This is a genomic window from Acinetobacter sp. AOR41_HL, assembly GCF_027854645.1.
Lineage (GTDB): Bacteria > Pseudomonadota > Gammaproteobacteria > Pseudomonadales > Moraxellaceae > Acinetobacter > Acinetobacter nosocomialis.
This window is the reverse complement of record NZ_JAKTHZ010000003.1, coordinates 1-57,671: the sequence shown is the minus strand read 5'-3', so window position 1 is coordinate 57,671 and position 57,671 is coordinate 1. Positions and strand designations below refer to the sequence as shown.

The following is a 57,671-nucleotide window of genomic DNA, read 5'->3' as shown; positions in this document are numbered from 1 at the left end:
ACAGTCCATTGACGGAATGTACGGTAATCACCAGTTTTACGATCAATCTCTACACGAAGCTGAGCTTCTTCAGCATGCGTACCTTCGTAAAATCTTTTCTTCGTTGCAGCAACTAGAGCTTGTTCTAAAGCCTCGAAGATCGCTTCACGACTAACACCTTTTTCATTACTAACCGTTTCTACAACGGTAAGAATTTCGCGGCCCATAAGTCACCTACCGATTTCTTATATAATTTAAATAAATTTAATCTTGATAGATCAAGTTTGCTTTATCGATATTGTTGCTGTCGATATCAAGCACATGCTTTCCTTCAACTTCAACCTTAATCTCTTCATTTTCAAGGTCTACAGCAAGGAGTTTTGCTTGAAATTTACGGCGATTTTCTACTGCTGCAATTAAACGCAAAGCAATTTGTTGTCCAATATAGCTTTGCAACTGTTCGAGTTGAAAAAATGGGCGATCCCAACCTGGTGAAGAAACTTCTAAAGAATATTCACCTGAAATCGGATCATGGACATCCAACATCGCGCCGACTTGTTGTGTAACACGTACACAATCTTGTACGCCAATACCACGACCTTGTTCTACTTCACCATTTTCATTAATCACTGGTTCAGCGTTTTCATCAACCGGTCTATCGATATAAATACGCAATAATGAACGTTTACCTTGTGGAAGGAATTCGATTCCCCACAGGTCAACACCACATGCCTGCACTGCTGGAGCAATCATGTCATACAATGCTTGGGATTTATTTGATAATTTCATTTACTCTCGTCATTCTCGTGCGATTCAATCGGTTGTTTTAACCGACACAGACCTACTATAGTGAAGCATGACTATTTGACCAATTGATGTCGACACTACACGATAGCGATACGATAACCAATAAAAAAGGGCGTTAATCGCCCCTATGTAGCACAGAAAACAATAGTCCACTGTGCAAAAAGGCCCACCTGTCTGTGAGCCTCTTTTAAGAAACTTGGTAGCGGGAGCTGGATTTGAACCAACGACCTTCGGGTTATGAGCCCGACGAGCTACCAGACTGCTCCATCCCGCATCAACGTGCAAAAATTATATACAAATATCGAAAAAAGTCAATGTAAACTTTACAATATTCGCTTGATTAAGTTGCACCTTAATCAAATTGGTAGCGGGAGCTGGATTTGAACCAACGACCTTCGGGTTATGAGCCCGACGAGCTACCAGACTGCTCCATCCCGCATCAATAAACTGCTTGCACTCAACTTTCTGGTTCAAAGTTGGTGCGGAAGGGGGGACTTGAACCCCCACGCCCGAAGGCACTACCACCTCAAGGTAGCGTGTCTACCAATTCCACCACCACCGCAGCTTGTGGGACGCATTCTAGTCCTTCCAACTGCAAAAGGAAAGCCCTATTTCGAATTATTGACCCGTTTTTGGTGCATTTGGTGAAGTTTCAGGCGATGTTGTTTGAGCTGGTGCTGTTGTTTGTACAGTTTTCAAACTATATGCCTCTGTAGTCTGTTTTTTTGCAAAAACAGCAAGAGTCAAACTCGTTACAAAAAACAATGCAGTTAAAACAGCAGTCAGGCGAGTAAGGAAGTTACCCGAACCAGATGCACCAAATACAGTTGCTGCACCGCCACCACCAAAAGAAGCACCAGCATCTGCGCCTTTACCATGTTGCACTAAAATCAATGCAATCATCAGTACAGCTAAAATAATATGTACAACAAGTACAAAAGAGTGCATACCCTATCCTCGTTATTTGCTTTGCGCGAAGGCTTGTACAATTTGATAAAAAGATGCTGCATTTAATGAAGCACCACCCACCAACGCACCATTAATATCTGGACATGCAGCTAATTCAACAGCATTTTCAGCTTTTACACTACCACCATATAAAATAGCAATACTTGAACCCGCTGAAGTAAGCTGGCATAAGCCTTCACGAATTTTAGCGTGCATTGCTTGCGCATCTTGTGGTGAAGCTGTTTTACCAGTACCAATTGCCCAAATCGGCTCATAAGCAATTACGACTTGGTTTTGCCACTGTTCAGCAGTCACTACGGGTGCAATATCACAAATTTGTTGTAAAACGACTTGCTCTGCCTGCCCTTGTTCACGCTGTTCAAGACTTTCGCCCACACAATAAATGACAGTCAAGCCCGCATTTAATGCATTTTGGAGTTTCGCCTTCAAAATTTCAACGTTATCGCCAAAAATATCACGGCGTTCAGAGTGTCCGACCAATACGAAATTAATTTGGCTATCTTTTAATAATTCTGCACTAACTTCGCCAGTATAAGCACCTGTACCTGCAATACGCGATACATCTTGCGCAACTGTATATACCGTTCTTGCAGCATCCTGCAATTGCGCCTGTACTGTTGTAAGTGCAATAGAAACAGGGGCAACGCCCACATGGCAGCTTTCATCTGCAATTTGGTTTTGTTGCAATAATTGTTTAAATTCTTCTATAAGTTGGTTGGCGTTAGCACGCATTGGATTCATTTTCCAGTTGCCAACTACCCAAGGCGTAATCGTCGAACCCGACATACTGCTCACCTTTCATCAAAAATGCAGCACATTCTACACGCATTTATACAAATTTCAGATACTTTTCTTTAAAGGGATTACTTATAACTTTTCTTCTCTTTGAAATTAAGAAAAACTTTATAGCCATTCGAAGTTAAACATTCTAAAAATTAATCTTTAAAAACTTCGACTAGTTCAAGCTTTAATAGCTCGAGTAAGACTAGAGCAACACTTTATAAGGTAGTAATTTTACATAACAAAAGTATAATTTTTCATATACCAATTATAAACACATTAGCATAGGCAGGCAGATGTCAGTATTACATACATCTCCAAAATTTACGGGGTTTTTTCGGCGTTTAGTCGAAGAAAAGCATGTGTCGGCAGCGACCATGCAAAATGCATTAGATGCAGCAAAGAGAGCCAAGCAGGATACAGTCGCATATTTAATTGAAGAGGTACATCTCTCCCCTTCTTTATTGGCTGAAACCATTTCTGCGGAGTTTGCTGAACCATATTTTGATCTAGATGTTTATGACACATCTCAGATTCCTAAAGATCTGGTCGATCAAAAACTGATTTTAAAACATCGAATTTTGCCGCTCATTCAAAGAGGACAAATTCTATATGTCGCCACCAGCAATCCAAGTAATATTGAAGCAATCGATGCAATCCGTTTTAACAGTAAATTGCTGGTTGAACCTGTTATTGTCGAGCATCATAAGCTGGAAAAAGTTTTAGGCCAGCATTTTGCAGAAGAAAGCAGCTTTGACTTTAATGATGAAGAGTTTGATCTTGACGTCAGCCTTGATGGTCCTACCACTCAAGAAGATGAAGAAGAAACACCTCAAGGTGATGAAGCTCCTATTGTTAAATATATTAATAAGTTGCTTATTGATGCCATTCGTATGGGCGCATCAGATTTACATTTTGAGCCTTATGAAAAGTCATATCGGGTACGTTATCGTGTCGATGGTGTGTTACGTCAAATTGCCAATCCGCCTTTACAACTTGCAAACCGCTTGGCATCACGTTTAAAAGTAATGTCTCAAATGGACATTTCCGAAAAACGTGTCCCACAAGATGGTCGTATCAAACTTAAGCTGTCAAAAACCAAAGCAATTGATTTCCGTGTGAACTCGCTCCCTACCTTGTTTGGTGAAAAGTTAGTTCTACGTATTCTTGACCCATCAAGCGCAATGCTAGGCATTGATGCATTAGGCTACGAAGAAGAACAAAAAGCTTTATTTATGGAAGCTTTAGATAAACCACAAGGTATGCTTTTGATTACTGGACCAACAGGTTCCGGTAAAACTGTATCTCTATATACAGGCTTAAATATTTTAAATACTGAAAGTTCCAATATTTCTACTGCCGAAGATCCAGTGGAAATTAACTTAGAAGGTATTAATCAGGTTAACGTCAATCCTAAAGTGGGTTTAACGTTTGCAGCTGCTCTTAAGTCTTTTTTACGTCAAGACCCTGACATTATTATGGTCGGTGAGATTCGTGACTTGGAAACAGCAGAAATTGCGATTAAAGCTGCTCAAACCGGCCATATGGTGATGTCAACACTACATACCAATAGTGCTCCGGAAACATTGACCCGTCTACGCAATATGGGGGTTCCTTCTTTTAATATTGCAACATCAGTAAATCTAGTGATTGCACAGCGTTTAGCACGTCGTCTTTGTTCTCAATGTAAAATACCTGCTGATATTCCTAAACAAAGCTTATTAGAAATGGGCTTTACCGAACAAGATTTAGCACATCCAGATTTTCGGGTTTTTCAACCCGTGGGCTGTCCTGAATGTCGTGAAGGCTATAAAGGCCGTGTCGGTATTTATGAGGTAATGAAAGTTACACCTGAAATTTCCAAGATTATTATGGAAGATGGCAACGCTTTAGAAATCGCGGCTGCTTCTGAAAAATTGGGGTTTAATAATCTACGTCGTTCAGGTTTAAAAAAGGTGATGCAAGGGGTGACCTCTTTACAAGAAGTTAACCGTGTAACCAGTGAATAAGACACTATTTAAAATAAGGATAATCTAATGGCTGTCAAAAAGGCACAAATGATGCCGACTTTTGCTTATGAAGGGGTTGACCGTAAGGGCGTAAAAATTAAAGGAGAACTTCCGGCTAAAAACATGGCTTTAGCCAAAGTAACCTTACGCAAACAAGGGGTGACTGTTCGAACTATACGTGAAAAACGTAAAAATATTCTTGAAGGTTTATTTAAGAAAAAAGTCACTACACTCGATATTACGATTTTTACCCGACAACTTGCGACTATGATGAAAGCTGGTGTACCTCTAGTACAAGGCTTTGAAATTGTAGCAGAAGGTTTAGAAAACCCTGCCATGCGAGAGGTTGTCCTCGGTATTAAAAGTGAAGTTGAAGGTGGTAGTACCTTTGCCTCAGCTTTAAAAAAGTACCCTCAACACTTTGATAACTTGTTTTGTTCACTTGTTGAATCTGGTGAACAATCAGGTGCACTCGAAACGATGTTGGACCGCGTTGCAATTTACAAAGAAAAAAGTGAGTTGCTCAAGCAAAAAATTAAGAAAGCAATGAAATACCCTGCAACAGTTATTGTGGTAGCCATTGTGGTGACTATTATTTTGATGGTTAAAGTAGTCCCCGTTTTCCAAGATTTATTTGCTTCTTTCGGCGCAGAATTACCAGCATTTACACAAATGGTCGTGAATATGTCGAAATGGATGCAGGAATACTGGTTCATTATGATTATTGCGATTGGTGTATTTATTGCTGCGTTTTTAGAAGCAAAAAAACGTAGTAAAAAGTTTCGTGATGGCTTAGATAAACTGGCGCTTAAGTTACCTATTTTCGGAGATCTGGTTTATAAAGCAATTATTGCCCGTTATAGCCGCACGCTTGCTACAACATTTGCAGCAGGTGTTCCGCTTATTGATGCACTAGAGTCGACTGCAGGCGCAACAAATAATGTCATTTATGAGCAAGCTGTGATGAAAATTCGTGAAGATGTGGCAACCGGTCAACAACTTCAATTTGCTATGCGAGTATCTAATCGTTTTCCATCTATGGCTATACAAATGGTTGCAATTGGTGAAGAATCGGGTGCACTAGACAGCATGCTCGATAAAGTTGCCACTTACTATGAAAATGAAGTGGATAATGCCGTTGATGGTTTAACTTCTATGATGGAACCTTTAATTATGGCAATTTTAGGGGTACTCGTAGGCGGTCTGGTAATTGCTATGTATCTTCCAATTTTCCAAATGGGCTCAGTTGTATAATGCAAGACATCATTGCGTATTTTATTCAAAACTTAACTGCACTTTATATTGCTGTTGCACTCGTGAGCCTATGTATCGGTAGCTTTCTGAATGTAGTGATTTACCGCACACCAAGAATGATGGAGCAAGATTGGCAGCAAGAATGCCAAATGTTACTCAATCCTGAGCAACCCATTATTGATCATGAGAAGCTAACTTTAAGTAAGCCTGCTTCATCATGCCCTGCATGCCATCAACCCATCCGTTGGTATCAAAATATCCCACTCATAAGCTGGCTAGTGTTAAGAGGAAAATGTGGTCATTGCCAGCACCCGATTAGCATTCGCTATCCAGCCATCGAACTACTTACCATGCTATGTTCATTGGTGGTGGTTATGGTGTTTGGTCCAACCATACAAATGCTTTTTGGACTCGTCCTCACATGGATATTGATAGCACTTACCTTTATTGATTTCGATACACAATTATTGCCTGATCGCTTTACCCTACCTTTAGCTGCGCTTGGTTTAGGCATTAACACCTTTAATATCTACACCTCACCCAACTCGGCCATTTGGGGTTACCTCATTGGTTTTCTATGTCTTTGGATTGTCTATTACTTATTTAAAGTAATTACTGGCAAAGAAGGTATGGGCTACGGCGACTTTAAATTACTTGCAGCATTAGGTGCATGGATGGGGCCATTGATGCTGCCGTTAATTGTGTTATTGTCATCGTTACTTGGCGCAATCATTGGCATCATTTTATTAAAATTAAGAAATGACAATCAGCCTTTTGCGTTTGGGCCATATATTGCCATTGCAGGTTGGGTTGCCTTTTTATGGGGTGATCAGATTATGAAAATTTATTTGGGAGGTTAAGATGGCTTTTATTCTGGGAATCACAGGTGGTATAGGCAGTGGTAAATCAGCTGCAACACAGTGGTTTGAATCCCAAGGAATCCAAGTCGTCGATGCCGATATTGTTGCTCGCGAAGTGGTTGAAAAGGGCCAACCTGCCCTTCAAAAAATTCAGCAAACTTTTGGAGACTGGGTGCTTCAACCCGATGGCAGTTTAGACCGTCGTGCCTTACGTGAATATATTTTTCAAAATCCACAAGCGCGTCATACACTTGAGCAAATTACCCATCCTGCAATCCGTCAATCTATTATTCAACAGCTACAAAATCCTAAAAGTCCTTATGTAATTTTAGTTTCGCCATTATTGTTTGAAACAAATCAACATGAACTGGTCAATCACACGCTACTAATTGATGCGAGTGAACAAACTCAAATTCAGCGTGCAAGCCAGCGCGATGGGCAAAACCAAGAACAAATCCAGAAAATCATTGCTGCACAAATGCCACGCGAACGAAAACGTGAGCTTGCCAATGACATCGTGTTTAACGATGGATTACTCGAACATTTATATCAGCAATTAGAGCCTTTACATCAAAGCTATTTGAAGCGTGCAAACTAATTTTGTGTATTTTGCTGTTTAATCTTTTGTGTCAGGCTATCTTGTCTAAACCAGCGCCAAGGCTGTAAAGCGCCTACCCCCATACCTACCAAGCCCACAACAATTGATGGGCTTAATGATTCACCAAGTAAAGGTACAGCTAAAATAGCTGCAATAAACGGCGCCAAAGTTACAATACTTCCCGTTTTAAAAGCACCAAGACGTTGAATAGCAGCAACATAAGTCAACGTTGCAATAATAACGACAAATACGCCATGAAAAATGCCTTGTACAGCCAAATGTACAGGATCTACATCCATAAAATGTTTAGGTAAGAATAATAGGTAAATCGGCAAATAAATAATTGCAGACCAAATCGCGACGCTTGCCATAGAGTGCCAGGCAGAGAGTTTCCACTGTTTAAGTAGTACAGTAAAAATCCCCCACCAAATTGCACTGATAAACAGAAGTAAATCGCCAATTCCAAAAGCAGAGGTACTACTTTGTAGCATTAATGCACTCATGAGGCCCAAGGCAGTGATCATAATTGCCAGACTCACCCATGTATGTTTATCAAATGGTTGTCTAAATAGAATATAGGCAGCTATAGCTGTACAGATGGGGATACAACCATTTAAAAATATTGCGGCATGTGCAGCTGGCGCATAAAGAAACGCAGTATAGACGGTGAGACAATAGATGACTCCACCAATGAGCGCCAAAATAACCGCATGCTTACTCCATAAAAAAGCGAGATCTTTTTTATAAATTAAGATAGGCATCAAAATTAGAAAAGCAATAGCGAAGCGCAGTGCAGCAATATCCCAAGCACTAATGTGCCATTGTGCATTTAAACGGGCAAAAAGCGTAAACCCGCCCCAAATGCACATGGTCACCAATACAAAAAAATAACCTTGCTTACGGGGAGACATATTTAGACTGCTTTAAAACGAGAAAGGCAGCTAAATTATACCTCAGAACGCTGACGGCAAGCCTCATAAAGTGCCATACCTGTTGCCACACTCACATTTAGGCTCTGTAAATTCCCAGACATCGGGATATAAACTTTATGATCACACTGTGCCTGAGTAATTGGGCGTAAACCTGTGTCTTCTGCACCCATAACAATGACAACTGGACCAGAAAAATCACATTTTTGAATAGGCAAAGCACTTTCATCAAGCATTGTACCAATCACACGTACGTGAGTTGTATCTTTAAGATGCGCTAAAGTACGAGCCAAATTAGTCACTTGAATGAATTTAACTTTTTCAGCCCCGCCCGCTGCGACTTTACGAGCAGTTGGAGTTAAACTTGCTGAGCGATCACGAGGAACAATGACTGCTTGAACACCCATTGCAGCGGCTGTACGAATACAAGCCCCTAAGTTATGCGGGTCTGTCACCTGATCTAATGCCAGCAATAAGGCATCTGGAGTTTCAGCCAAAATCTGATCGAGATCTTTTTCATTTAACGTCGGATGCGGACGTACTGCTGCAACTACACCTTGGTGGAATGGTAAGCCTGCAAGCTTCTCAAGACTTTCACGGCTTGCTTTTTGTACGCTAATTCCAAAAGGCTCAGCCAATTGCAAAATCTTTTGTAAACGTTGATCATCGCGCCCCTTCAATGTAAACAAGGTCAGCACGCGCTCCGGCTCAAGTTCTAACAATGACTCCACTGAGTGAACGCCATAATAATATTCCGGTTTTGCCATGCATGACCTCTAACAACGTTTGAGCAAAAAATAAAAATCCTGCAAAGCCAACTTCACAGGATTTCTTTGGGCATAGTGTACCCGATTTAAACAGGAATTTCTTAGCCTTCTAAATGGCAAACATAATCGAGTACTTCATCAGTCTCGATTTTAAAAACGCTATTACCTGGTACATAAAATGATTGACCAGCGCGGAACAATTCACTTTCATTGCTATCTGCAATTTTAACGCGACATTCACCTGAAATAATTTCCATACGCTCAGGAACATGTGTTTCAAATGTTAAAGGCTGCTCAGTCGGCAAAATAACACCTAATGTTTTTTTCGTTCCATCTTCAAATTGCACGGTATGGCTGATACATGCTCCACCAAAATAAACATTTGATTTTTTGATGACCGTTACATGATCAAATTGGGTTGAACTCATGCACACTCTCCAGATAATGCCGCATTTATATAAATTATGATGAATGTAGTTTAATTGTGCCTAAATAACTAATCAATCAGTTTTCATACGGATAGACTTGTAATTTCCACTGCTGTAACTGAATTTTTTTAGCAAAAGCGTGGGGTAAATTTACTTCAATATTTCGACTCTTCGACACTATTGCATCATATCTGCAAACTTCATCGTGATTTTCATCGAATACAACCCAATAAACTTTCTCTGCGGTTGGGTGTGTCACAGCAGTTGTAACCACTGGTGAACCATTATCCATGCCAACATGAAAATTGTCTGGGTCATTTTGCATTGAAGCTGACTCGTAAGCCGGAAAATCGATGCCATTTTCATCAAATTGCTGGCTGTCATGCACAAGTACACTTTGTTTTAAAGTCGGCCAAACACGATAACGAAGATAATGCTGATCTATGACCCGATTATCCGGATACTTTCCAGTGGCGACATAATCTCTGACATGTGCTTCAATATTATGAAAAATACCTGAGCAACCACCCCACATTCCTGCCAAAATTAATTCAGTGTGAGAATAGCTATCTCTCATTAAATGAAACCATTGATCACTCTTGAGCCAAGCATCGACAGCAGCTTTTTCACGATAAGACACGATAGAGTCAGCATCCCGTATCAAAAATCGTTTAACTAGTGGATCATCCATGACTAAAAAGCGCCAAAATAAACCAGATAACTGTTTTTGAGTGGGGCTGACATGTACTACTTGGGCACCATTTGCTTGTAAACGTTTCTGTACAAGTTCAGGAACGGTATCATCTATATAGAACCGACACGTCCATTCCGGATAAATTTCTTGCGCTAACTTAGTATTTAAAATTGAAGTTTCACAGTAGCGCGGATTTGCTCCAAATAAAGAAAAAGCAATAATGTTTTCTTGAGGATTGGGACTAAATGGTACAGGTTTATGCGGGGGTATATTTAAAGCAGGCTCATTCTTTGTGAGTTCTTTTTTTGTTGAAATGGCTAAACGCCCAAATTTGATTTTTTCTTCTTTTTTATTTAAATGATGACAAACTTCGGTTAAGCCATCATATAAATTTGTATTAACGTTGGAACCACTTGCTTTAATAGCTTGCATATAATGTTGATATGCATAGTCATAACGGCGTAACCGCAGCTCAGTATAAGCTAAATCAGATAGTGCTCCAGGATGCTGTGGCACTAGATTTACCGCTTTTTTTACATGCTGATAAGCTTTGGCATAATCACCTTGTGCAGCAGCCTGTTTAAATGCATTAAAATGCTGACTTAAAATTTTATTCATATCAGCAGGATTTGTTTTTTTATGGCGGTTCATCATCCCTATTGGTGCTTTCGGTAAGCTTAATGTTTTTTTCATTGTAAAGTTCCGCAATCTTGCTGTTCTATAATTTCATTTAGAATAATAGATCACTTGTAGCAAATTCAAAACTTCTCTATCTTTAACCCATAATTTGGCGCGTTGGATGCGTTTATGCTCACACATTTAACTTTAATCAATTTTGCATTAGCTGATCATTTAGCTATTGATATAGAACAAGGATTTAATGTTCTAACAGGTGAGACAGGTGCCGGAAAATCATTATTACTGGATGCACTCTCTGCCTGCTTAGGGGAACGTACAGATACAAATTATGTCCGCTATGGTTCGGACAAAGCGGATGTAACCGCAGTTTTTACTTATCAGAACAATAGCCCTGAGGCAAAATGGTTACAAGACCATGAACTAGATGATGATTCTGGGGAAATTCATTTACGTCGGGTTATTTTCGCAACTGGTCGTAGTAAAGCATGGGTGAATGGCCGCCCAAGTAGCCTCTCTGAGCTTAAAGAATTGGGGCGCCTATTGGTTCAATTATATAGCCAGCACAGCCAGCAACAGCTTCTTGAACCACCTTATCCAAAACATTGGTTAGACCGTTATAACAATTTTTATGCTGAAGCGAATGATGTCCGCGAAGCTTATAGCACATGGCAACGCACGATTCGTTTACACCAAGCAGCCTTAGATGCTCAAGCAACTCGTCTACAACGTATTGCGACCTTAGAGCTGCAAATCGAAGAACTTGAGGAAGTCATTCAGACCGATTACAAAGAAATCGAGCAAGAGTTTGATCGTCTCAGTCATCATGAACATATCATGCAAGATTGTAGCTATAGCTTGAATGCGCTTGATGAAGCTGAACAAAACATTACTCAAGAAATGTCATCGATCATTCGCCGACTAGAATCTCATGCTGGACGTAGTGAACAGCTTTCTGAAATTTATAATTCTTTACTTAATGCTCAAAGTGAAATTGATGATGCAACATCAAATTTACGTCAGTTTATTGACCGTCAGAGCTTTGACCCTGAACGGATGGAAGAACTGAATTCCAAATTGGAAGTTTTCCATCGTCTAGCACGTAAATACCGTACTCAGCCAGAGACACTGAAAGAAGAGTACGAAACATGGCAAAATGAGCTTGAACAGTTACATCAACTTGAAGACCCAGAGACTCTGGCAGAACAAGTAGAAAAGTCACATCAAGAGTTCTTAGAAAAAGCCCAGCATTTAGACAATATTCGTCGTGAAGCTGCTACTCCACTTGCAAAACAATTAACCGAGCAGGTTAAGCCTTTGGCACTACCTGAAGCACACTTTGAGTTTAAATTTGAGCCATTAGAGCAACCAAGTGCAGAAGGCTTAAGCTTTATTCAACTTTTATTTACTGCCAACAAAGGCATACCACCACAACCATTGGCGCGTGTGGCATCGGGTGGTGAGCTTTCACGTATTGCACTCGTCATGCAAGTGATGAATGCTGAAAAGACCGAAGCAGAAGTTTTGGTATTTGACGAGATTGATGTCGGGATTAGTGGCGGTACGGCTGAAGTAGTTGGACGATTACTTGCCGATTTGGCTCAGCATGTCCAACTGCTATGTATTACTCACCAAGCGCAGGTCGCTGCACAATCTGATCAACATTTGTTAGTTAAAAAACAGCAAACAGATCCGGCAAGCAGCACCATCGTACAACTCGATGAAAATCAGATTATTTCTGAACTAGCACGTATGTCAGGTGGAGTTGAAATTAATGAAACGACCTTGCAGCATGCTAAACAATTACGCCAACTTAAATTTCAGGCTTCTTCAAATTAATAAAGAAAATGAGAGAAAAAGATTGGCGAAATCCGATTAACTCTTGTATGTTGATAAAAAGAACCTATATACATAAAAAGGGTCGAGAGACCCTATAGCGACATTTTTTGAGGGAGAACCGCTTAGGTGACCAAACAATACATGACTCACCGTTGTCTGATTGCCCCGCCAGAAATGGCAGATGACTTTTTTGCAAATACTGTAATTTATCTTGCCCGCCATGACGAAGAAGGTGCTCAAGGTATTATTATCAATCGCCCTGCTGGTATCCAAATTAAAGAACTACTCAATGATTTAGACATTGATGCAGACAATGTAAATCCGCATGAGGTTTTACAAGGTGGACCTTTACGCCCTGAAGCAGGCTTTGTCCTTCATACTGGTCAACCAACATGGCACTCCTCTATTGCTGTTGGTGAAAATGTCTGTATTACCACCAGTAAAGATATTCTCGATGCAATTGCACATAACGAAGGTGTTGGTCGCTACCAAATCGCCCTCGGTTATGCGAGTTGGGGTAAAAACCAGTTAGAAGATGAAATCGCCCGTGGTGACTGGCTCATCTGTGATGCCGACATGGATCTGATTTTTAACTTGCCGTACGATGACCGTTGGGATGCAGCCTATAAGAAAATTGGTGTAGATCGTACATGGCTGGCTTCTGAAATCGGACATGCTTAATGACTGCAACACAATCAAAATCAATTATGGCTTTTGACTTTGGCACTCAAAAAATGGGAATGGCAATCGGCCAATCTGCAATTGAAAGTGCTAATCCATTGCCATTATTTGTGATGAAAGATGGGATTCCCAACTGGGACCAACTTTTAAAAATTGTCAAAGAATGGCAACCTGATTTGTTCATTGTCGGTCTTCCATTAAATATGGATGATAGCGAATCAGAGCTTTCTACACGTGCACGTAAGTTTGCACGCCGTTTACGCCATCAAACCAATATTGAAACATGGATGGTAGATGAACGACTCACCACCCGTGAAGCAAGAGAAGAACTTGGTTTTTATCAAGAACAAGGCCGTGCAAAGAAATTATCAGCAGATAGTTTTGCCGCAGCTTTGCTGATTCAAAGCTGGTATCGCAATCCAGTTGGTTTAACACCATAAAAAATAAAAAAGCATGTTTTACACATGCTTTTTTATTGGGTTTAAAAACTTCAATCTTTCATTTTTCAATAATATGTACTGTAGCAGTACGACCAGAAACAAAAGCCAGCTCGTTTTTTGGTGCTTCATCTAACACAATTTTTACAGGTACACGCTGTGCTAAACGAACCCAGCTAAACGTCGGGTTTACGTTTGCAAGCAATTTAGAACTACTTGAACGCTCACGATCTTCAATACCCGATGCAATACCTTGCACATGGCCTTTAATTTTCTGACTGTCACCCATTAATTGCACACTTGCTTGATCGCCAATATGAATGCGGTCTAATTTTGTTTCTTCAAAATATCCCACAACATAAAGTTGTTTACGATCTAGCAATGCTGCAACCGCTTGTCCAACTTGAACATAATTACCTGGACGCAAATCAAAGTTAGAGAGTGTTCCATCTGCCGGTGCAACAACAGCGGCACGGTGCATATTGAGTTCTGCTAAATGTAAGTTACTTGTTGCTGCTTCAACCAATGCCTGTTGCTGTTTAATAGTGGCTTCAGCTTGTTGAATAGCTGCTTGGAGTTGCTCATGTTCCGCATGTGATTGATCGCGAGTTGCAAAGACCTGATCTTGTTCTTGTTTAGAAATCGCGCCATCCATTAAGTTTGAATAACGGTTTGCGTTTTTCTCGGCTAACTTAATGTTAGTACTCGACTTAATCAAGTTTGCTTTGGCTTGCGCCAAACCTGCTTGTGCTTGAGCATAGGCCGCTTTTGCTTTTGCCAAATCAGATTTTGCTTGCTCTACATCTAAAGCTCGGCGAGAGACATCAATTTTAAAAAGCACCTGACCTTTTTTGACAGTCTGGTTATCTTGAACCAATACTTCCGTTACAAGTCCTGCTACATCTGAGGAGACTTGAATAACGTCACCACGAACTCGGCCATCACGTGTCCACGGCGCTGCATTATAGTAGTTCCATAAATGCACAATGGTATAGACCGCAATCATTAATGCGACAATCAAAATCACTGGACGGATGACTTTTTTCAACTCCAATTGATTCATTTTACTCACCTAACTCAATCTTTAATCTGGCAATCATCTTTAAGCACCTAACCCAACAAAAATTTGGTGTATCACCAAAAGTAGTAAAAGGTAAAAACACAAATTGAAAATGCTGGGTAGTGCAATCCAGCCTTGTGCAATCCATTTGTTAGTTAAAGGACTTAACAAGCGGAAACATATATATGCAAATAAGGCTTGGACGAGCAAAGCAGGCAGGTAAATACCGTAGACATTAAACTCACCCATGCGCTGTGGCTCCTGTAAGCGTACGATCTGCATTCATTTGGTTTGATGAAACATGACACATGCTATAAGCAATATTATTTAGCGAAATAAATAATCTTTGACGCAAAGTCATATCTTCAATATGTGAAGCAAGTTGTTTAAGTTCAAACAAGGTCTGATGAATGTGCTGTACCAATACATCACTTTCATCTTTTTCATTTTCTTTGGCTCTAAACAGCTCATCTAAATCTTGTTGCAAACGGCCAATGTGATGAGCTAGTTCTGAAGATGGCTGAAATTGATTTGCTAACTCTTGAAGTCGGCTTAAATCGACAATCGCACTTGATTCAACCAATGCTTGATGAATCGATTTTTTAATCTCTTCTGACTGAACCATTTTGGTATTTAAAACACCAACACGGTCTAACATCGCCCGCAAATGAACTTTGAATTCAATGCCATAAGGTATATAAATCGCTTGACGCATCGCGCGATAATGTAAAGCTAAAATACGGTTTGCACTGGTATCGGGTGACATGGCTCGTACCACATCTATAACAATGAGAGACACCAATACGCCCATAACCATACCAAATGAGCTGTCTAGGTAAGACACTGCATCCATGCTGTAAGCATTGTGCAAGTTCAGACCCATCATGGTGTTAATACCCAGCACCATTCCCACTGGCATGAGCGCTTGATTCGCCATCATAGAAACCGCAAATAAGAACATCGGCAACAAAACGAGTCCAAGTTCCCAAAATGTTGTGACATGAGGAAAAACACCAAAAGCATAAATAAACACTAAAACAGCCGATGCCACACTGCCCCATATAAAAATACGCAAGACAGGAACAGGGTTATCTAAGGCCGTTAAAATACAAGCAGTTACTGCACCAATCTGTGCCATCATAAATCCAGCTTTCCAGCCAGAGAGAATCCACACACCAGTCACAATAAATGTAATGAGTACCGCACTAATACCGCCTCTGACTGCCACACCATGATCTCGGTGCAAACTTGGATATTTAGTCGTCATTGGGGTAATGCTATCTGGAATCTCTTTATTACCTTGCTTGATGCGTTGCCATAAAACTTTTACAGCTAGAACATTACTAATAAAGTGGCGGACATCCATTTTCATGGCAGCCAATAGCACTTGTTGATGTTCAGAAGCCGAGTCATTTAAGTTCAAGAAATCATTTTCAAACTCGTCAGGTAACTGCAGAATATTTTCATCAGACATCTGATCTTTTTGTTCAAGAAAATGAATCACATGACCTGAAAGCTGCTTTAATTTGTCTGAATGACTTTCAATAAAATTGAGTTCTTGCAGTTGTTTAATTCGTTCAGATAAGGCAACCAAGTTCGCAACCACCATCGACATTTGATGGAGCATTTCTTGCAAAGGTTTGGTCATGCCATGCAACTCACCTTTTTCATAGCTCAAGTGAACTGCTAAAGCATGAATATCGGTGGTATCACGAGTAATAGCAGCCAAAAGCTGTGTATTGTTTTGCTGCTGGTCTGCATTTAACAAATTAGCAAATAGGTTCTCTGTATCTTTGAGTGTCTTAGTTACACGCTGTTTGATTGCCGAACCAATATGCATCGGCAAAATAGTTGCGGACACAACCGCACTCGAAATCACCCCAATTGAAATCTCGAGTACACGCGCCAAAGCAATATCAAAAATATTGTACTGGTCAATATATGTAATCGCGTTATACGCAATCATTGCAGTTGAATAACCCGCCAACATAAATGCATAACTGCGAGGTGTCCGGTCGAGTAAGGATACATAAAGCGCAAAGCCCACCCATAGTGACAACACAACCGTAAATATCCACGGCGTATTAATCAAGTGAGGTGTTATTGTTAACGCAACAATGGCACCACCCACCGTGCCTAAAACACGATAGACACACTTAGACGACACCATACCCGAATAAGGGTTGGCAATAATCAGGACGGTACCGATCGACCACATTGGATTAATCAGGTCTAATTCAAACGAAACAAATAATGCCAACATGCCGGCAATAAATGTCTTTATTGCAAAAATTAGATCCAGCTTACTCGGGCGGAAAGCCAGTATTTGCTTTAATAACATGAACTCATCTCAAATACAGATTTGAACTGATGAGCATGCTCATCAGTGTCCATTTGCCTTTTAAAAAGACAACACGACTTTGTCATTTGCCTTATAGACAAATGAGTTAATGAGAGCATCCTTCAATACAATGATTTTTCCTACATCTCTGCATGATGTACCGAGATGATTTCAGTTTGGCCGCTATTTATACGACCAAGCTTAGGAAAGGAGAGACATCGAAAAAGTCGGCAGAGTAAACCAATTTCTCGATTAGATATTTTGCTGCACAATTTTTTCAAAATAAAGTGATTTAGTCAACTAAAATATCTTTATTTGATAATTTGATATGTTTTTAGTTAATCATATATGATGTGTGAATCAAGAGAACTTTTCTGATTCTGAGCGTAAAATATTTAAATCAGGTAGTTATCTTGGAATTGAGACAAAGCTTCAATTTTTCTGTTATAAGAACTCAAGTGTGACCCGTTTATTAAGGATACGAATAAGACATCATGGCAATTTCAAGTTTTGGCAAAATTTTAACCGTACTGGATTTATTTTCCGTTTCACGACCAGTGATTAATGTCGATATTATTTGCGAAGAACTTGGCTTGTCTAAACCGACCAGCTATCGTTATCTGAAAGAACTCGTATCAGCCGACTTATTAAAACGTATTAATGGTACTTCTGGCGATTACACTTTAGGCTCAAAAATAGCAGTTCTTGACTATGTATCCAGAACAACCGATCCATTAGTTCAAATCAGTACGCCGTTTATGCGTAACATTGTTGAACGCACTGAACTTTGCTGTTTACTCACCTATTTAAATGATGACTACTGCATTGATATTCATCATGAGATTTTTAAAGATACAGAGCTACTTTCATATGGCCGAGGTTGTCCGCGTCCGATCTATGTTGGAGCATCACCAAAAACAATGGTGTCACATTTAAGTAAACAGCGCATGCATGACTACTATCAACGTTTTCAACATGAGCTGTCGCAGTCAGGGTTTGCTCTAGACGAACCTAGCTTTATTCAACGCATGCGTAAAATAAAGAAACAAGGCTTCTATTTCTCACAAGGTGAGATTGACCCGAATGTTTCAGGGCTTGCTGTACCCGTCCGTTTTTCAAGTAAAGAAGTTCCATTAGCTTTAACACTAGTCGCATCAAAAAATCGCTTTGATTTTTTAAATATTGAAAAACTCATTGAAATTTTGCAAGAAAATGCTGCCTTAATAGAACAGCGCTTTATGGAACTTTCCGAAAAAGGCGAGATCTAAAATAATATTTTTGATAATTTAAAGTTTTCTTACACTTTGAAGCATTGAAAATATCCAAATATTCTCATATTATGATTTTAGCACCTATTGATGATTCTTTTCATCAGCAGCTCATCAATAGAAGGCTCTCCCTCAGAGGAATAAGCTCATGCTGCCATCATGGGCTTTTTTCTTGCCCAATTTTTATAATAAAACTTATGAAAATTTGAACTGACGGAATGTCAGATTAATACGCGGTTGTAAAATCTTTGTAGAACGATTTAAACGGTGTTGCCAATATTGTTGAGTCTCACCACGCATCACAATAAGTTGACCTGGTTGTAACCACATCTCAACTTTTTCCTTGGTTTGAATATGTCTAAAAGAGAACTTCCGCGTTGCTCCAAAACTTAAAGAAGCAATTGTAGTAGTTCTAGCTAAAGACACATCCGAATCACTATGCCAAGCCATACCTTGCGTTCCGTCTTCATAAAGATTTGCCAAGCAAGAGTTAAATTTTTCTGAAAGAATCTGCTCGACTTGCTGCTTTAGCTTGGCAAGTGCTCTGTCCCACGGTAAAGAATCACGGAAAACACCAGAATATTTATATCGATAGTGCTCATCTCCATACCAAGCAACCTTGCGGGGTGTAATAAAGTGCTTACCGTATAGCTTCGCTTCATCATGTCGCCATGCCAAATGGTGGTACAAATAATGAAAATATTGTTCGGCTTCTTCCGTACTTAAAATACATCCATAATCCTGAACCTCACCTTCATAAGGCAATAAGTTTGAACAAGGCTCCGGAGAAAATAAATCTAGTGTCATGCAATCTCCCCTTGCTGCTTAGCCATTTCCCAAGCTAACAATGCCAGTTTACGCCCTTTTTGCCAATGGTACTCACCGACCATTCCTGTTGCACGAATGACTCGATGACACGGAATTAAATACGCAATCGGATTTTGCCCAATTGCCGTAGCGACTGCTCTGACTGCTTTAGGTTTTCCAATTTGATCAGCAATATCTTGGTAAGTACGTAGCTGTCCTTCGGGAATAGTAAGTAATGCTTCCCACACTTGAAGCTGAAATGGTGTTCCTGCAAGATTAAGCGGTAATTTCTGCTGTAAGTGTTCTGAAAAATCTTGTCTAAACCACTGTGCAATTTGCTGATGCCAAATCGGAGAGTGATTTCTTAGTTGAGCTTTCGGAAAGTATTGTTTAATGATGTCTTCAATATTTTCACGACTATCAACAAAGCGAACAGAACAAATCCCTTTCTCACTACTTACTACTAATAAATCACCAAATGGGCTTGTTTCAACTGAATAATTCAGTTCAACCCCATCACCTTGCTGCTTGTATTCACCTGGGGTCATCCCCTCAAGCTGAATAAACAAATCATGTAAACGACCCGTACCCGATAGTCCAGTATTTAAAGCAGTATCTAATAAGCTACGTTGCTGCATTAAATAATATTTTGCCTGCTGCAAGCTCATATATTGCACAAACTTTTTAGGGCTAATGCCTACCCATTCCTGAAACTGCCGCTGGATATAACTTGGACTTAAATCCATATATGTAGCGACATCTTCTAAGCTTGGTTGCTGGTCTAGATGTTCATATAAATATTCAATAATTGTGGCAATCACAGCAAATTGCCGAGAAGAAAGCATTTGCATCTGTCACCTCCTTAGCACTTAATCTTACTTTAAAGTAGCCAAAGTCTTATGACGACCCGATTCTTGCACTCTTCAAAAATAAAAAAAGCCTTTCGTTATAGAAAGGCTTAATCATTCAACCTGACATTAGGGTTGTTTTAGATATGGCCACGCTGCTTTTAAATAAATAAACATTGACCATAAAGTGAGAATCACAGCGGTATATAACAAAGCATAAGCCAGCATTTCTAAAGGCTGCCAATTCAGTAGAAATACACTAATCGCAATCATTTGAAATGCGGTCTTATATTTACCTACAGTTGACACTGCTACACTGGTTCGTGCACCGAGCTCTGCCATCCACTCACGTAAAGCAGACACGGTAATTTCCCGTGAAATAATAACAATTGCAGCAAAAGCCATCGCAATTGTCGGTTTCCACTGCACTAAAACAATAAGTGCAGCTGCCACCATAAGTTTGTCTGCAACTGGGTCTAAGAATCGGCCAAATGCTGAAGTCTGGTTCAAAGTTCGTGCTAAGTAGCCATCAAACCAGTCAGTTACGGCAGCCAGCACAAAAATAGCCGTCAAGATAATATGACGCGTCATACTTCCTACGTGCTCACCAATACCTATTGCAGGCGGCCAATATGCAATCACCAAAAATACAGGAATAAGCGCGATACGCGCCAAAGTTAGGATATTTGGGATATTCAGGATTCGCCCTGTGGTCATAAACACCGCCAATTTAGTCTTCACGCATCTTTTAACAGACAACGACACATACTTCAATATTGTATCTATCTGTAACAGCCACTTTATACGAAATATGTGAATCGAGAAAGTAGATTACTTAGGTAAATACCGTAACAGTTTGCCGCAAGATTGCAATTAAATGATCATTTTGATCCCAAAGATATGCATATTCTGTGGAATAACCCTCAGCCGCATATTCAGTCGTGACTTTATATTTAAACCAGTCACACAACTGATGCTGAACTGGATGAACATAAGTAATGTGCCATGTTAAAGAGCTTGCTGGCGCAACTTGCTTAAACATTGGCAATACACCCGGTGGCCAAATATCCATAAGAACAATCAAATCAGATAATGTCATTTGACGATTCGCATGCTGCTCTGGTGAGAACCTTGACCAGCCACCAAAGTCGGGATGTTTACTTCCCGTTACCGGATAATTCCCCTCAGCCCAACAGACTTCAAAATGCTGAAAGCATTCAGGCATATGTTTCGCAAAAGGAATGACAGATAAATTTTCAGGTGGTACATAAGCAGGGACGACTGGCTCTTGCTTTACCTCAATACTCGATGCACGAGAAGCCCCAAAACTTGCAACCAAAATCGTTTGTACTGCATCATCTTGCCATAAACGTGCTTCAAGCGTAGTGACTGACTTTCCTTCTCTTAAAACTTCAATAGTCAATCGGGCAGCGCCTTGTTGTACAGGGCCTACAAAAGTAACACTACAACTTAATAACCTTTTATTTGAATCTTGAATATAGGAGCATGCCTTTTGCATTAATAACCCAGCAACAAGGCCCCCAAAAACGGTGCGGCCCTGTAACCATCCTGCGGGTATATCAATCCATTCATTTTGTTTTACATCTTCCCATAGTTGTAATAACGACATTCCTATCCCTAAATCATGCGTATGATTAAGAAATATCTTTCATCATTTTGACCAACATGTGAATGATCATTCAGCTATTAATTTACGAGCGCTTTTGTCACTCACATAAATAAGACATGACTACTCATGCAAAATTTTATAAATCGTTCTTGCCATCACTTCACCTAAGCCCGGCACGACCGTCAATTCTTTTTCAGATGCTTTTAACACACCTTGAATTCCACCAAAATGTGTTAATAAATCTCGACGGCGTTTAGGTCCTAAGCCCGGAATGGCCTCTAAAACTGAAGTACTACGGCGTTTATCGCGTTTAGCGCGGTGTTTAGTAATGGCAAAACGGTGAGCTTCATCACGTACCTGTTGAATCAAATGTAGTGCCTTGTTATCTTCAGGTAACTGGATTTTTGTGCCATCAGTAAAATGAAGCGTTTCAAGGCCCGGTTTACGTCCCTCACCTTTTGAAACACCAATCATGAAAGCATCAAGTCCAAGATCTTGCATAACTTCCATGGCCATATGGAGCTGGCCTTTACCACCATCAATTAAAAGTAAATCCGGCAACATTGCCTTTTTATAACGACGTGTTAAAGCTTGTCGCATCGCAGCGTAATCATCGCCTGCGGTAATATCTTGAATGGCAAATTGTCGATAATCCCGTTTACGTGCACCGCCTTGGTCAAACACCACACACGATGCAATAGGCGCTTCACCCATGGTATGGCTAATATCAAAACACTCAATACGATCGATCGGACGGCCAACTACCTGCTCAAGCTGGTGGAAACGCTCATTAAGTTCTAAATGATTACTCAACTGTCCTTTAATCGCATGCTGAACATTCATTTCAGCAAGTTCTAACCATTCAGCACGTGTTTCTCGTACATTACTCTTAATTTGAACTTTCTTTCCAAACTGCTGTGCTAAGGCTTCTTCCAATTCTTTACGGTCAGGTAAAGCAGTATTTACAATCAGTTCGCTTGGGACTTCATCGGCAACCTGAAAGTAAAAGTTTGCCATAAAGTCACTTAGCATTTGCCCGAGGTCATCCCCTAACATATCAGGGAAATAACTTTTGCCGCCTAACATACGACCATTACGCACATGCATAATCTGCACACATGTCACACCAGCCTGATAGGCAATGGCTAAAATATCCGCCTCACCTTTCACTTTGAAAACAGCTTGCTGTGCTTGTACTTCGCGAAGTAAAGACAAACGGTCTCGATAAAAAACAGCTTTTTCAAATTCAAGATCTGCCGCTGCCTGCTCCATTTTCGCAATCAGTTCTTGGTTTAATTCTTTGGTATCACCTTGTAAGAAGCGAATACTGTTATTGACGTCTTCTTTGTAATCTTCTGGTGAGACTAAGCCTACACATGGGGCCGAGCAACGTTTGATTTGATATTGCAAACATGGACGCTTGCGCTGTGAGAAGTAAGTATTTTCACATTGGCGCACATTAAAAAGTTTTTGTAAAACCAGTAAGGTATCTCGAGCACTATAAGCGCTTGGATACGGGCCAAAGAACTTCCCGATTTGGTGCTTACCTTTGCCACGTCCACTGGCAATTCGCGGATAAGGTTTATCTGCCGATACAAAGATATAGACATATGACTTATCGTCTCGCAGCATGATGTTATAAGGCGGACGATGTTGCTTAATTAAGTTTTGTTCTAAAAGCAGCGCTTCGGTTTCTGAACGCGTAACGAGCGTTTCAATATCATAAATTCGTGCAACTAAAGCCTGAGTTTTCGGATGCTCAATAGTTTTGACAAAATAACTCGATACCCGATTTTTTAGGTTTTTAGCTTTACCCACATATAACAACTCTCCCTCTTTCCCTAGCATCTTATAAACGCCTGGAAGTTGGGTCAGGTTAGCTAAAATTTTTTCAATATGGGGACGAGCGTTTTGATTCACTATGGGTATACATGGCTTAATATTGAATACCTAATGTGATGTTTTCACCCTTACTTTTCAAGTGCTTTACTGTGGCAGAACCTAAATTTGAAAACACATCATGAATTAGCCCGACAATATGTGTCGTACTACCTTAAGAGTCGAGGCGATAGTAACTATATTTCACGTCTTTTTCTTTATATACCGCATAGGTTTTTTGACGAAAATCTGAGAACCAACCATTACCCGTATAGCCAGCAATGTGTCCGTAGGTATGACCACTGGTGCGTTCAATAATATAGATATCCCCTTCTTGAGGACGGTTAAATGCCGGTTTGATTTTCTTATAGCCGTTCTTTTCTAAGGTATGTCCCCAGTCAGATGCAGCTACTGGATGCTTGGAAACATCTGCACCTGCTGCTTGTAGAGCAATACGGATATTCTTGGCACATTTCTCTTTGCTGTGCTTTGCTGACATGCTTTCAAGTTTGCTTGAGAACTTATGTAAATCAATGTTTTGATCTTCTACTTTATGTCTTTTAGAAGTCGTTCGGCCATGCTTTTTAGTCTCAGCAGAAGCTTTGTTTAACATCGCTTTCGTTTTTAAGTCACCCTGAGAACTTTCTTCTTTTCTCAATTTAATATGGTGAACATGTGCATGAGCTACGTGATGAGCATGAGCCATTTTGAAACCTACTTCCGCTAATCAGTCTTCGAAAAAACGGAGCAATTGTAGAATCAAAATTATGCGTTGGCTTTTAATAGTTGTAACAAATTGCCAGCACTGTGAAATGAGTCACAAAATGAATTTATCGTTTTTATTTTATAAAAAAATACCTTTTCTGGCCCTTTAATCTTTCTATAAATATTGAGGCAAAGATATCCTCTTATAAAAGCAAAATACTTAGCTACAACCAATCAATCAAATTTATTTCAACCGACCAAACACTTATATAAAACTTCAGATTAATTAGAAATTTTAAATATTATAAATATTTCCCTAAATAATATTTAAAATGAAAAAATTTAATAAAAATAAACCACATTTATTTTAAATAAAAATCCTTTTTAATAATTGACGCTTTTCATTTTAACTATTATTATCTCGTTGCTGGCCTACATTGCCAGTCGGTTTTGACAGACCGTTGATCCACCACGGATTATAGTTCTGCTATAATTCGCTGGACCCTTGCGTCCCCCTTCTTTGCGGTAGGACGGTTGGGGGACGCCCCGTGCGTGCTGGTTCTATGGATCCCAGTCTGTCAACCCCTTTCCGTTCTACCACCCTAATTAATTCGCGGTAATCTGGTGGTAGGACTCCATTTTTAAGGAGTTGGCCATGCCATTATTCAAAGCTGTTTTCTCTCTAATTTAATTATTTTATTTATTTAAAATTTGGTTTTTTACGCCTTATTTTTATATCTATAAATTATTTTTATTTTAAAATTTTAATCATTTTATTTTCCTACTTTTTTAGGAGGATTAACTATTACCTAAAATTTATTTTAACCACTTAAACCTATTATATTTTTATTCTACTCATAGATATAAATCATTATGAGAATAATATGAAAACTTATAAATCTATTTTAACTTTTAGTTTAGTTCTAGGTAGCTTGGGCATTTCGGGTTGCAATTTACACACTCAGCAGGAGTTTGAAAAAATTTGCTTGTCAGGTCGGCATAGCGAGTCGAGTTGTGACTGTATTTATCAACAACTTGAAAAAGCTTATTCCCCGAAAATGATGCAACGCCTAGAACATGTCAGTTTGCAAAGTCCTGTTCTCCCACAGGACTTTGTCCCTACTTTTTTGAACACCATGCAACGATGTGACAAAAGTAGTCTGGGCTAAGCGTTGGCTTAGCTCTTTATCTCTGTGTCGCAATGGTTGATTACTTTAAATCAGCGCAAAAAATTAAAGTATGTTGTGGCACAGAGGCCTCTCAGAAAATTTCCACAAAAAAAACCACACTCGAAGGTGTGGCTTAGTTCAATCACGCAGAATTTTTATTTCGGGCGCTTTCATTAAAACACGTATGGTCGTACAAAAATCAGGAAGAAAATTCCAAGCATGAGGAACCACTTCAAGAAGTAATACAACTTACGGTTTTTAGCTTTTAAAGCTTTAGCTTTAATACGAATTTGGTAAACATAACCAAAGGCTTTATTTAAGCCCCCTGTTTGATCACCTGTTTCATTTGGTGAACTTGCCGCAGTCATCACATTACGACCAAACCAATGGTTGAAACGTTCCATCCATTTCACTTTCATTGGACGCTCAACGTCTGCGAAGAAAATAATACGGTTTTGATCAGTCTTATTTTCAGCATAGTGAATATAAGTTTCATCAAACACGACACTTTGACCGTCACGCCAAGAGTATCTTTCACCATCTACATCAATAAAACAACGGTCATCATTTGGTGTAATTAAACCTAAGTGATAACGAAGTGAACCTGCGTACGGGTCACGGTGTCTAACCAAACGGCTATCAGGAGCAAGTTCTGTAAACATTGCCGCTTTAATGGTTGGTAATGTTTTGAGTAAAGCCGTTGTTTTTGGACAAAGCTCAGCAGCCGAAGGATGACTTGATTCATACCACTTGAGGTAAAAACGTTTCCATCCTGTTTTAAAGAACGAGTTAAACCCTAAGTCATTGTAGGTACTCGATGCTTTAATCCCACCTTGGTCATATAAAGCTTTTGCTTCATCTCGAATCATTTCCCAATTTTCATCTAACACTTTTAAATCTTTAAAGTGTTGAGTATCGATATAAGGCTGATTCGGTACCTTTGAAAAGATGTACATTAAAAAGTTAATCGGTGCGAGCAAGGTTGAATGGTCAAAAAATTGACGATAAAACGAGTGACGCACTTTGCCGCGATGTTGGATATACAATGCAGATATTACAAAAATCGCTAATACGATCCACTTAATCATATTGCTACTCTTTCAAAAGTTTAGGGCAACATTACCTTAATTTTCGAAGGTAATAGTAGCCAGAAGAATATTTAATTGGCGCAAATTTTAGCAAAATTGACTTATAAAAAGCGAATGTAAAAAATTAAACAGCATATTTCGGAACATTAAGTACTTTAATATAAAAAATAGTACGTAAATTTTTGTGGTTCTAATTCATTAGAAAATTGTGACTTTATAGTCGGTTTTTTCAGTCATTACACCAGAACAATTGACCTTTTTGACAAGAAGTGAAAGGAATAAAATTCACATTTTTTATATAAAAAATTAAAGATTTATACTTTTTATAATTAAAAACTTAAATTAAAACAAAAACCTCTAACCAATAGCTATCTCTATGATTTTCTTTATGCATTTAAGTGGTATGAATTCAACAAAAAATAAGATGACCCTTGCGTCACGGCTTGATACAACTTGTCGGGTTCTTTTTAGATATAGTTATCGTAAGATTAGCGAAGCATAAATGTGTACCGGAGCTGTACACACGCTTCATAACATCAACTTAGAAATCCTCCAAAACTAAGGAGATCAGGCATGATCCACGCTGGCAATGCCATTACCGTCCAAATGCTTGCGGACGGAATTGCAGAATTCCGCTTTGACTTACAAGGTGAGTCGGTCAATAAATTTAACCGTGCAACAATTGAAGATTTCAAAGCTGCTATCGCGGCTGTAAAAGCTAATAACGATATTAAAGGCTTAGTCGTAACTTCTGGTAAATCTACATTTATTGTAGGTGCAGATATTACCGAGTTTGGTGAAAACTTCGCACAAGGCGAAAAAGCGATTGTTGACTGGCTTATGCCTGTTCACGAAATCTTCAATAGTTTTGAAGATTTAGACGTTCCAAAAGTTGCTGCTATTAATGGCATGGCTTTAGGTGGCGGTTTTGAAATGTGTTTAGTTTGTGACTATCGCGTGATGTCAGAAGCTGCACAAGTGGGTTTACCAGAAATTAAACTCGGCATTTACCCAGGTTTCGGTGGTAGTGTTCGTTTAAGCCGTCTTATTGGTATCGATAATGCAGTTGAATGGATGGCAATGGCTGCTCCTAAAAAACCAGCTGCTGCGCTTAAAGATGGTGCTGTAGATGCTGTTGTAGCTGCTGACAAATTACTTGATGCTGCAACTGACTTGGTTAAACAAGCAATTTCTGGTCGTTTAAACTGGAAAGCAAAACGCCAAGAAAAACTTGAAGCTGTAAAATTGAATCCGCTTGAACAAATGATGGCGTTCAACACAGCAAAAGGTGCAGTACTTGCTAAAGCAAATCCTGCTCAATACCCTGCTCCAAAACTATTACTTGATTCATTACAAGCTGGTGCAAGCCTTGCACGTGATGAAGCATTAAAAGCTGAAGCTGAAGGCTTTGCTAAAGCAGCAATTACTCCACAAGCTGGCGCATTGATTGGTCTATTCATCAATGACCAAGTTGTGAAAAAGGCATCTAAACAACATGAAAAAGGTGCTCACCCTGTAAACCAAGCAGCTGTTCTAGGTGCAGGTATTATGGGTGGTGGTATTGCTTACCAAGCAGCAAGCAAAGGCACTCCAATTATCATGAAAGATATTGGTAACCCACAACTTGCACTAGGTATGTCAGAAGCTAACAACTTGTTAACTAAGCAAGTTGAACGCAAGAAAATGAAGCCTGCACAAATGGGTGAAACGCTTGCACGTATTCGTCCTACTTTAAGCTACGAAGAGTTTAAAGAAGTCGACATCGTGATCGAAGCGGTAACTGAAAATCCAAAAGTTAAAGAAATCGTACTTGCAGAAACTGAGAAAAATGTTCGTGAAAACACGATCATTGCTTCTAATACTTCTACAATTTCAATTACACGTTTGGCAAAAGCATTACAACGTCCTGAAAACTTCGTTGGTATGCACTTCTTCAACCCAGTTCACATGATGCCGCTTGTAGAAGTTATTCGTGGTGAAAAGACTTCTGAAGAAGCAATTGCAACGACTGTCGTTCTTGCTCAAAAAATGGGTAAAACACCAATCGTTGTAAATGACTGCCCAGGGTTCTTGGTTAACCGTGTATTGTTCCCTTACTTCGGTGCATTTGACCTTCTTGTAAAAGACGGCGCAGATTTCCAACAAATCGACAATGTAATGTCTAAGTTTGGTTGGCCAATGGGCCCTGCTTACCTGATCGATGTTGTAGGTATTGATACAGGTGTGCATGGTGCAGAAGTAATGGCGGAAGGTTTCCCTGACCGTATGAAGCCAGACTACAAAGGCGCAATCCAAGCAATGTATGAAGCGAAGCGTCTTGGTCAAAAGAATGACGTAGGTTTCTACAAATACGAACTCGACAAGAAAGGCAAGAAAGCAAAAACTGTTGATCCAACAGCGTATGAAGTGATTGCTCCGTTCGTAACTGGCGAAAAACGCGAATTTGATAACCAAGAAATCATTGACCGTATGATGCTTGCTTTCTGTAACGAAACAGTTCGTTGCTTGGAAGACAAGATTGTAGCAACTGCATCTGAAGCAGACATGGCAATGATTATGGGTGTAGGTTTCCCTCCATTCCGTGGTGGTCCATGCCGTTACATCGACCAAACTGGTGTTGCTGAATACGTTGCACTTTGCGATAAATATGCACACTTAGGTAAGGCTTATGAAGCGCCGCAAATGTTGCGCGACATGGCTGCTAACAATAAAAAATTCTACGGTTAAGGAGCGACGTGAATGGCTACTTTAAATCCACGTGACGTTGTGATTGTTGATGGCGTTCGTTCTGCCATGGGCAAATCTAAAAACGGTATGTTCCGTAATGTACGTGCCGACAGTTTATCTGCTGAACTTGTACGTGCGCTCGTTGCCCGTAACCAGTTTGATGTAAACGAAGTTGAAGACCTGATCTGGGGCTGTGTAAACCAGACTCTAGAACAAGGTATGAACATTGGCCGTAACATCGGTTTATTGGCTGACTTGCCTAAAACTGTTGCTGGTCAAACAGTGAACCGTCTTTGTGGTTCGTCTATGCAGGCAATCCACATTGCCGCAGCACAAATTGCGACTAACCAAGGTGACATCTTCATTATTGGTGGTGTAGAGCACATGGGCCATGTAGGTATGATGCACGGCATCGACCTTAACCCAGAAGCATCTAAACACTATGCAAAAGCATCTAACATGATGGGCTTAACTGCTGAAATGTTAGGTCGTATGAACGGCATTACTCGTGAAGAACAAGATGCGTTCGGTGTTGAATCTCATCGCCGTGCTTGGGCTGCAACTCAGGAAGGTCGTTTCAAAAATGAAATCGTTGGTGTTGAAGGTCACGATGCAAATGGTTTCAAAATCCTTTGCGACATCGACGAAGTGATTCGTCCAGATGCAAACCTTGAAGCATTCAAAGCATTAAAACCTGTATTTGACCCTAAAGGTGGTTCAGTAACAGCAGCAACTTCTTCTGCTCTTTCTGACGGTGCTTCTGCAATGTTGCTTATGTCTGCTGAACGTGCACAAGCATTAGGTTTAAAACCACGTGCTGTAATTCGCTCTATGGCAGTAGCAGGCTGTGACGCAGCAATCATGGGTTACGGCCCAGTTCCAGCGACTCAAAAAGCGCTTAAGCGTGCTGGCTTATCAATTGCTGATATTCAGACTGTTGAGTTAAATGAAGCATTTGCTGCACAAGGCTTGTCTGTTCTTAAGGGCTTAGGTCTTTATGACAAACAAGACATCGTGAACTTAAATGGTGGTGCAATCGCACTTGGTCACCCACTAGGCTGTTCTGGTGCACGTATTACAACTACGTTGTTGAACGTAATGGAACAACAAGATACTCAAATTGGTCTTGCGACTATGTGTATCGGCCTTGGTCAAGGTATTGCAACGATTATCGAACGTGTTTAATTAATACTAAGATAAAAGAATCCCCGCTCAATGCGGGGATTTTTATTTTACCGGCCTTTTAAACCATCTTGGATTTGTTGCTGTAATTTCAAAATATCATCTAAATTTACTTTCATCGTACCTTCACGATAAGCATCGACATTACTTCGGTTAATGTTCAACGGCTTTAACATTTCAAAAAGACCATTGGTTGGGTCAGAAGACTGAATCCCACCCGCTACAGCTAGAATATATTCTCGTAAAAATGGAGAAAGTTGTGAGAGATCAGGCTGCGCCATAACGGGCTGATAATCTATGGTCGTCATCCCTTCTGGGACTAAAGCATTCTGTATATCGTTATGTATTTTATATTCATGGTGTTGTAGTGCTTGGCGTACCTTCTTATCTTCTTGAAACGGCACAAAGCCCACCTCATCACGTAGCTCAGATTCAGCCATAACGCGAATAGTGGGTAAAGTCGTTACTTCTTCTGCCTGAACAGTTGGTAAACCCATAAAAGCAAATGCAGCGATTAAAGCTGATTGTTTTAGAAAGTTCATAACTAGCTCCAAAAAATCAGTCATCCTATTTCAATCAAAAGATGAAGATTCAAATAAAGGTCTCTATAAATAGGCTACAACAAACTGCTTTGTGATTCAGTAAGGCTCAGATAAACGGTAAATATAATTAAAATTTTTAATGTAATAGTAAGGGACTTTCTTAATAAAAAGCTGAATAGAAAAACCACCCTATAAATGAGTTATAACCATTTATAGGGTGAGATTTATCTTATAGATTTTATTTGTTCTCTAACATTTCTTTTAAAGAGTCGACCAATTGAGGAAATGCCGTATAACCTTCCCGACCTAAAAAGTGCCCGCCATTAGGAACAGTAATGTACGGCGCATCAATATCCTTAGCCAATTGAATCGTTAAGTGTGGTGGAACCAAATCATCATTATCAGATAAATACACCAACTTTTTCTTTATGCTCTTAAAATAATTGGTGTCGACTTTGCTCTTTGTTATATAAGCTGTGAGAGGGTAAGAATCTGCAATTGGTCCAGAGAATCCGGATACTAAAATCATTCCTCCAATATTTTTATAATCATGTCTTTGCAAAAAGTGCAGTAACGTAATGACACCCAAACTATGTGCCACAAAATAAGTATTTTCATTAACCTCTGGTATCTGTTCATCTAAAACCTTCTGCCAAGCATCTACATTGGGATGCTCAGAATCTGGAAATGGTATTAAAGTAACAGAGGTATTTTCGTCTTCTATTTGATGTTTTAGATCCAAGAACCAGTGATCATGTATAGAAGCCGAATAACCGTGAAGTACAAATATTTGACGCATGTTCTTCTCCTGATGTTCCAGTGTTTTGGTATTTGCAGCAAATGACATTAATCCGAATAACACCAATAAAATGAGTTTTCTGATCATTGAACAAGTACCATTTTGAAAGATAAAAACATGCTAAACTATGACACCACTGTTAAGGTCAAGCCTATTTTATGAACCTAGCTAAAGTCGCTGAGCTTACAAAAGTTAGTCCGCGTATGCTGCGTTATTATGAAAGTTTAGGGCTAATACAACCGCATCGCGCAAGTAATAACTATCGCAGTTATACTCAAAAAGACATTGAAAATATTAAGAAAATTAAAATATTAAATGATGCTGGTATGACGCTAAAAGATATCCAAGTGTTATTACCATGTTTTGATTTAGATGAAAGGGTATTTACGCTCTGCCCTATTGTTCAAGAAAAGCTACAAACCGAACTGATGCATGTATGTGAGCAGTTAAACAAACTACAAACTTCTCAAAGTTTATTACAATCTTTCTTGATAAAAGGCAAAGCTGAGAGCACCAATACATAGTAGTTGATGCTCATGCTGTCATTATTCTTCTAGCTCATTTTCTAAAGCAGCCACGTTCTTTTTCTTAATACTTTCAATTTTTGTATTAAGCTTTAAGACATGTTGGTAAAGCTCGTTAAATTTTTTAACTTGAGCATTTTCATGAAAAAGAATCATATGGTCTTTCTTTTGCCACGAATAATTTTTTAGAAGTTTAAACATTTCCTCTGCGTCATCTAAAATTTGCAGCTCAATCATAAAAATCGTATGGTCTTGATCAGCCTTTTGCTGAGTTCCCAATTTCATTTCAAGAAGTTGTCTGGTATCTGCATCAACAGATAATTCCTGTATTTTAGCGAGAAAGATTTTATGAATTTTTTCATATTCAGATTGGTATTTATCTGAAGCTTTTCGAACGTCAGCCAACATCTTTTCTGTTTCAGCATATTTTTGTTTTTTATCAATATCCAAACGGTCAACATTTAAAAAAGTATCCCATTTTGCAGCCTTTAATTCTCTTAAGTATTCATTACGCGCATTTACATTTTGAACCCAATAACTTAAAAGAAATTCTGAGACTTGCTTATAGTGCCCTGCGAGCCGTTTATCATGAATATCGAGTTGTACAGGTTTAGACCAATCTTGAGCCTGTTCATAAAGTTCACTCATTTTTTCATTCATCACCACATCGAACATTTGGCTACTGTCTTTAGCTTGTTGCTGTTTAATATGTTGATAGGAAAAAAAGACAATACCTGCAATTACCACCAAACCTGCAATCGCAATCAAAATTCGGCGCATACACACCTCCTATTTCCATTCTTATAGTTTTGCTCTTTATAGTTATGAAATAGAGCTCTTACTTCTTTATATGTCATTTATTTCACAATACGCAACACTCTATTCGCTATTCAATGCTTTAAATCCTTGTACATCATCCCTATTATGATGGGTAATTAAAATTTATGAGATTCTCCCATGCGTGTTGATGTCTGGTCTGATGTAGTTTGTCCTTTTTGTTACATCGGCAAAAAACGCCTTGAGCATGTCGCGGCTGAAGCTGGCATTGAACTTGATATTCATTGGCATAGTTTCGAGTTAGATCCGAATGCGCCAGCGACCCACGACACTTCAAATACTGAGCGTTTAGCGAAAAAATATGGTCGTACCTATGAAGAGATGGAAGAAATGGAGCGCAACATTGCGGCCATGGCTGCCTCTGAAGGAATCGACTTCCAATGGCAAAAAGCCAACTCAGGCAATAGCTTTAACGCTCACCGTATTATTCACCTAGCTCAAAGTAAAGGCTTAGGTAACGAAGCAAAAGAAGCCTTTTTTCACGCTTATATGACTGAAGGTTTAGCTATTGGCGAACGCGAAGTCGTAGAAGAAATCGCTTCTCGTATTGGCCTAGATAATGCCGAAGTTGAATATGTACTCGATACAAATGAATTAGCTGACTTTGTTCGTCATGACGAAAAGATTGCGCATGAGCAACTTAATGTAACAGGCGTACCATTCTTTGTATTTGATCAAAGAATTGCGCTTGCAGGCGCACAACCTCGTGAAGTGTTTTTACAAGTCTTAGAACAAGCACAGCTCAAGGCAAATGCTGAAGAAATCGAGCAAGATGATGCTGCTGTTTGTAATGATGAAACATGTGATATTCCACAAAATAAACAGTCTTAATTGCAAAGTGTGAACAAATCGTATGTTTTATCATCGTTTTAGCAATAGAGCGTTCTAAAAAAAGAACTATTCAATTGCTTAAAATGCGTTTATGATTGCCACTTAGAATATTCGCGCTGTAATGTTCTGTTTTTTATGTGTTTAATGATCGGAATTTGAAGTTTCCTTGATCTAAAATCCCCCTAGTTTGGGGGATTTTTTTTGCTTAAAAATTCTCGCTAATAGCTTAAACTTTTTAAGTTATTTCAAATATGTAAGAAAAGTTAAATTTACTTAACTTTTGTGTCGTCCTCTTGATTTTATTAGAAAAATCAACAAAAGTGGCAATAACAACAAAACATAAAGATAGATATGAAAACATTTCACGTTATTACGTATCGGCAGCTTTTTGCACTTGTAACATTGGGATTTGGTTCTATATGCATGGCTCATGCAGAAGTAAATTCTTCTTCAACTCAACAAGTCAATGGTTCGTCATCTGGAGTACAAACCGAAGAAAATAAAGATGAAAATCTTTTAGATCAAATTCCAAGGTGGATTGATGCCACTCCAACGATTTTTCCGGAGCAGTCCAACGAACCAATTGTACCACCTACCGAGCAGACCGAAGACCAGACATGGTTTGACCGTAAGCAAAAGAAAATTCGAAATTGGGCCGATCACACTTCAGAAAAAATTGATAACTGGTTTGGTGAAGTCGACCCTCAAAAGCCTGCTTCGGCCACCATTCGAGTCATGATTGATAACTATTGGAACGAATATGATAACTTTGAAATTAAACCAAGAATACGCGGTAAAATTAAACTCCCGACGCTAGAAAAACGCTTAAGCGTGGTATTTGGTGATGACTCTTTAGATAACGAATTTAATAATAGTCCAGCCAATATTAACCAGAACCCAAATCAAGATTCAAATAAGAAACTTGATACTAAACGAACACGAGATGATAACAGCTCAATCGCATTACGTTGGTCAAATTTCTCTAAAAAACTGCCGTTTGAAACAGATGCCGACTTAGGTATCCGTTCTGGAGACGACGTGTATGTTCGCTTAAAAGCATCAAGAGATTGGCAACTCCGTAATGACTTTAAGTTTTATGCTGAAGAAATTTATCGCTATGGCATTCATAGTGAAAATTATTTACGTACTAATTTGGAACTCACCCATGCTCGTCCAAATCAACCCATCTTATCAAATCAGTTCAGCCTAACTTATGCCGACGATCAAGATGATGATTTAACATGGGAAAACCGAGTTTTCCGTGAACATAGTTTCTTTGCAAATAACCGTTTTAACTATGGTATTTACACAGGTGGCTATTACAACGACAACGATTTACGCTTAAACAGTTGGGGACCATTTGTATCATGGCGTCAGCCGCTCTTACGTGAGTGGTTCTTTGTACAAGGTGACGTCAACTACTTTAATGACCACCGTGAAGACCGTAACCATTTTGTCAGCACATTCTTACGTTTAGAAGCACTTTTCTAATTGAGCAAGATCACCTTGGAGGTTATCTCCAAGGTGATGAATAATAAAATACTTTTAAATAAAAATTTAAGCTTTTTCCCTTACAATACTGAGCTAACTTTTGATTCCTGATTTTCAGAACAATGAATCAATTCTCTTCTTTGCCATTTGAATATAAATCTAAAGCTCTACTTTGTATTTATAGTTTAGGTATGTTGGTTTTAATCCCTCATACACAGCTTTTCTCTACATCCTTAAAGCATCAACGCTCCACGAGACGCTCCCTACATCCGTCGAGCCTATTCATAAAAAGCAAAAGTCATTCTGTAACTTTTTCAAATTCACCATGTGAAGTAGAAAATAATAATGATTCAGATGCAGCACTCATTCAGGACCTGATGGCCGTGTTTGGAAATGATACGCTGTGGAACCGTGCAACCCAGCACAAACAACCTTATAAAACCTTGGGTAAGAAAAAGAAGAAAGCTTCAACACCCCATATTTCGATCAGCAACCCAATTACTGCAAGCTGGAATACGATTTCAACATGGATGCCTTTCGAAAATAATCTTGATTTAGGCTCAAATTCAGAAAGTGATGTTTATGTACAATTTCTTGCCAAGAAAAAATGGAATTTAAGACATAACATTAGCATAGATACCGAACAAGTCTTTCGCTATGGCTCAACCAGCCGAAACTATACTGAAACCACGCTAAACTTAACGCAAAAGATGCAAGACAACACCCTGTTCGCTAACAAATTTAATGTGAATAAGAGTGAAAATGAAGAATACAACTGGGGCAATTGGACTTTTCAACAATTTGAGTTCGTAAAAGATAATAGCCTGACTTACGGCATTTATAGTGGCGGTGTATATACCAAAAATGACATGCGGGTAAATAGTTGGGGTCCTTATATTTCATGGCGCCAACCCGTATGGCGAGATTGGATTTTTATGCAAAATGATCTTAATTTTTTTAATCATATTGATGATGACCCGAAACATCAGCTTAGTGTTCAAATGAATTTAGAAGCTAATTTTTAACCAAAAATCATCAAGTTGTGGATAACTCTTTCTTTATCCACAAAAAAGCCTCTGACAGTTCAGAGGCTTTTTTTACATCAAATATTATTTCAACAATAAGCTATTAATACGCTTCACATAAGCTGCCGGGTCTTCTAGTAAACCACCTTCTGCAATCACAGCCTGATCAAAAATCACGTTTGCCAAGTCATCAAACTGTTCTGAACCTTCAAGTTTTTTCACTAAAGGATGCTCAGGGTTAATTTCTAAAATTGGCTTGATTTCAGGTACAGCTTGTCCCGCTTGTTTCAGCATACGAATAAGTTGAGGAGACAACTCACCTTCACTTGTTACTAAACACGCCGGAGAATCTACTAAACGAGTCGTTACACGGACTTCTTTAGTTTTAGCCTTCAACGAGTCACTTAATTTCTCAACAACAGGTTTAAACTGTTCAGCCGCTTGCTCTAGTGCCTTTTTCTCTTCTGCATCTTGCAAGTCACCTAAATCAACAGCGCCTTTAGATACATTCTTTAATGGCGTACCGTCAAACTCATGAACAAAGTTCATTGCCCACTCATCAACACGCTCTGCCATTAACAATACTTCAATGCCTTTTTTCTTAAACAACTCTAGCTGTGGAGAGTTTTTAGCAGCAGCTAAGCTGTCAGCAGTAACATAATAAATGGCTTTTTGGCCTTCTTTCATGCGCGCTTTATAGTCTGCAAAAGAAGTTACCACTTCATCATTTGTTGAAGTTGCATAACGTAATAATTTTAAAATACGTTCACGGTTACCAAAGTCTTCACCCAAGCCTTCTTTAAGCACTGAACCAAACTCAGTGTAGAAGGTCTTGAATTTTTCTTGGTCCTTTTCATCTTCTGATTTAGCCAAGCCATCAAGCAAAGTGAGTACACGGCGTGCGTTACCTTCACGAATTGTTTTAACATCACGGCTTTCTTGCAACAACTCACGGCTGACATTAAGCGGTAAATCGGCGCTATCCACGACTCCTTGAACAAAGCGTAAATAGTTTGGAATTAAATTATCCGCATCATCCATAATGAATACACGTTTTACATACAGCTTAATTCCCGCTTTTGCTTCACGTGTAAAAATGTCATGTGGCGCTTTACTTGGAATATAAAGTAATTGGGTATATTCGGTGCTACCTTCAACACGGTTGTGTGCCCAAGCCAGTGGTGCTTCGAAGTCATGAGTTAAGTTTTTATAGAACTCAACATATTGCTCTTCAGTCACTTCACTCTTGTTACGTGTCCATAAAGCACTTGCAGAGTTAATCGCTTCCCATTCATCAGTCTTGACCATTTGGCCGCCTTTAGGTTCTTCACCTTCAGCAACCTCCTCTTCCTGCCAAACTTCTTTTTGCATTTCAATTGGCAAGCTAATGTGGTCAGAGTATTTATTAACGATTTGCTTAACTTTATAAGACTCTAAATAATCAAGCGCGTCATCACGCAAGTGAAGAATAATGTCAGTACCGCGTGAAGCTTTATCAATTTGCTGAACTTCAAACTCACCTGTGCCACCGCTGATCCAACGCACCCCTTCAGAAGCATCGAGACCTGCGCGGCGTGATTCAACTGTAATTTTATCGGCAACAATAAAACCTGAGTAGAAACCAACACCAAACTGACCAATCAACTGAGCATCCGCTTTCTGGTCGCCCGTTAATTTTGACATGAAGTCTTTAGTACCTGATTTTGCAATAGTACCCAAGTTATCAATTGCTTCTTGTTGGCTTAATCCAATACCGTTATCAGAAATCGTTAAAGTTTTATCTTCTTTGTTTAAGCTGATGCGTACATGTAAGTCCGGATCATTTTCATAATATTCAGGATGATTAATTCCTTCAAAACGCAACTTATCACATGCATCAGATGCATTAGAGATAAGTTCACGTAAGAAAATTTCAGGGTTCGAATAGAGAGAATGCGTCACTAAATGTAAAAGCTGGGCTACTTCTGCTTGGAAACTATAATTTTGTGATGCTTGTTCACTCATAAATCACTCCTTAAATTTTGAAGTTTGTTTGTTCTCGAATGCTTTATGAATGGAGTACTTCTACAATTTTTCAATCCTGAATATTAAAAAATTTTTCTTTAATTAAAACGGACCATGACTTAGTACCCTATCTTGCAAGATAGAGTCCAATTGTTGTTGTCTCTGCTGATAAGCTTTAGAAATACAACTTACATTAGCTGCACAAGCATTCCTTTTTTTTAACCACTGCTGCTGTGTATCTTTTTGATTATCACGGCCACCCATTGGCAATGCATGTAAAACAATTTGATATGTTGTTGCCATTTTGACATCAGCATCATTTAAAGAACGATTTTTGCAAATACTCAGCTCAGTCTTAGTTTTTGCAGCATCACAGGAAAAACTAGCAGCCTGTACATTATGAGCAAGCGTGATGCCACTAAAAAGTGCTAGACCTATGGCAAATTTTCTATTCATGAAGTTATTCCTTTAAAGATATATAAAAAATAGTTTAAAAATAAAGACCAAAAGAATATGTATAAAACTGTCTGTTTTATGCTTTTTTTAGTGAGAGCAATAAAATAAAAAACCTCACATAAAAACTATGTGAGGTGCCTGAGTCTAGGTTTGTTATTATATTTTTTCTATTTATTATTATGCTTAAAATTTATAGCTATAACCTAAAGTGTAAACAAACGGATTAATATCCAAATCAAATTTAGCACCATTTGTTAAAGTAACTTCTGGGCTAATATCCGCATAGCGAACATCTACAAATACCCCCCAATTTTTCGCATCAGCAGGTTGGAAGTTAAAACCAACTTGTCCAGCTACACCAAAATCTTCTTTTACTTTGTCAGCAACACCTTGTTCATCCCAAGGAATAAATGCTGTCGCCCCGATACCAATATACGGTGTGAAACGAGTTGAGTTTTTAAAATGATATTTTGCGGTAATTGTCGGAGGTAATTGTTTAATACGTGCTACATTTTTACCGTCTAATAAAACATCATGATTAACCGGCGCTGCTAATAATAATTCTGCCGAAAAAGGTGATTCACCAAAAAAGTATTCAACTGATGGTGTAAATGCATATTCATGATCAGCTTTTACTACACCTAAAGCAGTTGTTGTATCGTCAGATGGAGCAATAACACTACCCCCAAATTTTACTTGCCAATTACCAGCAAAAGTAAATGAAGACATCCCCATTAATGCAATAATCAAAGCTTTTTTGAACACGTTAATATCTCCAACCTTATTTATATTTATAATAAACATTTATTTTAAATTGATGCAACACCCATTATAAAATTATTTTTATATTTATTTTTAAATAACTGTTTTAAATAAAAATATATATTAACCAACCATTTTAATTGGTTTTTATCCCAACTTAATTAATCAGAATTATTTTATATAACCAACCTTTTTAATATACTTTAAATTCCGAGTATTTTAATATAATTTATTTTAAATACATATTTTATTTAGAGCATAAAAAAACCTTCTTAATGCTTATCTTAAGATAATTATTAAGAAGGTTTTAATTTAATATATTATAAAAAACTTATAAAACCATGGCTGCAATCCAACCAAAAACTAACAATGGAATATTAAAGTGGATAAATGTTGGAATGACGGTATCCCAAATATGGTCATGTTGTCCATCGACCCCTAAACCAGCTGTTGGTCCTAAGGTAGAATCGGAAGCTGGAGATCCAGCATCACCTAAAGCCGCCGCTGTACCAATCAATGCAATTGTCGCTAATGGCGAAAAACCAAACTGTACACATAAAGGTACATAAATAACTGCTAAAACAGGCACACTTGAAAAAGATGAACCAATACCAATCGTGACAAATAAACCAATACTCAGCATTAAGAAAGCCGCGAGCGCACGATTATCACCAATGATTTCAACCACCCCTTTAACTAGTTGATTGATATCTCCTGTATGCGTCATGACTGAAGCGAAACCGGCGGCAGAGATCATAATAAAGCCTACTAGAGCCATCATTCGCATGCCTTGTACAAAGACATCATCTGCATCTTGCCATTTAAAAATGCCGGCTGTAGACAGAACCGCAAAGCCTACTAAACCACCCAAAATCATTGAGCCGGAATAAAGCTGTGCAACTAAAGTGAGACCTATAGCCAGTAAAGCCATAAAAATTGTTTTTTTCGCAATTACAGGGCCTTGCTCTGCTTCGTGTTTAAGTTCTTCTGCATCTGCTTTTAGATCTACTGTTTCATCTTGCGCTGTTGCACGCAGAGGTTTGTCTAAATCAATGGTAGCTACAGGGATAATGGCACGGTCCGCATAAATTCTTGGCTTACGGTAACTAATAAATACTGCAACTAAAGTACCTAAAACCATACCTAAAACTGGAATAGCCATGCCAATTGGCATCATCCCACGTTCTACATGCAAGCCATAAGCAGCACCGATTTTGTTGATATTCCCCATCAAAATTTGTTCAAGGAAAATCGCACCAAAGCCAACGGGTAGAAAAATATAAGTACCTACTAAACCTAAAGTCAGGACACAAGCTGCTGCACGGCGGTCTAGTTTTAAATGATTCATGACTCGTAATAATGGCGGCACCAGTACAGGAATAAACGCGATATGAACCGGTATGAGGTTTTGAGAGAAAATGGCAGCAATAAGTAAAATACCTAAGAGTAAATATTTTACTTTGGTTTCACGGCTTTTCCCCGCTTCCATTCCCAACAGACCAATAAGTTTATGAGCAAGCAGGTCGGGTAAACCCGATTTAGAGAGAGCGAGTGCAAATGCACCTAATACAGCATAAGCGAGAGCAACTTCGGCTCCATCACCAAGACCAGCATTAAAAGCTTCAACTGTTTGAGAAAGACTTAAACCCGCGACAAGACCACCAACAATGGCAGAGACCACTAATGTCAATACGACAGAAACGCGTGCTAGTGATAGTAAAAACATCACAGCAATCGCCACAACAACAGCATTCATGAACAAATTCAGAACAAAACAAAAGGCGATATTCTATCAGATTCACATCTACGAAGCCGAAAATATCGCCAAATTATCAGTTTTGTAAATTAAACAGTCACTTATTAACTTTGTGATGCGATGAACTGACGAATATGTCCTGCCACTTTTTCAGCCTGACTCAGAATCGCCCAATGGTTTGCTTCAAGCTCAACATACTCAAAGTTTTCAACCCATTTTGGCATTGCTTCCGTAATATATTCAGGACTCACAAAAGTATCGTATTTTAAAATTATTGCTTTGACTGGACACTGTGCATAACGCTGGCGAGGAGTTGTTAAGCGAGGAATAAAATTCGCACGATATAAATTAATCCCGTATTTACCATCAGCAGAAATATTACTATTTAACGGTAAATTATCTTTTCTCTCTAAGTCTTTTAATATTTTGCCCCATTTTTCTGGAGTAAAAAGAGACCACACCGTCGGAGCAATTAATGGTAAATGGAAAGCACCGATATACCATGATTTTGTTAGTATTTTTAAGATTTTTGCAGGAGTCGTTTTAAATTTATCTCTTAAGAACAGCGCAGCATGATCTAAACAAGGACCAGAAATGGTTGTATAAGAGAGTAAACGGCCTTTAAATTTAGGTTCAGTTGCAGACTCCCAAGACTGAATTGATCCCCAATCATGGGCAGCCATATGGAACTGTCGATTTGGGAGTACTTCATCGACGACTTCTTGTAAGTCTAAAGATAAACGTTCTAAACGATAATCTCGTATTCGTTTAGGAATAGATGACAAACCCGCTCCACGGACATCATAAGTAACAATATAAAAATCATTGATTAAATACTCAATGACCGATTCCCATACTTCCTGATTATCTGGATAACCATGTACTAAAACTAATGGAGTATTTTTCTCATCACCCCAAGCCTTAGCGCATAGAGTTTGTTGATCACTTGTTGTTACTGTATAAATCTTTGGCTGCATAATCATTTCCTATTTTGTTTTTCAATCGATCATGTCGTTAATCGGATAAAGCATTGCCATCAATATAAAAAAGATGATACTTATCTAGTATGACCAGTGTTGCAATAAAAAAAATTGACTATTATGGCTATTTTAAAAAAACTTCAGAACATTCCCTCAATTTCTAAATTCTTATTTAATTATTATCCTCCCTACCGCGGTGCAGGGATTCATATTGAAATCATGAATTTAGAGCTTTGTCATGTTCGCGTAAAAATGCCACTGACCTGGAAAAACCAAAATCTGGTAGGTACTCATTTTGGGGGTAGTCTTTATTCTATGGTTGATCCATTTTATATGCTGATTCTTATGCATCACCTTGGATCAAAATATATAGTTTGGGATAAAGCGGCTGAGATTAATTTTTTATCGCCTGGGCGAAGCACTGTTTATGCTGATATTCGAGTTGATTTAGCAGAAATTGAACAGATTCGAGAACTTGCCGAGAACTATGCTCCAGTGCTTAGAACATATCATTTAAATATTTTTGATGAATCAGGTGTGAGAATTGCTGAAGTGCAAAAGACGCTATACATCCGTAGAAAAAAGGCAAAAGCCTTATACCCATAAAAATAAGTGCCTAAAGGCACTTATTTTTATTTTAGTAAATTCTAACGCTTTTCTTCAATCGCAGCGCCGGCACCACCACCAAGTGCACCACCAATCGCAGCGCCTGTGTCACCACCAAAAATGGCTTTCCCTACTACAGATCCAATACCGGCACCGATAGCACTACTTGTTGTGGAACTCTTATTACTACCTTTAGCATTCGCACCTACACCAGCACCAGCTGCTGCACCTACACCAGCACCTAGACCGCCACCGACATGGTTACCGACACCACCACCAACAGCACCGCCTAATGCTGCAGCACCAATACGCTGATCAGATGGACTCATATTCTGACAACCAGTGAACATGAATGCAGATAACATTAAAGTAGAAATTAAACCAATTGTTTTTTTCATGACCATACTCACTCCATTGTGCTCTAATCAAAGCATAATCTTCTTTTATGAGGAATTTGATCAGTTTATGTTATCGCACTGTGGCAATAGATTGATATTTTGTAAAAGCATTCTAGGTCTAGTTATTATTTAAATTTCAATCTAATAAGCAAAGAAAATAGAAGCTCTTATTTTACAAAGAGCTTCTAGTTTGAATATATTTAAAGGTACTTTTAGTATTTCCCTTTTTTCTCTTCATAGGCCGCGCCCGCACTACCACCAAGTGCACCACCTGCAGCAGCACCAGCATCACCACCAATCACTGCACCACCTAAGATTGCACCAACACCAGCACCAATTGCACTGTTACGTACAGTTTTACTGTTAGACCCTTTTGCATTTGCTGCAACGCCTGCGCCAAGAGCTGCCCCTAAACCTGCACCAATATTACCGCCTACATGTTTACCTACTGCACCCCCTGCACCGCCACCAATAGCTGCAGAACCAATACGTTTACTTTCTGGACTTGCATTTTGGCAACCTACAAATAGAGTGGTTGACATCAGACCCACACCTGCAATCATCATCATTTTTTTCATTGAAAGCTACTCCTCTACTCAGTTGTGCCTAGGATAGTATGCTTTCATGGAGAGTTTTTTCTCATTAAGTAATAGATTAAGAGTGCTTTAATAGACTTTTGTAAAAATAGCTTATTTTTTCCACAAAAAAGACGCCCTAAGGCGTCTTTTTAATAAAACTTTAAGCTTAGAATTGTTCTGAGTTTAAAGCTTGGCTAAATGCTTGGTCTACTTCGCTGAAGTCATTATGAAGCTCATGTTCTGCAGCTTCTGCTTCTTGACGACGACGTTCTAAGTGGTATGCAAGACCAGTACCAGCTGGAATCAAGCGACCCACTACAACGTTTTCTTTCAAGCCGCGTAAATCATCTTCTTTACCTGTTACAGCCGCTTCAGTTAACACACGAGTTGTTTCCTGGAACGATGCAGCAGAGATGAACGAGTCAGTAGAAAGCGATGCTTTCGTAATACCCATCAATTGACGTTCAAACTTCGCAGGGAACTTGTTCTGAGCCAAGACAGCTTGGTTCTCTTGAACAACGCGGATGTAATCCACTTGTTCACCTTTAATGAAGCTTGTATCACCACCATCGATGATATCAACTTTACGCAACATTTGACGTACGATAACTTCAATGTGCTTGTCGTTGATTTTTACACCTTGGAGGCGGTAAACGTCTTGAACTTCGTTCACGATGTAGTTAGTTAAAGCAACTTCGCCTTTCAAGCGTAAGATGTCATGTGGGTTTTGTGGACCATCAGAAATAGTTTCACCACGGTTCACATGTTCACCTTCAAACACGTTGATTTGACGCCATTTTGGAATCAACTCTTCGTAAATTTCTGAACCGTCATCTGGAGTAATTACTAAACGGTTCTTACCTTTAGTCTCTTTACCAAAGCTTACGATACCAGACACTTCTGCCAAGATCGCATGTTCTTTCGGCTTACGTGCTTCGAACAAGTCAGCAACACGTGGAAGACCACCGGTAATATCACGAGTACGTGAAGATTCTTGTGGTACACGACCAATAACGTCACCCACACCAATTGTCTCGCCATCACGAACGGTAACAATTGTGTTTTGTGGCAAGAAGTAGAACTGTTCGCCGCCATCAGCCGTATCCAATACGATTGCTGGACGTAAATCTTTACCAGAAGCAGGACGTGCTGTTACAGGCAAGATTTCAACAGTTGTCATACCAGTTGCATCATCAGTTTTCGATGTTGCAGTTACACCATCAGCGATTTGGCTGAAACGTGCTTTACCAGCAACTTCTGTTACTAATGGATGTGTATGCGGATCCCAAGTTGCAACGATACCACCTGCCTCAACGACTTCACCATCTTTCAACAAGATGCTTGCACCGTAAGGAAGTTTATAACGCTCACGCTCACGACCTAACTCATCGGCAATACCAATTTCACCTGAACGTGAAACTGAAACCAAGTGACCTTTCGCGTGTTGTACAGTTTTCACGTTGTGGAAACGTACAGTACCTTTGTTACGTACTTGAACACTGTTTGCAGCAGAAGTTCGGCTCGCAGCACCACCTACGTGGAACGTACGCATCGTTAACTGTGTACCTGGCTCACCAATTGATTGCGCAGCCATTACACCTACTGACTCACCTGGGTTCACCAAGTGACCACGTGCAAGGTCACGACCATAACAACGAGCACATACACCGAATGTAGATTCACATGCGATTACTGAACGTACTTTAACTTCATCGACACCAGCTTCTTCAAGCTGAGCTGCGATTTTCTCGTCAATTAACGTACCGCGAGGTAATACAACTTCATCATCAGAGGCACGACGTACATCTTCAGCAGTTACACGACCTAATACACGGTCACGTAATGGCTCGATGACATCACCACCTTGAATGAATGGAGTCATTACTAGGCCGCCATTTGTACCACAATCAGGCTCAGTAATTACCAAGTCTTGTGCTACGTCTACAAGACGACGAGTCAAGTAACCAGAGTTCGCTGTTTTCAATGCTGTATCGGCCAAACCTTTACGCGCACCGTGTGTAGAAATAAAGTACTGAAGTACTGTTAAACCTTCACGGAAGTTCGCTTTAATTGGTGTCTCAATAATCGAGCCATCCGGTTTTGCCATCAAACCACGCATACCAGCGAGCTGACGAATCTGCGCCGCACTACCACGGGCACCAGAGTCAGACATCATATAGATGCTGTTGAATGATTTTTGCTTCTCGTCTTCACCTTGTTTGTTTTTCACAAGTGTGTAAGACAAGTTATCCATCATCGCTTTCGCAACTTGGTCGTTTGTACGCGCCCAAATATCGACAACTTTGTTATAACGCTCACCAGCAGTTACGAAACCTTGTTCGAACTGTTGTTCGATTTCACGAACTTCAGTTTCAGCTTTATCAATAATTGTGTGTTTCGTAGGTGGAATTAACATGTCTTCCATACCTACAGATACACCTGAACGAGTCGCTTGACGGAAGCCCAAGTACATTAACTGGTCAGCAAAGATAACTGTATCTTTCAAACCAAGTTTACGGTAGCAAGAGTTGATTAACTTAGAGATGTTCTTTTTAGTCATCTCAAGGTTGATCATGTCAAAGCTTAAACCTTCTGGAACAACTTCCCAAAGTAAGCAACGACCTGGTGTCGTATCAACAATAATAGTTTGCTGTTCACGCTCACCATTTTCATTGATAACAGTTTGATGCACACGTACTTTAACACGAGCATGAATCGCAACTTGACCAGTTGCAAGTGCACGGTTTACTTCGTGAGTATCCGCAAACACCATGCCTTCACCTTTAGCATTTACTGCATCACGTGTGATGTAGTAAAGACCCAAGACAACGTCCTGAGAAGGAACGATGATTGGCTCACCGTTTGCTGGTGACAAGATGTTGTTTGTTGACATCATCAATGCACGAGCTTCTAACTGTGCTTCAAGCGTCAATGGAACGTGTACCGCCATTTGGTCACCATCGAAGTCGGCGTTAAACGCAGCACAAACGAGTGGGTGAAGACGGATTGCCTTACCTTCAATAAGAATAGGTTCAAATGCTTGAAGACCTAAACGGTGAAGTGTTGGCGCACGGTTCAACATTACTGGATGTTGACGAATTACAGATGCAAGAACGTCCCAAACTTCCGGAGTCTCACGTTCAACCATTTTCTTCGCAGCTTTAATGGTTGTTGCCTGACCTGAAGCTTGTAATTTCGCGAAAATGAATGGCTTGAATAATTCAAGAGCCATTTTCTTCGGAAGACCACATTGGTGAAGACGTAAAGTAGGACCTACAGTAATTACCGAACGACCAGAGTAGTCAACACGCTTACCTAACAAGTTCTGACGGAAACGACCTTGTTTACCTTTGATCATGTCTGCCAAAGATTTTAATGGACGTTTGTTAGAACCAGTAATTGCACGACCACGACGACCGTTATCAAGCAACGCATCTACAGACTCTTGTAACATACGTTTTTCGTTACGTACGATGATGTCCGGCGCTGCAAGGTCAAGAAGACGCTTCAAACGGTTGTTACGGTTAATTACACGACGATATAAATCGTTCAAGTCAGAAGTCGCGAAACGACCACCTTCAAGTGGAACTAATGGACGTAAATCTGGTGGAAGCACCGGAAGTACATTCATTACCATCCATTCTGGCTTGTTGTTCGAGTCTTTGAATGCTTCCATCAATTTCAAGCGTTTAGATGCTTTTTTCAACTTCGTTTCAGAAGTTGTTTGAGGAATTTCTTCACGTAAACGAGCAATCTCAGCTTCAAGATCAATGTCTTTCAACAAGTCTTGAACTGCTTCCGCACCCATTTTTGCAACGAACTCGTCACCGTGCTCTTCTAAAGCTGTAAAGTATTCTTCGTCATTAAGAAGTTGATACTTTTCGAAAGGCGTCATGCCAGGATCAGTAACAACATATGATTCGAAATACAATACACGTTCGATATCACGAAGTGTCATATCAAGTAATAAACCGATACGGCTAGGTAACGATTTTAAGAACCAGATATGCGCAACTGGAGAAGCAAGTTCAATGTGACCCATACGTTCACGACGAACTTTCGCTGTAGTTACTTCAACGCCACATTTTTCACAAATGACGCCTTTGTATTTCATACGCTTGTATTTACCACACAAGCATTCGTAATCTTTTACTGGACCAAAGATTTTGGCACAGAATAAACCGTCACGTTCTGGCTTGAACGTACGATAGTTGATCGTCTCAGGTTTTTTAACTTCACCATGAGACCATGACTTAATCATTTCTGGTGACGCAAGACCAATACGGATACGGTCGAACTCAACTGGCGCATGACCATCTGAATCCGTTTTCTTACGCATGATATCGAGCAAGTCTTTCAATTTTTTTCTCCGTGTGTCGGGAAGCCTCGCTTACCCGACTGGGTCACAAATATTGTTTTTTCCTAAAAAATCGTGAGTCTTACGACTTAATCACCATTTTTCAGTTCAATGTTGATACCTAAAGAACGGATCTCTTTGGTCAATACGTTGAACGATTCAGGCATACCCGGATCCATATAATGGTTACCATCTACAATATTCTTATAGATGCGAGTACGGCCTTCAACGTCATCCGACTTCACTGTGAGCATTTCTTGGAGTGTATATGCTGCACCGTATGCTTCAAGTGCCCATACTTCCATCTCACCGAAACGCTGACCACCGAATTGTGCTTTACCACCAAGCGGTTGTTGTGTAACTAATGAGTACGAACCAGTTGAACGCGCATGCATCTTGTCATCAACCAAGTGGTTCAACTTCAACATGTACATGTAACCAACAGTTACTGGACGGTCAAACTGTTCACCTGTACGTCCATCAAACAATACTGTTTGACCTGTACGTGAAATGTCAGCCAACTCAAGTAAATCTTTAATTTGACTTTCTTCAGCACCATCAAATACAGGAGTAGCCAAAGGAACACCAGCACGCAAGTTGCCTGAAAGTGCTAGGATTTCATCATCAGTCAAGCTATCAAGATCTTCTTGCTCGCCACCGACTTTGTTATAAATCTTGTCTAAGAATTCACGTAGTTCTAAAACTGTACGCTGTTCTTTCAACATTTTTTCGATTTTGTCACCAAGCCCTTTAGCCGCCATACCCAAGTGAGTCTCGAGAATCTGACCCACGTTCATACGAGATGGTACGCCCAACGGGTTCAATACGATATCTACCGGTACACCGTTCGCATCGTGTGGCATGTCTTCAACAGGTAAGATGTTAGAAACAACACCCTTGTTACCATGACGACCAGCCATCTTATCACCAGGCTGAATACGACGTTTAACAGCTAAGTAAACTTTAACAACTTTCAATACGCCAGTTGTTAACTCATCACCTGTTGCAAGCTTACGTTTCTTCTCAGCGAATTTCTCATCGATTTCTGCACTCTTCTCTTTCAAGAACACTTGAATCTGAGTTAAACGCTCAGCGATTGCTTCATCTGTCGGTTGAATTTCAAGTAAATCAACAAGCTCTAAACCAGACAATAAATCTTCAGAAAGTTTATCGCCACGTTTAGTTGAACCACCGCCATTAGACTCTTGGCCTTTAAGTAAACGGATTACACGTTCACGAGCCGCTTCTTCGAAGATTTTATATTCTTCTTTCAAGTCTTTACGGTAAGAATCAAGCTGTGCTTTTTCAATCGCTAATGCACGGTCATCTTTCTCTAAGCCATCACGAGTGAAGACTTGAACGTCGATAACTGTACCTTTAGTACCAGATGGAACACGTAAAGATGAATCTTTAACATCAGCAGCTTTTTCACCAAAGATTGCACGAAGCAATTTTTCTTCAGGAGTTAACTGAGTTTCACCTTTAGGCGTTACTTTACCAACTAAGATGTCACCAGCAGTAACTTCAGCACCGATATAAACGATACCTGATTCATCAAGTTTAGAAAGCGCAGCTTCACCTACGTTAGGAATATCGGCAGTAATTTCTTCAGCACCTAACTTAGTATCACGTGCCACACATGACAATTCTTGAATATGAATAGAAGTTAAACGGTCTTCTTGAAGAACACGCTCAGATAATAAGATCGAGTCTTCATAGTTGTAACCATTCCATGTCATGAACGCTACACGCATGTTTTGACCAAGCGCAAGTTCACCCATGTCTGTTGACGGACCATCTGCCAAGATGTCACCACGAGCAACTTTGTCGCCCAAATTCACGATAACATTTTGGTTAATACAAGTATTTTGGTTCGAACGTGTATATTTGATGAGGTTATAGATATCTACACCTGCCTCACCTGCAACCATTTCATCTTCGTTTACACGAATAACGATACGAGAAGCATCTACATATTCAATTGCACCACCACGGTTTGCGATTACACAAACACCCGAATCACGTGCTACGTTCGCTTCCATACCAGTACCAACAAGAGGCTTGTCAGCACGTAAAGTAGGAACAGCCTGACGTTGCATGTTCGAACCCATCAATGCACGGTTCGCGTCATCGTGTTCAAGGAATGGAATAAGTGATGCAGCAACAGATACAACCTGCTGTGCAGAAACGTCCATATGCGTCACTTTTTCAGGTGGCATACGTACGAATTCACCTTGGTGACGAACAGAAACAAATTCTTCTGTTAAGTTGCCATCTTTATCTACTGCTGAGTCGGCCTGTGCAATAACAGTACCTACTTCTTCAATTGCAGATAAATATTCAACATCATCAGTTACACGACCATCTACAACTTTACGGTATGGTGTTTCCAAGAAACCGAAGTCATTCGCTTTTGCATATACAGAAAGCGAGTTAATCAAACCAATGTTTGGACCTTCAGGCGTTTCAATTGGACACACACGACCATAGTGAGTTTGATGTACGTCACGTACTTCAAAGCCTGCACGTTCACGTGTTAGACCACCTGGGCCAAGCGCAGATACACGACGCTTATGTGTAATCTCAGATAATGGGTTGTTTTGGTCCATGAATTGAGATAACTGGCTTGAACCAAAGAATTCTTTGATTGCAGCAGCAACTGGCTTAGCATTAATCAAGTCTTGTGGAGACAAGTTATCAGTTTCTGCTTGGCTTAAACGCTCTTTAACAGCACGCTCAACACGTACTAAACCAACACGGAATTGGTTCTCTGTCATTTCACCAACAGAACGTACACGACGGTTACCTAAATGGTCGATATCGTCTACTTCGCCTTTACCGTTACGGATTTCAACTAACGTACGTAATACATCGATGATATCTTCGTGCGATAAAATACCTTCAACTTCACGAGATTTTTGATCAGTGCCAACTTCGTAAGGACGACCTAGACGACGGTTGAACTTCATACGACCTACTGGAGATAAGTCATAACGCTCAGAAGAGAAGAATAAGTTATTGAATAGGTTTTCAGCAGCTTCTTTTGTTGGCGGCTCGCCTGGACGCATCACTTTGTAGATTTCTACTAATGCTTCTTCACGTCCCGCTGTTGTGTCTGCACGCAATGTATCAGCAACAAATGAACCACGGTCGATGTCATTTGTGAATAGGATGTTAAATTGTTTAACACCACCTTCTGCCAACTTCACCATTACTTCATGGCTTAACAACGTATTTGCAGCAATTACTTCACCATCACGTAAAGTAATATCTTCAGCCGTAATACGTTCATATAAGTATTCATCAGGAACTGAAAGTTTAGTTAAACCTGCAGCTTCCATTTGACGTACGTGACGCGCATTAATACGTTTGCCTTGCTCAACAATGACTTTACCTTCATTGTCAGCAATATCAAATTGAGCCATTTCACCACGTAAACGCTCAGGAACAAGGTCAATTTGATAGCTGCCCATGTCAAGATACACAGGTACTTTTTCGTAGAACAAATTCAAGATTTGTTCATTGTTATAACCTAGTGCACGTAACACAACAGTAGCAAGTAATTTACGACGACGGTCAATACGTACGTAAACAAGGTCTTTTGCATCAAATTCAAAGTCTAACCATGAACCACGGTAAGGAATGATACGTGCTGAATACAACACTTTACCACTTGAGTGAGTCTTACCTTTATCATGGTCAAAGAATACGCCTGGTGAACGGTGTAATTGAGATACGATTACACGCTCAGTACCATTGATAACAAAAGTACCGTTTTCAGTCATGAGTGGAATTTCACCCATATAGACTTCTTGTTCACGTACGTCTTTAATTGATTTAGTTTCGCGATCTTTAATAATCAAACGAATTTTAACGCGCATTGGTGCCGCATAAGTCGAACCACGAAGAATACATTCGCGTACATCGAACTCAGGTTTACCAAGGCTATACTCAACAAATTCTAAAGCAGCATTGCCAGAATAACTTTCGATAGGAAAAACTGAACGAAATGCGGCTTGGAGACCGATATCTTCGCGGTTTTTTGGAGTTTTGCCATCTTGCAAGAATGTTCTGTACGAATCGACCTGAATCGATAGTAAGTACGGTGCATCCATTACTTGGGGCAATTTACCAAAATTCTTACGGATCCGTTTCTTTTCGGTATATGAGTATGCCATCTGGAGTCCTCGGAAAGTAAACTAAGCCCGCCTGCAGAACGGGCTCAGAAGGAATTACGCAGGCCGATATGGCCACCACTGTTTACAAATGCTGCAATTTTTAGTGGTATAAAAACGCTTAACAATATTTTTAAAAAAGAAAAATATTGGTAAACATTTGAAATTTCTTGTTTTATTTAGATTTTTCTAAAAATCAAACAAAACTAACAAAAATCGAGCCGATTATTGTAACGCAAAAAGGCTGATGACCCAAGAGCCATCAGCCATTTTATGGAGCCGATTTAAAAACCGACTCCTTTTACAATTACTTAAGTGTAACTGTAGCACCAGCTTCTTCAAGTTTCTTCTTAAGTTCTTCGCCTTCTTCTTTAGAAACGCCTTCTTTAAGAACTTGAGGAGCACCTTCAACTAGGTCTTTAGCTTCTTTAAGACCAAGGCCAGTTGCTTCACGAACTGCTTTAATTACAGCTACTTTGTTAGCACCGAAAGAAGTCAACTCAACGTTGAATTCAGATTGTTCTTCAGCAGCTGCAGCAGCGCCACCAGCTGGAGCAGCAACAGCAACAGCTGCAGCTGAAACGTTGAATTTCTCTTCGAAAGCAGAAATTAATTCAACAAGTTCAAGAACAGTTTTTTCAGCAACTGCGTTTAAGATTTCTTCGTTAGTTAAAGCCATGAGAATAACTCCAAATGGATATTGAATGGTGTGTAAAATTGATTAAGCAGCTTCTGACTCGTTTTTCTCTTTGAGCGCTGTAATGAGGCGACCCAATTTCGAAATAGGAGCTTGAAGAACAGAGGCAAGCATAGTAAGCGCTTTCTCTTGGTTTGGAAGATTAGCAATTACGCTAACATCAGCACCTTGATAAACTTTGCCGTCAAATGCAGCAGCTTTTAATTCAAATGCTTTGTTAGTTTTTGCAAATTCTTCAAACAAGCGTGCAGCTGCACCCATGTCATCTTCAGAAGTTGAAAAACCTAGAATTGTTGGACCAACAAGGTTGTCGTTCAAGATATCAAATTGAGTACCTTGGAATGCGCGCTTAGCCAAAGTGTTACGTACGATACGTGTAGTTACACCTAACTTACGAGCTTCAACACGAAGTGTTGTTAATTGCTCTACGCTTAAACCTTGATAGTCAGCAACAACGGCTGCAAACGCTTTAGAAGCAACTTCACTTACTTCTGAAACGATCTGTTTTTTGTCTTCGATAAGAAGAGCCATTGTAAAACCTCCTAAGGTGATTTATGCACCCAATGGGCACACTCCCAATTCGTAAGCCTTTCGACTTACACGCGGAGGAGGAACAAATCACACCACCGCGTCTACGCAGGCTGGATTATTAAGAAAAGCCGCTATCCGAAAATAACGCCTTTTCGCCTGAGGTCTTTGACGCTGATAAATTCTCATTCATCAATTCAAAGTCCGCCTGATAAGCAAGAGTCAAAGCGTTGCTTTAACTGCGCAAAAATAGAAACTTATTTCTATTTTTGCTACCTACTCAATCAGGACTTTAAAATTCTGTACAGAACTAAGTTAAAACTTAGTTAGAAACGTTGTTTACATCAACAGTAAGACCAGGACCCATAGTTGAGCTCAAAGTGATCTTTTTGATGTATACACCTTTAGAAGTTGCAGGTTTTAACTTTTTCAAGTCAGCAACTAAAGTTTCAACGTTTTGACGGATTGCAGCAGCATCAAAGCCAACTTGACCAATCGCAGCGTGGATAATACCCGCTTTGTCTACACGGTAACGAGCCTGACCAGATTTTGCGTTTTTAACAGCATTCGCAACATCAGGAGTTACAGTACCTACTTTAGGGTTTGGCATTAAACCACGTGGACCAAGAATTGTACCGAGCTTACCAACAACACGCATAGCGTCTGGAGCAGCGATCACAACATCAAAGTCAAGGTTTCCACCTTGGATGCTTTCAGCAAGGTCATCAAAACCTACAACATCAGCACCAGCTTCTTTAGCAGCTTCTGCTTGAGCGCCTTGAGCAAATACAGCTACACGTACAGTTTTACCAGTACCTGCAGGTAATGTAGTCGCACCACGAACAACCTGATCAGATTTACGTGGATCTACGCCAAGGTTTACAGAGATGTCTAAAGATTCTTTGAACTTTGCAGCAGGTAAGCTGTTAAGAACCTGTACTGCTTCTTCCAAAGTGTAAACTTTGTTTGCTTCTACAGCAGCAGCAATGGCTTTTTGACGTTTAGTTAACTTTGCCATGTCTTATAGCTCCACTTCCAAGCCCATAGAACGTGCAGAACCAGCAATGGTACGAACACGCGCGTCTAAATCAGCACCAGTTAAGTCTGGTTCTTTAGTAGTCGCGATTTCTTCTAATTGAGCACGAGTCAACTTACCAACTTTAGTTTTGTTAGGTACAGATGAACCCTTTTGGATACCAGCAGCTTTCTTAAGAAGAATAGAAGCTGGAGGAGTTTTCATGATGAATGTGAACGACTTGTCGTTGTACACAGTAATCACTACAGGAATTGGAAGACCTGGTTCAACTTTTTGTGTAGCAGCATTGAATTCTTTACAGAATGCCATGATGTTTACACCACGTTGACCTAGTGCAGGACCAATTGGTGGAGATGGATTTGCTTTACCAGCTGGAACTTGCAGCTTGATATAGCCGTCAATCTTCTTAGCCATTTTAAAATACCTCTGGGTACAGGCGCCGTTAGGCTCCCCAATTTCTACGTAACAACACTGTTACAACAACAATGCCCGATAAAATCGGGCGCTTTTCAACCAATTAAGATTAAATCGTTTTTTCGACTTGGCGAAATTCGAGTTCAACCTGAGTTGGTCGATTAAACACGTTAATCGTCAACGTTAAACGTGACTTGTCGTATTGAACCTCTTCCACCACACCTTTAAAGTCTGTGAATGGACCGTCAATAACGAGTAATTCTTCACCTGGTTCAAACATCGTCTTAGGACGTGGAGCTTCACCAGTATTACGTACACGCGCAAGAATCGCATCTGCTTCACGTTGAGTGATTGGCGCTGGTTTTTCAGGTGTACCCCCGATAAAACCTAATACTTTCGGACATTCTTTAACAATGTGCCAAGTATCATCATTCATTTCCATTTCAACTAACACATAGCCAGGAAAGAATTTACGCTCAGATTTACGTTTCTTACCATCCTTCATTTCTACCACTTCTTCGGTAGGAACTAGGACATCACCAAAGCTATCGGCAACAGCGCTACGCTGGATTCGTTCTGTAAGTGAACGCATCACTTGTTTTTCATAACCAGAGTAGGCATGAATAATGTACCAACGTTTCATAGCTCTTTTACCCGATAATCAACTTAATTAACCAACCCAAACCATAGTCAAAGCACCATAATACTAACGATGCAACAACTACAACCAATAGAACCTGCCACGATGTAGTGACTGTTTCTTGTTTTGTTGGCCAAGTTACTCGACGCAATTCGACTCGTGCATCTTTCAGCAAACGAACGAAGCCTTTACCTTGATGGGTGGCGTATAATAAACCTAAAGCCACAACGATACAAGCAAAAATTACCCCAACGCGCACCCATACATTATTTGCAGGGGCCCAATACGCTGGTAAATGCTGATTCACCATGGTAGCCGAGAGCAATAATGCAATTGCTATCACCCATAGAACAATATCTAAAGGCGAACCAGTACGAACAACTTCAGCAGAATTATTTCTTTGAGGAATTGGCGCGTCGCTCAATGCGTCACGCGATTTATCATTCGACATTTTTGTACTCGTCGTAGAACTCGCGACTTATTATATGAACAACTAAGCCAGCATCAAGCTTTTTATTTCAAAATATGGCAGGTCAGGAGGGACTCGAACCCCCAACATTCGGTTTTGGAGACCGACGCTCTACCAATTGAACTACTGACCTATAAAGCAAGTTGAGAGCCAAAGCTCTCAACTTGAGACGTAATACGTCACTATATTATGCTTATGCAGTTACTTTCGCAACAACACCAGCACCTACAGTACGACCACCTTCACGGATCGCAAAACGTAGACCTGGGTCCATTGCGATTGGGTGGATTAATTCTACTGACATTTCAACGTTGTCACCTGGCATTACCATTTCAACGCCTTCTTTCAACTGGATCGCACCAGTTACGTCAGTTGTACGGAAGTAGAACTGTGGACGGTAACCATTTAAGAATGGAGTGTGACGACCACCTTCTTCTTTAGAAAGTACGTATACTTCTGCGTCGAATTTAGTGTGCGGCTTGATTGTACCTGGTTTAGCAAGTACTTGACCACGTTGTACGTCTTCACGCTTAGTACCACGAAGTAATACACCACAGTTCTCGCCTGCACGGCCTTCGTCAAGAAGTTTACGGAACATTTCTACGCCAGTTACAGTTGTTTTAACTGTATCTTTAATACCAACGATCTCTACTTCTTCACCAACTTTAACGATACCAGATTCTACACGGCCTGTTACTACTGTACCACGACCAGAAATTGAGAATACGTCTTCGATTGGCATTAAGAATGCTTTGTCGATAGCACGTTCTGGTTCTGGGATGTAAGAGTCAAGAGCTGCTACAAGAGCAAGAACTGATTCTTCACCGTAAGGACCTGCTTCACCGTTAAGAGCAGCAAGAGCTGAACCACGGATTACTGGAGTGTCATCACCTGGGAAGTCGTAAGTAGAAAGAAGTTCACGAACTTCCATTTCTACTAATTCAAGTAATTCTTCGTCGTCAACAAGGTCGCATTTGTTTAAGAATACGATGATGTAAGGTACACCAACCTGACGAGAAAGAAGGATGTGTTCACGAGTTTGTGGCATTGGACCGTCAGTCGCAGCACATACAAGGATCGCGCCGTCCATCTGAGCAGCACCAGTGATCATGTTTTTAACGTAATCGGCGTGGCCCGGGCAGTCAACGTGTGCGTAGTGACGAATTGGAGAATCGTATTCTACGTGTGAAGTATTAATTGTAATACCACGTGCTTTTTCTTCAGGTGCTGAGTCGATTTGCGAGTAATCTTTCGCTTCACCGCCGTAAGTTTTTGCACAAATAGTTGCAATCGCAGCAGTTAAAGTTGTTTTACCATGGTCAACGTGACCGATTGTACCCACGTTTACGTGTGGTTTATTACGTTCAAACTTGGCTTTAGCCATGATGATCTTCCT

The 57,671-nt window shown here is 39.8% G+C and carries 53 protein-coding genes and 4 tRNA genes (1 of these 57 running past the window's edge); 16 read left to right on the top strand and 41 right to left on the bottom strand.

Annotated elements, in window-relative coordinates; genetic code table 11:
* From nusA to tpiA, 7 genes are all read right to left on the bottom strand, one after another.
* Positions 1-206, bottom strand: the start of a protein-coding gene (nusA, locus tag MKL35_RS00475; RefSeq protein WP_002156952.1) for a transcription termination factor NusA. 1,279 nt of this gene lie to the left of the window's left edge; only the first 206 of its 1,485 coding nucleotides appear in the window; its start codon is at positions 204-206; the stop codon falls past the left edge of the window.
* Between the two features lie 37 nt (positions 207-243).
* Complete coding sequence (rimP, locus tag MKL35_RS00470) at positions 244-768, bottom strand: ribosome maturation factor RimP (protein ID WP_270912538.1); 525 nt, start codon at positions 766-768, stop codon at positions 244-246.
* Positions 769-983: 215 nt separating this feature from the next.
* Positions 984-1,060, bottom strand: a tRNA-Met gene (locus MKL35_RS00465).
* Positions 1,061-1,148: 88 nt separating this feature from the next.
* Positions 1,149-1,225, bottom strand: a tRNA-Met gene (locus MKL35_RS00460).
* A 38-nt stretch (positions 1,226-1,263) separates the two neighbouring features.
* A tRNA-Leu gene (locus MKL35_RS00455) sits at positions 1,264-1,348 on the bottom strand.
* A gap of 56 nt (positions 1,349-1,404) precedes the next feature.
* Positions 1,405-1,734, bottom strand: coding sequence for a preprotein translocase subunit SecG (gene secG, locus MKL35_RS00450; protein WP_002156913.1), 330 nt, complete (start codon positions 1,732-1,734; stop codon positions 1,405-1,407).
* Positions 1,735-1,746: 12 nt separating this feature from the next.
* Positions 1,747-2,541 (bottom strand): triose-phosphate isomerase, encoded by a 795-nt coding sequence (gene tpiA, locus MKL35_RS00445; RefSeq protein WP_004710827.1) that lies wholly within the window; start codon positions 2,539-2,541, stop codon positions 1,747-1,749.
* Between the two features lie 290 nt (positions 2,542-2,831).
* Here tpiA and pilB point away from each other — a divergent pair, with 290 nt between their 5' ends.
* From pilB to coaE, 4 genes are read left to right on the top strand one after another with little or no spacing between them, the layout of a single operon-like run.
* Positions 2,832-4,544 (top strand): type IV-A pilus assembly ATPase PilB, encoded by a 1,713-nt coding sequence (pilB, locus tag MKL35_RS00440; RefSeq protein ID WP_004710829.1) that lies wholly within the window; start codon positions 2,832-2,834, stop codon positions 4,542-4,544.
* A 27-nt stretch (positions 4,545-4,571) separates the two neighbouring features.
* Positions 4,572-5,798 (top strand): type II secretion system F family protein, encoded by a 1,227-nt coding sequence (locus MKL35_RS00435; protein WP_004710832.1) that lies wholly within the window; start codon positions 4,572-4,574, stop codon positions 5,796-5,798.
* Complete coding sequence (locus MKL35_RS00430) at positions 5,798-6,658, top strand: prepilin peptidase (RefSeq protein WP_004710834.1); 861 nt, start codon at positions 5,798-5,800, stop codon at positions 6,656-6,658. Before MKL35_RS00435 ends, MKL35_RS00430 begins: the two co-directional genes overlap by 1 nt.
* Before the next feature lies 1 nt (position 6,659).
* Positions 6,660-7,256 (top strand): dephospho-CoA kinase, encoded by a 597-nt coding sequence (gene coaE / locus MKL35_RS00425; RefSeq protein WP_000874125.1) that lies wholly within the window; start codon positions 6,660-6,662, stop codon positions 7,254-7,256.
* Here the strand turns inward: coaE and MKL35_RS00420 are convergent.
* The 4 genes from MKL35_RS00420 to MKL35_RS00405 all read right to left on the bottom strand — a co-directional run bounded on the left by MKL35_RS00420 (position 7,253) and on the right by MKL35_RS00405 (position 10,767).
* Positions 7,253-8,167, bottom strand: coding sequence for a DMT family transporter (locus MKL35_RS00420; protein ID WP_006580951.1), 915 nt, complete (start codon positions 8,165-8,167; stop codon positions 7,253-7,255). The genes coaE and MKL35_RS00420 overlap by 4 nt on opposite strands.
* A 35-nt stretch (positions 8,168-8,202) precedes the next feature.
* A complete protein-coding gene (gene rlmB, locus MKL35_RS00415; RefSeq protein WP_016803977.1) occupies positions 8,203-8,952 on the bottom strand; it encodes a 23S rRNA (guanosine(2251)-2'-O)-methyltransferase RlmB in 750 nt (249 codons plus the stop codon).
* Positions 8,953-9,053: 101 nt separating this feature from the next.
* Positions 9,054-9,380 carry a pyrimidine/purine nucleoside phosphorylase gene (gene ppnP, locus MKL35_RS00410; protein WP_000099685.1) on the bottom strand — a complete coding sequence of 109 codons (327 nt, stop codon included), beginning with the start codon at positions 9,378-9,380 and terminating at the stop codon, positions 9,054-9,056.
* A 76-nt stretch (positions 9,381-9,456) separates the two neighbouring features.
* On the bottom strand, positions 9,457-10,767 hold the full coding sequence (locus MKL35_RS00405; RefSeq protein WP_032009950.1) for a tetratricopeptide repeat protein: 1,311 nt from the start codon (positions 10,765-10,767) through the stop codon (positions 9,457-9,459).
* A 114-nt stretch (positions 10,768-10,881) separates the two neighbouring features.
* Here MKL35_RS00405 and recN point away from each other — a divergent pair, with 114 nt between their 5' ends.
* The 3 genes from recN to ruvX all read left to right on the top strand — a co-directional run bounded on the left by recN (position 10,882) and on the right by ruvX (position 13,670).
* A complete protein-coding gene (gene recN / locus MKL35_RS00400; RefSeq protein WP_031952272.1) occupies positions 10,882-12,549 on the top strand; it encodes a DNA repair protein RecN in 1,668 nt (555 codons plus the stop codon).
* Positions 12,550-12,675: 126 nt separating this feature from the next.
* Positions 12,676-13,230, top strand: coding sequence for a YqgE/AlgH family protein (locus MKL35_RS00395; protein ID WP_001979301.1), 555 nt, complete (start codon positions 12,676-12,678; stop codon positions 13,228-13,230).
* Positions 13,230-13,670: a Holliday junction resolvase RuvX gene (gene ruvX, locus MKL35_RS00390; RefSeq protein ID WP_000127528.1), complete on the top strand. Its 441-nt coding sequence runs from the start codon at positions 13,230-13,232 to the stop codon at positions 13,668-13,670. Before MKL35_RS00395 ends, ruvX begins: the two co-directional genes overlap by 1 nt.
* A gap of 58 nt (positions 13,671-13,728) precedes the next feature.
* Here ruvX and MKL35_RS00385 read toward each other — a convergent pair whose 3' ends face one another.
* Genes MKL35_RS00385 through MKL35_RS00375 form a run of 3 tightly spaced genes read right to left on the bottom strand, consistent with a single transcriptional unit; the run spans position 13,729 to position 17,068 of the window.
* Positions 13,729-14,730, bottom strand: a complete 1,002-nt coding sequence (locus MKL35_RS00385) for an HlyD family secretion protein (RefSeq protein WP_002156989.1) — start codon at positions 14,728-14,730, stop codon at positions 13,729-13,731.
* Between the two features lie 39 nt (positions 14,731-14,769).
* A complete protein-coding gene (locus tag MKL35_RS00380; RefSeq protein ID WP_002157017.1) occupies positions 14,770-14,976 on the bottom strand; it encodes a DUF1656 domain-containing protein in 207 nt (68 codons plus the stop codon).
* Positions 14,969-17,068 carry an FUSC family protein gene (locus MKL35_RS00375; RefSeq protein WP_032009952.1) on the bottom strand — a complete coding sequence of 700 codons (2,100 nt, stop codon included), beginning with the start codon at positions 17,066-17,068 and terminating at the stop codon, positions 14,969-14,971. The genes MKL35_RS00380 and MKL35_RS00375 overlap by 8 nt, the downstream gene beginning before the upstream one ends.
* A 494-nt stretch (positions 17,069-17,562) precedes the next feature.
* Between MKL35_RS00375 and MKL35_RS00370 the strand changes: the two genes are divergently transcribed.
* A complete protein-coding gene (locus MKL35_RS00370) occupies positions 17,563-18,336 on the top strand; it encodes an IclR family transcriptional regulator (protein ID WP_002157015.1) in 774 nt (257 codons plus the stop codon).
* A gap of 195 nt (positions 18,337-18,531) precedes the next feature.
* On the opposite strand, the gene MKL35_RS00365 is transcribed toward MKL35_RS00370, so the two are convergent.
* From MKL35_RS00365 to MKL35_RS00335, 6 genes are all read right to left on the bottom strand, one after another.
* Positions 18,532-19,143 (bottom strand): alpha-ketoglutarate-dependent dioxygenase AlkB family protein, encoded by a 612-nt coding sequence (locus MKL35_RS00365; protein WP_002156920.1) that lies wholly within the window; start codon positions 19,141-19,143, stop codon positions 18,532-18,534.
* Entirely contained in the window at positions 19,140-19,994 is an 855-nt protein-coding gene (locus tag MKL35_RS00360; RefSeq protein WP_032009955.1) for a methylated-DNA--[protein]-cysteine S-methyltransferase, read from the bottom strand. The genes MKL35_RS00365 and MKL35_RS00360 overlap by 4 nt, the downstream gene beginning before the upstream one ends.
* 126 nt (positions 19,995-20,120) lie before the next feature.
* Positions 20,121-20,708, bottom strand: coding sequence for a CDP-diacylglycerol--glycerol-3-phosphate 3-phosphatidyltransferase (pgsA, locus tag MKL35_RS00350; protein ID WP_002156973.1), 588 nt, complete (start codon positions 20,706-20,708; stop codon positions 20,121-20,123).
* A gap of 118 nt (positions 20,709-20,826) precedes the next feature.
* Complete coding sequence (locus MKL35_RS00345; RefSeq protein ID WP_032009957.1) at positions 20,827-21,621, bottom strand: thioesterase family protein; 795 nt, start codon at positions 21,619-21,621, stop codon at positions 20,827-20,829.
* A 120-nt stretch (positions 21,622-21,741) separates the two neighbouring features.
* Positions 21,742-23,541: an excinuclease ABC subunit UvrC gene (gene uvrC, locus MKL35_RS00340; protein WP_031944813.1), complete on the bottom strand. Its 1,800-nt coding sequence runs from the start codon at positions 23,539-23,541 to the stop codon at positions 21,742-21,744.
* A gap of 133 nt (positions 23,542-23,674) precedes the next feature.
* Positions 23,675-24,205, bottom strand: coding sequence for a CHAP domain-containing protein (locus MKL35_RS00335; RefSeq protein WP_002157041.1), 531 nt, complete (start codon positions 24,203-24,205; stop codon positions 23,675-23,677).
* Positions 24,206-25,088: 883 nt separating this feature from the next.
* On the opposite strand from MKL35_RS00335, the gene MKL35_RS00330 reads away from it, so the two are divergent.
* Entirely contained in the window at positions 25,089-25,373 is a 285-nt protein-coding gene (locus tag MKL35_RS00330) for a hypothetical protein (protein ID WP_032009960.1), read from the top strand.
* Positions 25,374-25,546: 173 nt separating this feature from the next.
* On the opposite strand, the gene lpxO is transcribed toward MKL35_RS00330, so the two are convergent.
* Positions 25,547-26,461, bottom strand: a complete 915-nt coding sequence (gene lpxO, locus MKL35_RS00325; RefSeq protein WP_004699120.1) for a lipid A hydroxylase LpxO — start codon at positions 26,459-26,461, stop codon at positions 25,547-25,549.
* Positions 26,462-27,034: 573 nt separating this feature from the next.
* Here lpxO and fadB point away from each other — a divergent pair.
* Positions 27,035-29,188 carry a fatty acid oxidation complex subunit alpha FadB gene (gene fadB, locus MKL35_RS00320; RefSeq protein WP_006580939.1) on the top strand — a complete coding sequence of 718 codons (2,154 nt, stop codon included), beginning with the start codon at positions 27,035-27,037 and terminating at the stop codon, positions 29,186-29,188.
* A 12-nt stretch (positions 29,189-29,200) separates the two neighbouring features.
* Positions 29,201-30,373, top strand: coding sequence for an acetyl-CoA C-acyltransferase FadA (gene fadA, locus MKL35_RS00315; protein ID WP_209796324.1), 1,173 nt, complete (start codon positions 29,201-29,203; stop codon positions 30,371-30,373).
* A 47-nt stretch (positions 30,374-30,420) separates the two neighbouring features.
* On the opposite strand, the gene MKL35_RS00310 is transcribed toward fadA, so the two are convergent.
* Positions 30,421-30,912, bottom strand: coding sequence for a hypothetical protein (locus MKL35_RS00310; protein WP_002156995.1), 492 nt, complete (start codon positions 30,910-30,912; stop codon positions 30,421-30,423).
* A gap of 238 nt (positions 30,913-31,150) precedes the next feature.
* Positions 31,151-31,798, bottom strand: coding sequence for an RBBP9/YdeN family alpha/beta hydrolase (locus tag MKL35_RS00305; RefSeq protein WP_068791430.1), 648 nt, complete (start codon positions 31,796-31,798; stop codon positions 31,151-31,153).
* A 71-nt stretch (positions 31,799-31,869) separates the two neighbouring features.
* Here MKL35_RS00305 and MKL35_RS00300 point away from each other — a divergent pair, with 71 nt between their 5' ends.
* Positions 31,870-32,235 (top strand): MerR family transcriptional regulator, encoded by a 366-nt coding sequence (locus MKL35_RS00300; RefSeq protein WP_004883582.1) that lies wholly within the window; start codon positions 31,870-31,872, stop codon positions 32,233-32,235.
* A gap of 21 nt (positions 32,236-32,256) precedes the next feature.
* Here MKL35_RS00300 and MKL35_RS00295 read toward each other — a convergent pair whose 3' ends face one another.
* Positions 32,257-33,015, bottom strand: coding sequence for a hypothetical protein (locus MKL35_RS00295; protein ID WP_032009967.1), 759 nt, complete (start codon positions 33,013-33,015; stop codon positions 32,257-32,259).
* Between the two features lie 177 nt (positions 33,016-33,192).
* On the opposite strand from MKL35_RS00295, the gene MKL35_RS00290 reads away from it, so the two are divergent.
* From MKL35_RS00290 to MKL35_RS00280, 3 genes are all read left to right on the top strand, one after another.
* The gene (locus tag MKL35_RS00290; protein ID WP_002156938.1) at positions 33,193-33,903 is read left to right on the top strand and encodes a DsbA family oxidoreductase; all 711 of its coding nucleotides are present in this window, start codon (positions 33,193-33,195) and stop codon (positions 33,901-33,903) included.
* 351 nt (positions 33,904-34,254) lie between these two features.
* Positions 34,255-35,394 (top strand): hypothetical protein, encoded by a 1,140-nt coding sequence (locus MKL35_RS00285; RefSeq protein ID WP_025467987.1) that lies wholly within the window; start codon positions 34,255-34,257, stop codon positions 35,392-35,394.
* 122 nt (positions 35,395-35,516) lie between these two features.
* Positions 35,517-36,419, top strand: a complete 903-nt coding sequence (locus MKL35_RS00280; protein WP_032009969.1) for a hypothetical protein — start codon at positions 35,517-35,519, stop codon at positions 36,417-36,419.
* A gap of 84 nt (positions 36,420-36,503) precedes the next feature.
* On the opposite strand, the gene htpG is transcribed toward MKL35_RS00280, so the two are convergent.
* From htpG to MKL35_RS00255, 5 genes are all read right to left on the bottom strand, one after another.
* Entirely contained in the window at positions 36,504-38,423 is a 1,920-nt protein-coding gene (gene htpG, locus MKL35_RS00275; RefSeq protein WP_209796580.1) for a molecular chaperone HtpG, read from the bottom strand.
* A gap of 102 nt (positions 38,424-38,525) precedes the next feature.
* The gene (locus tag MKL35_RS00270) at positions 38,526-38,879 is read right to left on the bottom strand and encodes a lysozyme inhibitor LprI family protein (protein ID WP_004883592.1); all 354 of its coding nucleotides are present in this window, start codon (positions 38,877-38,879) and stop codon (positions 38,526-38,528) included.
* Between the two features lie 183 nt (positions 38,880-39,062).
* Positions 39,063-39,644, bottom strand: a complete 582-nt coding sequence (locus MKL35_RS00265; protein ID WP_002156917.1) for an OmpW/AlkL family protein — start codon at positions 39,642-39,644, stop codon at positions 39,063-39,065.
* Between the two features lie 328 nt (positions 39,645-39,972).
* Complete coding sequence (locus MKL35_RS00260; RefSeq protein WP_032009972.1) at positions 39,973-41,397, bottom strand: Na+/H+ antiporter family protein; 1,425 nt, start codon at positions 41,395-41,397, stop codon at positions 39,973-39,975.
* A 104-nt stretch (positions 41,398-41,501) separates the two neighbouring features.
* Positions 41,502-42,380 (bottom strand): alpha/beta fold hydrolase, encoded by an 879-nt coding sequence (locus tag MKL35_RS00255; protein WP_081404371.1) that lies wholly within the window; start codon positions 42,378-42,380, stop codon positions 41,502-41,504.
* 117 nt (positions 42,381-42,497) lie between these two features.
* Here MKL35_RS00255 and MKL35_RS00250 point away from each other — a divergent pair, with 117 nt between their 5' ends.
* Complete coding sequence (locus MKL35_RS00250) at positions 42,498-42,983, top strand: DUF4442 domain-containing protein (RefSeq protein WP_002156984.1); 486 nt, start codon at positions 42,498-42,500, stop codon at positions 42,981-42,983.
* A 41-nt stretch (positions 42,984-43,024) separates the two neighbouring features.
* On the opposite strand, the gene MKL35_RS00245 is transcribed toward MKL35_RS00250, so the two are convergent.
* From MKL35_RS00245 to tuf, 12 genes are all read right to left on the bottom strand, one after another.
* Positions 43,025-43,381 carry a hypothetical protein gene (locus tag MKL35_RS00245; protein ID WP_023187972.1) on the bottom strand — a complete coding sequence of 119 codons (357 nt, stop codon included), beginning with the start codon at positions 43,379-43,381 and terminating at the stop codon, positions 43,025-43,027.
* Positions 43,382-43,593: 212 nt separating this feature from the next.
* On the bottom strand, positions 43,594-43,959 hold the full coding sequence (locus MKL35_RS00240; protein WP_002157021.1) for a hypothetical protein: 366 nt from the start codon (positions 43,957-43,959) through the stop codon (positions 43,594-43,596).
* A 166-nt stretch (positions 43,960-44,125) separates the two neighbouring features.
* Positions 44,126-48,319 carry a DNA-directed RNA polymerase subunit beta' gene (gene rpoC, locus MKL35_RS00235; protein WP_002053534.1) on the bottom strand — a complete coding sequence of 1,398 codons (4,194 nt, stop codon included), beginning with the start codon at positions 48,317-48,319 and terminating at the stop codon, positions 44,126-44,128.
* Positions 48,320-48,405: 86 nt separating this feature from the next.
* On the bottom strand, positions 48,406-52,494 hold the full coding sequence (rpoB, locus tag MKL35_RS00230) for a DNA-directed RNA polymerase subunit beta (protein WP_002156925.1): 4,089 nt from the start codon (positions 52,492-52,494) through the stop codon (positions 48,406-48,408).
* A 304-nt stretch (positions 52,495-52,798) separates the two neighbouring features.
* Positions 52,799-53,170: a 50S ribosomal protein L7/L12 gene (gene rplL / locus MKL35_RS00225; RefSeq protein WP_001229360.1), complete on the bottom strand. Its 372-nt coding sequence runs from the start codon at positions 53,168-53,170 to the stop codon at positions 52,799-52,801.
* A 42-nt stretch (positions 53,171-53,212) separates the two neighbouring features.
* On the bottom strand, positions 53,213-53,719 hold the full coding sequence (gene rplJ, locus MKL35_RS00220; RefSeq protein ID WP_002157004.1) for a 50S ribosomal protein L10: 507 nt from the start codon (positions 53,717-53,719) through the stop codon (positions 53,213-53,215).
* Positions 53,720-54,038: 319 nt separating this feature from the next.
* Complete coding sequence (gene rplA / locus MKL35_RS00215; RefSeq protein WP_002156922.1) at positions 54,039-54,734, bottom strand: 50S ribosomal protein L1; 696 nt, start codon at positions 54,732-54,734, stop codon at positions 54,039-54,041.
* A 3-nt stretch (positions 54,735-54,737) separates the two neighbouring features.
* A complete protein-coding gene (gene rplK / locus MKL35_RS00210) occupies positions 54,738-55,166 on the bottom strand; it encodes a 50S ribosomal protein L11 (protein WP_001074682.1) in 429 nt (142 codons plus the stop codon).
* Between the two features lie 109 nt (positions 55,167-55,275).
* A complete protein-coding gene (gene nusG, locus MKL35_RS00205; RefSeq protein ID WP_002115092.1) occupies positions 55,276-55,809 on the bottom strand; it encodes a transcription termination/antitermination protein NusG in 534 nt (177 codons plus the stop codon).
* 7 nt (positions 55,810-55,816) lie between these two features.
* Positions 55,817-56,257, bottom strand: coding sequence for a preprotein translocase subunit SecE (gene secE, locus MKL35_RS00200; RefSeq protein ID WP_002157045.1), 441 nt, complete (start codon positions 56,255-56,257; stop codon positions 55,817-55,819).
* 75 nt (positions 56,258-56,332) lie between these two features.
* Positions 56,333-56,408: transfer RNA gene (locus tag MKL35_RS00195), tRNA-Trp, on the bottom strand.
* Between the two features lie 60 nt (positions 56,409-56,468).
* Positions 56,469-57,659, bottom strand: coding sequence for an elongation factor Tu (gene tuf, locus MKL35_RS00190; protein ID WP_002157016.1), 1,191 nt, complete (start codon positions 57,657-57,659; stop codon positions 56,469-56,471).
* Between the last annotated feature and the right edge of the window lie 12 nt (positions 57,660-57,671).

Bases quoted from the DNA above. Each gene is read 5' to 3' on its own strand.
- rimP (WP_270912538.1), bottom strand. From the start codon at position 768: ATGAAATTATCAAATAAATCCCAAGCATTGTATGACATGATTGCTCCA.
- secG (WP_002156913.1), bottom strand. From the start codon at position 1,734: ATGCACTCTTTTGTACTTGTTGTACATATTATTTTAGCTGTACTGATG.
- tpiA (WP_004710827.1), bottom strand. From the start codon at position 2,541: ATGTCGGGTTCGACGATTACGCCTTGGGTAGTTGGCAACTGGAAAATG.
- pilB (WP_004710829.1), top strand. From the start codon at position 2,832: ATGTCAGTATTACATACATCTCCAAAATTTACGGGGTTTTTTCGGCGT.
- MKL35_RS00435 (WP_004710832.1), top strand. From the start codon at position 4,572: ATGGCTGTCAAAAAGGCACAAATGATGCCGACTTTTGCTTATGAAGGG.
- MKL35_RS00430 (WP_004710834.1), top strand. From the start codon at position 5,798: ATGCAAGACATCATTGCGTATTTTATTCAAAACTTAACTGCACTTTAT.
- coaE (WP_000874125.1), top strand. From the start codon at position 6,660: ATGGCTTTTATTCTGGGAATCACAGGTGGTATAGGCAGTGGTAAATCA.
- MKL35_RS00420 (WP_006580951.1), bottom strand. From the start codon at position 8,167: ATGTCTCCCCGTAAGCAAGGTTATTTTTTTGTATTGGTGACCATGTGC.
- rlmB (WP_016803977.1), bottom strand. From the start codon at position 8,952: ATGGCAAAACCGGAATATTATTATGGCGTTCACTCAGTGGAGTCATTG.
- ppnP (WP_000099685.1), bottom strand. From the start codon at position 9,380: ATGAGTTCAACCCAATTTGATCATGTAACGGTCATCAAAAAATCAAAT.
- MKL35_RS00405 (WP_032009950.1), bottom strand. From the start codon at position 10,767: ATGAAAAAAACATTAAGCTTACCGAAAGCACCAATAGGGATGATGAAC.
- recN (WP_031952272.1), top strand. From the start codon at position 10,882: ATGCTCACACATTTAACTTTAATCAATTTTGCATTAGCTGATCATTTA.
- ruvX (WP_000127528.1), top strand. From the start codon at position 13,230: ATGACTGCAACACAATCAAAATCAATTATGGCTTTTGACTTTGGCACT.
- MKL35_RS00385 (WP_002156989.1), bottom strand. From the start codon at position 14,730: ATGAATCAATTGGAGTTGAAAAAAGTCATCCGTCCAGTGATTTTGATT.
- MKL35_RS00380 (WP_002157017.1), bottom strand. From the start codon at position 14,976: ATGGGTGAGTTTAATGTCTACGGTATTTACCTGCCTGCTTTGCTCGTC.
- MKL35_RS00375 (WP_032009952.1), bottom strand. From the start codon at position 17,068: ATGTTATTAAAGCAAATACTGGCTTTCCGCCCGAGTAAGCTGGATCTA.
- MKL35_RS00370 (WP_002157015.1), top strand. From the start codon at position 17,563: ATGGCAATTTCAAGTTTTGGCAAAATTTTAACCGTACTGGATTTATTT.
- MKL35_RS00365 (WP_002156920.1), bottom strand. From the start codon at position 19,143: ATGACACTAGATTTATTTTCTCCGGAGCCTTGTTCAAACTTATTGCCT.
- MKL35_RS00360 (WP_032009955.1), bottom strand. From the start codon at position 19,994: ATGCAAATGCTTTCTTCTCGGCAATTTGCTGTGATTGCCACAATTATT.
- pgsA (WP_002156973.1), bottom strand. From the start codon at position 20,708: ATGACCACAGGGCGAATCCTGAATATCCCAAATATCCTAACTTTGGCG.
- MKL35_RS00345 (WP_032009957.1), bottom strand. From the start codon at position 21,621: ATGTCGTTATTACAACTATGGGAAGATGTAAAACAAAATGAATGGATT.
- MKL35_RS00335 (WP_002157041.1), bottom strand. From the start codon at position 24,205: ATGGCTCATGCTCATCACGTAGCTCATGCACATGTTCACCATATTAAA.
- MKL35_RS00330 (WP_032009960.1), top strand. From the start codon at position 25,089: ATGAAAACTTATAAATCTATTTTAACTTTTAGTTTAGTTCTAGGTAGC.
- lpxO (WP_004699120.1), bottom strand. From the start codon at position 26,461: ATGATTAAGTGGATCGTATTAGCGATTTTTGTAATATCTGCATTGTAT.
- fadB (WP_006580939.1), top strand. From the start codon at position 27,035: ATGATCCACGCTGGCAATGCCATTACCGTCCAAATGCTTGCGGACGGA.
- fadA (WP_209796324.1), top strand. From the start codon at position 29,201: ATGGCTACTTTAAATCCACGTGACGTTGTGATTGTTGATGGCGTTCGT.
- MKL35_RS00310 (WP_002156995.1), bottom strand. From the start codon at position 30,912: ATGAACTTTCTAAAACAATCAGCTTTAATCGCTGCATTTGCTTTTATG.
- MKL35_RS00305 (WP_068791430.1), bottom strand. From the start codon at position 31,798: ATGATCAGAAAACTCATTTTATTGGTGTTATTCGGATTAATGTCATTT.
- MKL35_RS00300 (WP_004883582.1), top strand. From the start codon at position 31,870: ATGAACCTAGCTAAAGTCGCTGAGCTTACAAAAGTTAGTCCGCGTATG.
- MKL35_RS00295 (WP_032009967.1), bottom strand. From the start codon at position 33,015: ATGCGCCGAATTTTGATTGCGATTGCAGGTTTGGTGGTAATTGCAGGT.
- MKL35_RS00290 (WP_002156938.1), top strand. From the start codon at position 33,193: ATGCGTGTTGATGTCTGGTCTGATGTAGTTTGTCCTTTTTGTTACATC.
- MKL35_RS00285 (WP_025467987.1), top strand. From the start codon at position 34,255: ATGAAAACATTTCACGTTATTACGTATCGGCAGCTTTTTGCACTTGTA.
- MKL35_RS00280 (WP_032009969.1), top strand. From the start codon at position 35,517: ATGAATCAATTCTCTTCTTTGCCATTTGAATATAAATCTAAAGCTCTA.
- htpG (WP_209796580.1), bottom strand. From the start codon at position 38,423: ATGAGTGAACAAGCATCACAAAATTATAGTTTCCAAGCAGAAGTAGCC.
- MKL35_RS00270 (WP_004883592.1), bottom strand. From the start codon at position 38,879: ATGAATAGAAAATTTGCCATAGGTCTAGCACTTTTTAGTGGCATCACG.
- MKL35_RS00260 (WP_032009972.1), bottom strand. From the start codon at position 41,397: ATGAATGCTGTTGTTGTGGCGATTGCTGTGATGTTTTTACTATCACTA.
- MKL35_RS00255 (WP_081404371.1), bottom strand. From the start codon at position 42,380: ATGATTATGCAGCCAAAGATTTATACAGTAACAACAAGTGATCAACAA.
- MKL35_RS00250 (WP_002156984.1), top strand. From the start codon at position 42,498: ATGGCTATTTTAAAAAAACTTCAGAACATTCCCTCAATTTCTAAATTC.
- MKL35_RS00245 (WP_023187972.1), bottom strand. From the start codon at position 43,381: ATGAAAAAAACAATTGGTTTAATTTCTACTTTAATGTTATCTGCATTC.
- MKL35_RS00240 (WP_002157021.1), bottom strand. From the start codon at position 43,959: ATGAAAAAAATGATGATGATTGCAGGTGTGGGTCTGATGTCAACCACT.
- rpoB (WP_002156925.1), bottom strand. From the start codon at position 52,494: ATGGCATACTCATATACCGAAAAGAAACGGATCCGTAAGAATTTTGGT.
- rplL (WP_001229360.1), bottom strand. From the start codon at position 53,170: ATGGCTTTAACTAACGAAGAAATCTTAAACGCAGTTGCTGAAAAAACT.
- rplJ (WP_002157004.1), bottom strand. From the start codon at position 53,719: ATGGCTCTTCTTATCGAAGACAAAAAACAGATCGTTTCAGAAGTAAGT.
- rplA (WP_002156922.1), bottom strand. From the start codon at position 54,734: ATGGCAAAGTTAACTAAACGTCAAAAAGCCATTGCTGCTGCTGTAGAA.
- rplK (WP_001074682.1), bottom strand. From the start codon at position 55,166: ATGGCTAAGAAGATTGACGGCTATATCAAGCTGCAAGTTCCAGCTGGT.
- nusG (WP_002115092.1), bottom strand. From the start codon at position 55,809: ATGAAACGTTGGTACATTATTCATGCCTACTCTGGTTATGAAAAACAA.
- secE (WP_002157045.1), bottom strand. From the start codon at position 56,257: ATGTCGAATGATAAATCGCGTGACGCATTGAGCGACGCGCCAATTCCT.
- tuf (WP_002157016.1), bottom strand. From the start codon at position 57,659: ATGGCTAAAGCCAAGTTTGAACGTAATAAACCACACGTAAACGTGGGT.